This is a genomic window from Nocardia sp. NPDC058658 (assembly GCF_042716665.1).
In the GTDB taxonomy this organism is placed as follows: Bacteria; Actinomycetota; Actinomycetes; order Mycobacteriales; family Mycobacteriaceae; genus Nocardia.
The window spans coordinates 1-57671 of record NZ_JBHXRR010000022.1 but is presented as its reverse complement, the minus strand read 5'-3'; the positions used below and the strand labels follow the sequence as shown (position 1 = coordinate 57671).

Below are 57671 nucleotides of genomic sequence, written 5' to 3'. Positions count from 1 at the left end.
TAGCCTTCGCCGAAGCGGCGCGGCGAACTGCCGTGTACCCCTTCGGCATACGCGGTTTCGGCGTGGAGGGCGAAGTCGATGCCCGCGGTTTCGTCTTCCTTGCTCACACGGAAGCCGATGATCTTGTCGATGCCCTTGCCGAGCACCCACGAGACCGCGAAGGCGTAGGCCGCGACGACCAGTACCGCGACGAGCTGTTTGCCGAGTTGGGCGAAGCCGCCGCCGTAGAGCAGGCCGTTCACGCCGCCGGTCATCACCTGGGTGGCAAGCAGGCCGATCAGGATCGTGCCGACGATGCCGCCGACGAAGTGCACGCCGACCACGTCGAGCGAATCGTCGTAGCCCGCTTTGTGTTTCCAGCCGACCGCGAACGAACACAGCACACCGGCGGCCAGACCGACCACTACCGCACCGAGGGTGTTCACCACGCCGCACGACGGGGTGATCGCGACCAGACCGGCCACCGCACCCGAGGCCGCGCCGAAAGTCGTTGGCCTGCCGTCACGGATCTGCTCGACGATGAGCCAGCCGAGCATGCCGAGACTGCCCGCCACCAGCGTGTTCAGGAAAACCGCCGCCGCGGTTCCGGTGGCGCCGAGCGCCGAACCCGCGTTGAAACCGAACCAGCCGAACCACAGCAGACCGGCGCCGAGCAGCACGAACGGCAGGTTGTGCGGACGCATCGCGTCGATGTTGAAGCCGATCCGCGGCCCGAGCACCAGCGCCAGCGCCAAGGCTGAAGCGCCGGAAGCGATCTCGACCACCAGGCCGCCCGCGTAGTCGAGCGCGCCGAAGTTCAGCAGCCAGCCGTCCGGCCCCCACACCCAGTGCGCGATCGGCGCGTACACGGCCAGCGTCCAGAGCGGCACGAACACCATCCAGCCCGCGAACTTGGCGCGGTCGGCGATGGCGCCCGAGACCAGGGCGGCGGTGAGGATCGCGAACGTCAGCTGGAAGGTGACGAACAGCAGTTCCGGAATCGTGCCGCGGACGGAGTCGGGGTTGATCCCGGCCAGCCCGAAGTGTTCCAGATTGCCGATCAGGCCACCGCCCGCGTCGTCGCCGAACGCGAGGCTGTAGCCGGCCACCAGCCAGACCACGGTGACCAGCGGAATCGCGATGAAGCTCATCATCAGCATGTTCAGCACGCCGGTCGAGCGCACCATCCCGCCGTAGAAAACGGCCAGTGCGGGCGTCATCAACAGCACCATGGCGGTGGCCGCGAGTAGCCAAGCAGTGGCCGCGGGGTCGATCGTTGCGGGCACGGTAACTCCTTTCACGCGTGAGTGCGTCGCGAGAAAGTTACCGAATGCTCACACCCGGTACCTGCGTTAGCCCCGGTTTTCCTTGGCCAGTGCCCGTGCGCCGCGCTTGCCGGGAACGGGCAGGTCATCGCTGTCGGCCAGCCATTCGGCGGTGGTGAGCCAGCGGCGCTGGGCGTGCACGTCGGCCACGTCGAAGAACAGGCGACGGCCGCGATCGTCGCGTGCGTCGCGGGCCAGCACCGCCCAGCTCGGCGGCTTGCCCCGGTCGGCGGTGTGTTCGGCGACGAAGCCCGCGACCAGCTTGCCGACCATGTTGACCGGCTTCTGCGAGACCCGATTGCCGTACTTGGTGGTGTGCCAGCGCCGCGCCGGACACAGCGAACCGGGGCTCGCGTTCGAGGCGATCCAGCCCGCCCGTTGCGCCCGTTCGATGAGCCACAGATGCTTGACCGCCGACGGCGCGATCTCACCGACGCGTTCGGCGATGAGCTCGCACACTTCGGCGTCGGCGAGGATATCGCGCCTGGTGGGGCCGATATTGTGGTCGGTCCAGTGCGCGGCGGCGAGGCGGGCGAGGATGCGCCCGAACTCGTCGATGCTGCGCTGGGCGCGTCGGCCGAGCCGTTCGATCCGCTCGGCCTCGCGGCGCATCTCGTTCTGCGCGGTGAGCGTGCGAATGGCCGCCATCGTCGGCACCTGCCCGCGTTCGAGCAGTTGCAGGATGGCGTCGGCTGTTGCCGGGTCGGCCGCGGCCGCGACGGGTAAGGAGTCGCGTTTGATGTCGAAGTCCTGGGGGCTGATCGCCCGGCTCAGTAGCCCGACCGCGGCGTTGTCGCCTGCGAAGTCGGTGTGGGCCAGCAGAGCGGATGCGATGTCATCACACGACAGCACGGTGAAACGATCCTCCGGTCGGTGCGGTGGGGGAGCGATCGGTGCGCGAAGGTTGTGCCCCGGCCGGGATGAGGGACCGGCCGGGGTCACCAACCTGATGAAGGTTTGGCCACCGAAGTTGCCGAGATCCACGGTAGCCAGGCACTTGCGCCGCTGTCACGACCATTCATGTTTTCGTTACATCCAGTAAGAAGCCGCCAAGCGGGGAATGGGTTTGCATTGCTGGCGCAACCAGGATTGATCGACGGTTCGATGGTGGATTCGCCTCGCGGGTGGCAGTCGATAGCTGGGCCGTTGCATCCGGGGGCATGCTTTGCACCTACGCCGCGTACCGCTGAATTCAATGTGATTTGGATCACAACATGATGACGGCTTCGCTACCGCGCACGGTGCAGTGCCAGCCGCCGACAAACCCTGTCGGACATCCTCGGTAGCCTGTGGGTCGTGGCTCTGTACCGGAAGTATCGACCGGCGACATTCGCGGAAGTAGTGGGTCAGGAGCATGTCACCGACCCGCTGAGTACAGCGCTGGATACCGGACGGGTCAGCCACGCGTACCTGTTCTCCGGGCCGCGTGGCTGCGGTAAGACCTCGTCCGCCCGTATTCTCGCGCGCTCGCTGAACTGCGTGGACGGGCCCACCTCCACGCCGTGTGGCACGTGTTCGTCGTGTGTGGCGCTCGGGCCCGGTGGGTCGGGCAATCTCGACGTGATCGAGCTCGACGCGGCCAGTCACGGTGGTGTCGACGACACCCGTGAGCTGCGCGATCGTGCCTTCTACGCGCCCGCTGAGTCGCGCTATCGGGTGTTCATCGTCGATGAGGCGCACATGGTCACTACGGCCGGTTTCAACGCGTTGCTCAAGATCGTCGAGGAACCGCCTGCGCACCTGATCTTCATCTTCGCCACCACCGAGCCGGACAAAGTTCTGCCGACGATTCGCTCACGCACACACCACTATCCGTTCCGGCTGCTGCCACCCGCCACTATGCGTGGCCTGCTCGGCAAGATCTGCGAGCAGGAGAACGTGCCGGTCGAAGAGGCGGTGTATCCGCTGGTCATCCGGGCCGGTGGTGGTTCACCGCGCGACAGCCTGAGCGTGCTCGACCAGCTGCTCGCCGGCGCCGGACCCGACGGTGTCACCTACCCGCGCGCGGTCTCGCTGCTCGGCGTCACCGACGTCGCCCTGATCGACGACGCGATCGACGCGCTGGCCGCCAACGACGGTGCCGCCCTGTTCAATACGGTCGACTCGGTGATGGAAGCAGGCCACGACCCGCGTCGTTTCGCCGTCGACCTCCTGGAACGCCTGCGTGACCTGATCCTGCTGCGCGCGGTCCCCGACGCCGCCGACCGCGGCCTGGTCTCGGGCCCCGGCGACGTCATGGAACGCATGCGCGACCAGGCCGAACGCCTCGGCCCCGCCACCCTCACCCGCTACGCCGAACTCCTCCACGAGGGCCTCGGCGAAATGCGCGGCGCCACCGCGCCGCGCCTGCTCCTCGAGGTCATCTGCGCCCGCATGCTCCTGCCCTCGGTCTCCGACACCGAGTCCGCGACGCTGCAACGCCTCGAACGCCTGGAACGCGGATTCGCCTCCGGTGCTGTTCCGGCTCCCGCGCGGCCGGGCCCCGCCGCAGGTGAACCGCCTACTGAACGCCCGTCAGCGCCGTCATCGAGCGGCGAAAGCCGCCGCCGAGGCGCGGAACTGCTCGCCGCCGCCCGCGCCGAAAAGGAAGCGGCCGCAGCAAGTTCGACGCCACCGGCCGCTCGCCCTGCGCCCACGCATGAAAACCCGCCTGCGCAAACTGCGCCGGTGGCGGCCGAAGCTCCCGCGCCGCCCGCGCAGGCTGCGCCGCCCGCGCAAACCGCGCCACCGGTGGATGCCGCACCGCCCGGGCGATCCGTGTCGCCGATGGAGGCGGCGGCGCCGCCGCAAGCCGACCGTCCCGCGCAGGCGGCGCGACCCGCGTCGGCGGTGGAAGCTGCATCGCCCACGCAGGCCGAGCGACCAGTGCTGCCGGTGGAGGCCGCACCGCCCGTGCAGGCTGACCGTCCCGCGCAGGCGGCGCGACCCGCGTCGGCGGTGGAAGCTGCATCGCCCACGCAGGCCGAGCGACCAGTACCGCCGGTGGAGGCCGCACCGCCCGTGCCAGCGGCACCGCCCGCGCAGGCGGGGCGACCGGTGCTGCCGGTGGAGGCTGCGCCGCCCGTGCAGGCCGACCGTCCCGCGCAGGCGGCGCGACCCGCGTCGCTGGTAGATGCTGCATCGCCCGCGCAAGCTGCATCGCCCGCGCAGGCTTCGCCGCCGGTGCGCGCAGCAGCAGACACGTCATCGAATACGGAAACGGTTGTGCCCCAAGCACCTTCGGCTCCCGATTCGGTCGCACCTTCTGCCGGAAACCTTCGGCCAGCTGCTGTGTCGGCAGGGTCGGTTGGCGCGAATTCGGTGGAAGTTGAAGCACCACAGGCTGATTCGGCGGCGCCGAACGACCAGCCCGGAGCTGGGCCGGAAAGGCCGGCGGAACCGCAGGTCGGTGCGGCGCAGGGTTCCTCGGCGACCGAGGATCTGGTCGGGATCGTGGATGCGGCCTGGCCAGAGATCAAGGGGCGGGTGCGGGAGTTCGGGGCTACCTTGCAGGCCTTGTTGTCGGGGGCGGCGGTGTCGCGGGTGGATGGCAACACGATTGTTTTCGCGCATCAGAGTCCGCCGTTGGCGCAGCGGTTGTCCGATCCGCGCAATATCGAGGCGGTGCGGTCGGCGGTGCGGGCTGTGCTCGGGCGGGAGCTGGATGTGCGCTGGGAGACCGGTGCGCCCGCGCCGCGTCCTGCGCCCGCCGCGAAGGCTGGGCCCGCGCGGGCTTCGGGGAGTCCGGAGAGCAAGCCCGCGGGCAGGCCGAAGTTCTCGCGGCCGAGTCAGGCCGGTGGCGGACAGTCGGCTAACCGGACCAACCGGCCTGCCGACGACGACATTCCGCCGCCCGATTTCCCCGACCTACCTGACGACCCCGGTCCGGACGACTCCCCGGAGTCCCGGTCCGCCGCCGATTCCGCGCGCGCTGCGGCCGTGCTCGGACCGCCTACACCAGAGGAGGAACGGGAGATGCTGGCCGCCGCGGCGGTGCCGGTGGCCCCTGGTGACCGTCAGGACCCGGACGAGGTCGCGCTGGCGTTGCTGCGTGAACAGTTCGGGGCAAAGAGTCTGGATGGTTGACAGTGGCCGTCCGCACCGCGTTAAGTTAACCGGAGTTCGCACACCACGGTAGTATGAACGGGTGGCCGGGATCGTCGGAAGAGCATGGTTCTATGCTCCGCTGGTGCTTGCCGGGATTTGTACGGCATCGAGGCGAAAGGCCCTGGTGTTCGTGCGGCCACCGCACCCCAAGGAAGGAAACACTCCGATATGACCACAGAGGCCTACATCTACGAGGCCATCCGCACTCCGCGCGGCCGCGGCAAGAAGAACGGCTCGCTGCATTCGGTCAAGCCGATCGATCTGACTGTTGGTCTGATCCAGGAGCTGCGTAACCGTTTCCCTGACCTCAACGAGGATCAGATCTCCGACGTCATCCTCGGTGTTGTCACCCCTGTCGGTGACCAGGGCATGGACATCGCCCGCACCGCGGTCACTGCGGCCGGCCTTCCCGACACCGTCGGTGGCTTCCAGCTCAACCGCTTCTGTGCTTCCGGCCTCGAGGCCGTGAACCTGGCCGCGCAGAAGGTTCGCTCGGGCTTCGACGATCTGGTGATCGCCGGTGGCGTCGAGTCGATGTCGCGCGTGCCGATGGGCTCCGACGGCGGCGCGTGGGCACTCGACCCGGCCACCAACTACGACGGCTACTTCGTGCCACAGGGCATCTCGGCCGACCTGATCGCCACCATCGAGGGCTTCTCCCGCGATGACGTCGACGCCTACGCCGTGCGCTCGCAGGACCTGGCCGCCGCGGCGACCACCGGCGGCTACTTCGCCAAGTCGATCGTGCCCGTCAAGGACATCAACGGCCTTGTCGTGCTCGACAACGACGAGCACATGCGCCCCGGCACCACCGCCGCCGACCTCGGCAAGCTGAACCCGGCCTTCGCCGGCATCGGTGAGATGGGTGGCTTCGACGCGGTCGCGCTGCAGAAGTTCACCTACATCGAGAAGATCAACCACGTCCACCACGGTGGCAACAGCTCGGGCATCGTCGACGGCGCCGCCCTGCTGCTGATCGGTTCGGAGGAGGCCGGTAAGGCTTCCAACATGACCCCGCGTGCGCGCGTCGTCGCGACCGCCACCTCGGGTGCCGACTCGACCATCATGCTGACCGGCCCCACCCCGGCCGCCAAGAAGGCGCTGGCCCTGGCCGGTCTGACGATCGAGGACATGGACCTCGTCGAGATCAACGAGGCCTTCGCCTCGGTGGTGCTGAAGTTCCAGAAGGACCTGAACGTCCCGGACGAGAAGCTGAACGTCAACGGTGGCGCGATCGCGATGGGTCACCCGCTGGGTGCCACCGGCGCGATGATCACCGGCACGGTGCTCGACGAGCTGGAGCGTCGCAACGGCCGCTACGGCCTGATCACGCTGTGCATCGGTGGCGGCATGGGTGTTGCCACCATCATCGAGCGTGTCTGATCCCCGGCCGAAAACTTCTCACAGGAGAGAACGAAACACTATGACTGACAACATCATCGGCTGGGAGAAGGACGCCGACGGCGTGGTCGTCCTCACCATCGACGACCCCAGCCAGGGCGCCAACACCATGAACGACGCGTACATCACCTCGATGGCCGCGACCGTTGACCGCCTCGAGGCGGAAAAGGACGACATCACCGGTGTCGTCATCACCTCCGGCAAGAAGACCTTCTTCGCCGGCGGCGACCTGAAGAACATGATGACGGTCGGCCCGGACAACGCGGCCGAGGTCGCCGAGATGCTCGACGGCGTCAAGGGCCCGCTGCGTCGTCTCGAGCAGCTCGGCAAGCCTGTCGTCGCCGCGATCAACGGCGCCGCCCTCGGTGGTGGCCTCGAGATCGCGCTGGCCACCCACCACCGCATCGCGGCCGACGTCAAGGGTTCGGCCATCGGCCTGCCCGAGGTGTCGCTCGGCCTGCTGCCCGGTGGCGGCGGCGTGACCCGTGTGACCCGCATGCTCGGTCTGCAGAACGCGCTGATGCAGGTGCTGCTGCAGGGTCAGCGTCACCGCGTGACCAAGGCCAAGGAAATCGGCCTGATCGACGAGGTCGTGTCCTCGGTCGACGAGCTGCTGCCCGCCGCCAAGGCGTGGATCGCGGCCAACCCCGAAGCGGCGCAGCCGTGGGACAAGAAGGGCTACCGGATCCCCGGCGGCACCCCGTCCACCCCGGCCTTCGCGGCGAACCTGCCCGCGTTCCCGGCCAACCTGCGCAAGCAGATCAAGGGCACCAACATGCCCGCCCCGCGCGCCATCATGGCCGCGGCGGTCGAGGGCGCGCAGGTCGACATCGACAACGCGCTGGCCATCGAGGGTCGTTACTTCATCAGCCTGCTCACCGGGCCGGTCGCGAAGAACATGATCCAGGCGTTCTTCTTCGACCTCAACCACATCAACGGTGGCGGCTCGCGTCCGTCGGTCGAGGATGTGCCCAAGCGTGACATCAAGAAGATCGGTGTCATCGGCGCCGGCATGATGGGCGCCGGCATCGCCTACGTCTCGGCCAAGGCCGGCTACGAGGTCGTGCTCAAGGACGTCGAGCTCGCCAATGCCGTCAAGGGCAAGGGCTACGCCGAGGCCATCGAGGCCAAGGCGCTCTCGCGTGGCAAGACCACCCAGGAGAAGTCCGACGCGCTGCTGGCTCGCATCACCCCGACGGCCGACGCCAACGATTTCAAGGGCGTCGACTTCGTGATCGAGGCCGTGTTCGAGAACCCGGACCTGAAGAACAAGGTCTTCCAGGAGATCGAGGACATCGTCGACGCCGACGCGCTGCTCGGCTCCAACACCTCGACCCTGCCGATCACCCTGCTCTCGGAGGGTGTCAAGCGCTCCGAGGACTTCATCGGCATCCACTTCTTCTCCCCCGTGGACAAGATGCCGCTGGTCGAGATCATCAAGGGCGACAACACCTCCGACGAGGCGCTGGCCCGGGTGTACGACTACACCCTCGCCATCAAGAAGACCCCGATCGTCGTCAACGACAGCCGTGGCTTCTTCACCTCGCGCGTGATCGGCACCTTCATCAACGAGGCCATCGCGATGGTCGCCGAGGGCGTGGACCCCTCGACGGTCGAGCAGGCCGGCCTGCAGGCGGGCTACCCGGCCGCGCCGCTGAAGCTGAGCGACGAGCTCAACTTCACCACCATGCAGAAGATCGCCAACGAGACTCAGGCCGCGCTCATCGCCGCGGGCAACGAGGATCAGATCAACGCTGCCGCGAAGGCGTCCAACGGCGTCATCAACAAGATGGTCGACGAGTTCGACCGCAAGGGCAAGGCGGGCGGCGCCGGTTTCTACGACTACGTCGACGGCAAGGCCACCGGCATCTGGGAGGGTCTGCGCGAGACCTTCAATTCCAGCCGTGAGCTCCCGGAGGGTGTCACCTTCCAGGACCTCAAGGACCGGATGATGTTCGCCGAGGCCATCGAGACCCAGAAGTGCTTCGACGAAGGCGTGCTCACCAGCACCGCCGACGCGAACATCGGCTCGATCTTCGGCATCGGCTTCCCGGCCTGGTCGGGCGGCTCGCACCAGTTCATCGTGGGTTACCCCGGCGGCCAGGAGGCCTTCGTGGCCCGTGCCGACGAGCTGGCCGCGAAGTTCGGCCCGCGTTTCGAGGTTCCGGCCTCGCTGCGCAAGTAAATCTGTAGGACCGGTTTCGACCGGTGCGGAAGCCCGTCACCTGTTTGGTGGCGGGCTTCCGCCATTGGAGTCGGGTCGCCAGGAGGCAGGCAGAGTTTCGGCTGCCGGTCGGTTCACGCGCAGTATCTCCGGTAGGGGCGGCCGTCCTGATCTTGTCGTCACGAGGAAGTCAGCGAGCTGGAGTTGATCGGGTCCGGTCCGTGGCCGAGTACAGTGTCCAACCATGGGAACACCCAGTGACTCAGCAACTTTCGATACAACTAAAGGTCTCTTTGCTGACTTCTCTGCCTACCGGAACGTGGTCAACGAGGACTATCAAGAGGTTTTCCGCACCGGTATTGTAACGTTCGATACAAATATATTGTTGGATCTGTATCGTCAGCATCGCTCTGCGTCTGATCAACTCTTCAGCGCCATGGAAGCGCTTGGTGATCGACTCTGGATTTCGCACCAGGCGCTGAAGGAATTTCACCGAAATAGGATTGGTGCCGCCGAATCTCCCGCCGACGAGGCGGAAAAGACGACAATCGAACTCGACAAATATCAGGCTGACGCGCTTGTGCGATTTCGACACTGGGCAAAGCGGGTAGGAATATCTGCAGAGCATGAAGCTGGGTTAGCGGCAAAGCTTGCCGAGGGGTTCGAGGCGCTTTATATCGGCATTCAAGATGTCATTGGCGATCATGATCCCGAATCTGCTGTTGATACCGAAACCGATCCCATCGTCCTTCGCCTGGAAGGTATCGTACGGGGTAGGCGCGGCGAGCCAATGGATAGGCCGACCTATGTCCGAGCGGTGGCCGAGGCTGAAAAGCGGGTTCGGGAGAAGATACCTCCAGGATACAAAGATGCCAACAAATCCAAGCGGGACGACGCAGAGGGAGCTGCTGGAGACTATCTGGTCTGGGAGCAGTTCTTGGTCGAGGCTGCGGCACGTGGTGTCGATGGATTGTTGGTCACCGGCGATGCGAAAGAGGATTGGTACAGGAAGGAACGCGGGCAGAACCTAGGACCCAGGAACGAGTTATCAGAGGAGTACCTCAAAAGGACGGGAAAGCGGCTCTTCATGCTTACGGCTGCAAGTTGGCTGCATCACATGAAGCCTCTGATCCAAGCGCTACCTGGAAGTCAGGACGAGGCGACTGTCGATACGACAGTGGATGCACTCGAGCGAAGCATGTCTGACGAGGTTCGAAGTGAACCTGGCTGGAATCGTGTTGGTGTTGTGCGACTTATCGACGAACTGCGGGATGCATATCCAGTGCAGTATGCGGCCATCAGGGAAGCTGGACTGAATGGTGGTTACATTACGCGTGATCAAGTTTACGATCTGGCGAACTACTCACCGAACCGGTCCCTTCGTGGGTTCACTCGTCCTATTCAACGGATAGCAAAAAATCTCAAGGATGAAGAGGTTATTCCCTACTACTCGCAACCGGCCCTCAGTCCGGAATATGACTATTCCGCGACCGGTAATAATCAGGCGGTGGCATTCAGGCTATCGATCGAATTCATGGATATTTATGATGATCTTCGCGATGGCGAATAATCTGAACCGGTTTGCAAATAGTGGCGGTGCATTAATTCCGCTCGGGCTGGTTCTGCTGAGCTAAAGCCATGGTCCAGAAGTTGCGGACCAGGGCGAGGGCTTGTTGCAGATCTGGTCGAGTTGTTGTCAGATCCTCGGCAAGATTCGGGTATTGGTTCACCCACAGCGGTGGGGGCTGGTCGATCTGTTCCGGAACCGAATGTGTGCTGCGGACGGTGAATACGTGCTCGACAACCCGAACAAGGCAGGGATTCGGTTCAAGTCCGTCTTCGATCAGCAGGACCAAGTCGACGAGATCCTTCACCCTGGTGTTGGGTCGGTGTCCGTAGTCGCGGGTGAGCGCGTGCAGTTTTTCCGCGAAGTGCTGGTGGCGGTCAACAGCTTCGATTGTGCCGCAGGCGATTCCAGCGAAGCTCAAAGTTCCGGGCAATCGGAGGCGCTCGGTTCCGGATAGTTCTTCACTGCGGTTGGCGACGTCGAGGCGTACACAGGCAAACTGTCTGCCGCCCAGGTTTGCCTGTACCGAGAACCGCCATGCTGCGCGTCCTGCGGCATCGAGGGCAAGTTCGGTGGGTTGAGACACCTCGAACGAGAACCAGTCACCCCCGACATCCTCGATGAGGCAGTCGATCAGTAGGTCCCGCACGGATTTGCCATCAATGCCCTGCGCACTGAGTGCGAAATCGAGGTCTTTGGTTGCCCTTGCTCTGGGATACAACCGAAACTCCAGGGCTGCACCGCCTTTGAGTATCCATGCGTGGTCTTGATCGGCTGCGAGGCGGGTGGCCAAGCGGTCGAATACCACTCGGCGCCGCAGACGCCCGAGATCGGTACCGCTGTCATCGGCTTCACGCTTGAGCCTGAACTCCAGTGCGGTTCGCAGATCGGATCCGGTGCCGTAGTGTTTCAATGCTCGCCCTCCCGTACTGCTCGTTCAATGGACAGTTCGGCGCGCGGTCCGGCCAGCTGCGCGCGGTGAAGCAGTGATCGTTGGGTGATGATGCCGCGGTGGAGCAGGTCGCTGACAGCGGATGAGATGACATCCTGGTCGGCTTCGGCGAGTGCGGCATCGAGGACTGAGCGGACGGGCGTCGTTACCCGGAAACCGTCGCTGTGCAGGATATCGGTAGGTGGGAGTTCCCCCTTGTGGATTGCGAGCGCGCTGGCAGTCCGCCTATAACCAGGCGGGACGGTCAGGTGCACCTTGGCGGGATTGGCGATTCCCAGGTCATGGACCGCTAGTGCGGTCGTGTGGGAGACGACGGCCTCGCCGCCGCTCCACAGCGTCCATCTCACTAGGTGGTCCGTGTCCTGGCCTGGCAGAGCTAGGAACTCGCGGAGTCGGTATAGAGCGCGGTCGATCTGGATCCAATTACCGTTCCGCTTGTGGAACTGCTGAGCTTGGTAGGTGTAGCCAGCTTTCAGTGCGTCAGCAGCGGTGAAGTAGCCGCGCTGCTTGGCGGCGACTTGCCATAGATTGTTGCGACGTCCGCTCGCGTCTTTGGGCACTGGCATGACGGTACAAGAGCGTTGAACTAAAGTACAGTTTTAGTTTTTTGCAGCAGCCCGCACAAAACTCAATGTCTACTTGAGCTTGTCGAGGGAGCTGGCCACGCGTGCACGAGAACCTTCGTGGCCCGTGCCGACGAGCTGGCCGCGAAGTTCGGCCCGCGTTTCGAGGTCCCGGCCTCGCTGCGCAAAGTAAGTCTGTAGTCGGCAGCGCCCGTCACCTCGTCGAGGTGGCGGGCGTTCGCCGTTATCGGGGCTTGGCGTAGTCGGCGTAGCCCTGCCAGTCGAGCACTACGCACGGCTCGTCGCCGACGACCCAGGCGTCGTGGCCGGGCGGGGCGATCATGACGTCGCCGGGGCCGTATTCCTGTTTCTCACCGTCGTCCATCTGCACCACGAGGTGCCCGGACAGGCAGTAGCCGATGTGCGGGGCCAGACAGCTGTCGGTGCCCGCGATCGGCTTCACGTGCTCACTCCATCGCCAACCGGGTTCGAAGACGGCGCGCCCGACCGGGCCGCTTTCGACGTTGACCAGGTCGAGTCGACCCTTACCTTGCTCGAACGGCCGGGTTTCCTCGGGCGCGTCGAAACTCATGCGTACCAGCGCGGACATGACATCTCGCTTCTGCTCGGATGGTGAGCAGTCGCGTCGTGGTCCACCGCGGAGAGGTACCAGCACGGCCCACAGCCGAGCCCACCGAGGTACAAGTCTTCGCCGATCAGCGCTGGTGCGCAAGGGCCGCTAGCGGAAGCCGATCGCGCCGACGATGTCGCCGTGGCGGTAGCGCAGATACTTCTCGACGAGCGCCGCGTCGACGGCGGCCGTCGCGGTCACCAGGGTGATCACCACGAACTCCTTGGACGAGCTCGCCTTCCACTTGCCGGTCTCGAAGTCGTCGATCATCCCGACAGCTCGGACGTTGAGATCTTTTTCCTCGATCTTGTCGGCCGAGGACTCCGCAGCCGCCGCATCCTTCATCCCCAGCACGAACTGGGTGATCTTCACGGCCCCGCCCTCGGCCGTGAGCAGCAGTTCGCTGGCGTACTGACACCCGAAGCCAGTGAGCTTGCCGCCCTTCTCGACCGGCGCGCAGTTCTTGTGATCGCGCCCCTCGACCCAGTCGGCATGCATCTGGACATCACCGAGCTTGAAGTTCCACGGCCCCTCGTAGTCCGCGTAACCCAACCGCGCCCCGGCCTTGGGCTTCGACGTGGTCGTCGTCGGTTTTCCGGTGGTGGTCGACGACGGCTTACCCGTCGCCGACGCTGCCACCGCAGAACCCGCAACGCTCTTACCCGCCGATACGAGCAGCCCGGCACCGACGATCAGCCCGGCGATCAGCACCAGCACGATGACGATCCACCCGGCATTCGACTTCTTCGGCGGCGGCCCGAGCGGCGGGATCTCCTGCGCGTATGCCGCAGGCTGCTGCGGCTGCCCCCAGGCCGCCGGATGCTGCTGTCCGTGTGGATACGTCATGACCAACCCCCCTTGTCATCCCGACGGCCCCGAGCCCGCCCGGTTCATGCCATCGACCCTACTTTGTGTACGAACCGACAGTTCGGACGGTGTTAACCCTGGGGTGTGCTCGGGTGGATAGCGTTGCGGCCCATGGGACGTCGGGTAGCCGCGGTGATTTTCGGTGCGATGGTGGTCGGGGTGAGCGCGCCAGGGGCGGTTGCCGATCCCGGGGTCCGGGTGCTGGGGGAGCAGGTTGTCGCGCACGACCTGGACTTTCAGGGGACCGTCGTCGGCGGGTTGTCGGGGATCGACTACCTGGCCGATAGCGGGGAATACGTGTTGATCAGTGATGATCGGTCGGAGAAGGGGCCTGCTCGGACGTACACGGCTCGGATTCCGGTGGGGGAGACGGGGATCGGTCCAGTGAGCTTCACGGGCACGTCCCCGCTGCGACGTGCCGACGGGACCGTGTATCCGCCGAAGTCGGTGGATCCGGAAGACATTCGGGTGGACCCGTGGACGGGCGACTACTTCTGGACGCAGGAAGGTGAACGGGCCGGGGGCGTGCTCGCGGATCCGTCGGTGCGCGTCGCGCGGGCCGACGGCGGCTTTGTCGCCGAACTGCCGATGCCGGAAAACCAACGGATGCGGCCTGGTTCGGGTCCTCGCCAGAATCAGGCCCTCGAAGGGGCGACGTTCGCGGCCGGTGGCGCGTTGTTCGTGACCGCGCTGGAGGGGCCGTTGCTCCAGGACGGCCCAGGCGCGACAACGACGGCGGGGGCGACAACGCGGATCACCGTGCAGGCCCGGTTCGGACCGGTGCTGGCGCAGTACGCGTATCCGCTGGAGTCGGTCTTCGCCGAGTCGTACCCGGAACCGGGCCAGTCGAGCAATGGCGTCACCGCGATCCTCGCCGACAACGCGCTCGATCCGTCGCGATTCCTGGTGGTGGAACGGGCTTTCGCCAAGGGCGTCGGTAATCGCGTGCGGATCTTCGAGATCGACACCGCGGCCGCGAGCAATGTGCTCGACGCGCCGATCGCGGGTGCTCGCCCGGTCGCGAAACGACTGGTCGCCGACTTGGCCGACCTCGGGATCGAGGCCGTCGACAATATCGAAGCGATGACGTGGGGCCCGCGCCTGCCCTCGGGTGAACGCACATTGGTGCTGGTCGCGGACAACAACTTCGCCGCCGAACAGCGCACCCAGGTGATCGCGCTCGCGGTGCGCTGAGTTCCGGTTCGGACAACCGTTGCCGCCACAGCGTCGAATCTCCACCCGATAGATGCCGGATCGCGCTAGCTTGGATATATGCGGTGAAGTCGATTCCGCATACCGACCGAAACGCCGGTGACGCCGATTTCTCGAGAGGTGGTCACATGGATCCGGAACCGACGCGGATGCAGCGCGGGCTCTCCGAGGCGGCGCCGGTGGGTCTCGATACGCAGCGGACGAAGGCACCGGGGGAGCCCGACGCGGGTGTGATCGCGGAGCTGGACGCGATGGGGCTCACCGCGGCCAAGGAGATCGGGCGCGGCGGGTTCGGTGTTGTGTACCGGGCTTTACAGCCGGCGCTGGATCGGGTCGTCGCGGTGAAGGTGCTGTCGTCGGAGATCGATGTGGAGAGCCGGGAGCGGTTCCTGCGCGAGGAACAGGCGATGGGCAGGCTGTCGGGGCACCCGAACATCGTCGATATTCTGCACGTCGACGTGACCGAGACCGGGCTCCCGCTGATCGTGATGCCGTACTGCTCGCGCGGTTCGCTCGAACGTCTCATCCATGATCGCGGCCCGCTGACCTGGTCGGATACCCTTCGCGCCGGGGTGAAGCTGGCGGCGGCGATCGAGTCGGCGCATCGGGCGGGGATTCTGCACCGGGACGTGAAACCGGCCAATGTGCTGATCAGCGGCTACGGCGAACCGCAGCTCACCGACTTCGGGATCGCTCGGATTCCCGGCGGTTTCCAGACGTCGAGCAGCCTGATCACCGGGTCGCCCGCCTTCACGGCGCCGGAGGTGCTCAGAGGCAACGAACCGACCGTGCGGTCTGATATTTACGGCCTCGGCGCGACCCTGTTCGCCCTGCTCACCGGCCATGCCGCCTTCGAACGGCACGCGGGCGAGAAGGTGGTCGCCCAGTTCCTGCGCATCACCACCCAGCACGTCCCCGATCTGCGCGCCCAGGACATCCCTGACGACGTGGCCGCGGTGATCGAACGGGCCATGTCGCCCGAGCCGACCGACCGGCCCGCCAGCGCCTACGAATTCGGCGAGATGCTGCGCGATGTGCAACGCGCCCACGGCCAGATGCCCGACGAGATGGCGTTGCTCGACGCCGAGGAGATCACCGACGACGCACCGGAGGCCCTGCAATCGGTTACCGGCCGCCGCAGTTGGCCGCTGACGCTGCAGCCTGCGGGCGCCTCGGTCCCCATGCCGAACACGACCACCGGAACCCTGCCGCCGACTGCCGCCACCAAATTCCGTCCGCCAACGCCCGCCAGGGAACCTTTCCCCCGCCAGCGCCTGCTCGACGTGCTGCGCGAAGGCGGCGAGCGGCGACTCGCGCTGATCCACGCGCCCGCCGGTTTCGGCAAGAGCACCGTCGCCACCCAGTGGCGCGCTGACCTGGCCACTCGCGATATCCCGGTGGCCTGGCTCGGCGTCGACCAGGACGACGACAGCGAGATCTGGTTCCTCGCCCACCTCATCGAGGCCATCCGCCGGGTGCGCCCCGATGTCGGCGCGGGTCTCGAGCAGGTGCTGGAGGAGCGTCCCGCCGACGCGGCCGCTTACGTGATCGCCACCCTGATCGACGAGATCCACGCCAGCGGACAACCGGTGGTGGTCGTGGTGGACGACTGGCACCGCGTGCGCGACCCCGGCGTGCAGCGCGCGATGGCGACACTGCTCGACAATGGCTGCCACCACGTGCGTTTCGTCATCACCAGTCGCGATCAATCCGGTTTGCCGATCAGCAGGTTGCGAGTGCGCGACGAACTTGTCGAGCTGGATGCCGCCGCGCTGCGGCTCACCGAATCGGAGACTCGTCAGATCCTGGTGGAGCGCAACGGTTTCGCGCTCACCGACGAGCAGGTCGAGCAGATCCACACCGCGACCGACGGGTGGCCCGCCGCGATCCAGCTGGTGAGCCTGACGCTGCGCGGGAAGTCCGATCCGGCGCAGTTGCTGAGTTCGCTCGCCGAGGGCGGGCACGGGATGCGCGAGTACCTGGCCGAGAACGTGCTCGACGCGCTGGCGCCGGAACAGCTGGAGTTCCTGATGGCGATCTCGGTGGTCGAGCGGGTGAACGGCTCACTCGCTGGGGCGCTCGCCGAGGTGCACGATGGAGCGGCGCTGCTGGAGAAGGCGGAGCAGCGTGAGCTGTTCCTGCACCGGATCCAGCACGATCCGGAGTGGTATCGGATGCAACCGCTGTTCGCCGAACACCTGCGTGCTCGGCTCGAACGCGAGCATCCGGGCCGTTCGAAAGCGTTGCACCGCAAGGCGGCCCGCTGGTATGCCGAGCATCAACTGCTGCGCAAGTCGGTGGATCACGCGGTGGCCGCGACGGATCTCAAACTCGCCGCTGACCTGCTCGAAAGCGGCGGCATGGACCTGATCGACGGGTCCCGTCTCGCCACGCTGCTCGGTAGCGTCTCGAAACTGCCTGTGCAGCAGGTGACTTCACGGTCGAAGCTGCTGATGGCGGTGGCCAGGGCGAACATGAACATGCAGCAGACCGGAACCGCCCGCAACGCGCTCGGCAGGTTGTCCAATCTGCTGGCCCGCAGTGCGCCCGGCGAGCCGGAGGTGACCGAACAGCGCTGTGTGGCAACGGTCTTGGATGCCGCCGACCGGGTGGCGCACGACAACACCGCCGAGGTGGCCGACAGTCTGGCCGCCGTGCTGAAAGAACCCGGCGACCTGCCTGCCTGGGCGGTGTCGACCGCCGCCAACCTGATGTCGTTCGTCCGGCTGTGCGAGTTCGATTTCGACGCGGTGACCGAGCTGCAGGACTGGGCCGCCGGATATCACGCGCAGTCGAAGGACCCGCTCGGTCCGGTGTTCGGTCTCTGCGCGCTGGGTGACGCCGCCTACGAGCAACTCGATATCGGCGTCGCCACCACCTGTTTCGAGCAGGCGTACGCGACGGCACGGGCCAGAGCGGGCCCGCGCTCGGACGCCGCCCGGGTCGCGGCGGCGCTGCTGGGTGAATTGGCTTATCGCCGTGGCGATCTGGCGATGGCCGATCGGCTCCTCGACGAGAGTCACGAGCTGGTGACCAGGGTCGGCCCCGTCGACTTCCTGATCGCGACCTTCGTGATCGGGGCCAGGGTGAAGGCCGCGCTCGGTGACCAGTACACGGCCTCGGCACGCCTCGACGAGGGCGCGCGCGTGGCCGCGGAGAACGGGTTGGCGCGCCTGGACGCCCATGTGCGGGCCGAACGGTCCCGGCTCGGGTTCCCCACCGGCGCCGACAATTTCACCCCCGATGCTTCGGGTAACGGGGCGCGGAGCAAGAAGGGTGCCGCCGCGCTGATCGCCGAGGCGCGCGCCATCGCCGACATCCGGGTCCTGCTGGCCGAACAGCGGCTGCGCGCCGACGATCGCGCCGCCCGCCATGCCAGGGTGATCTACGCGAAAACGCTCGAACAGGCGCGTCCGCGTGCGGAATTGGACGCGACCCTGCTGCTCGCGGAGTGCCTGGCCTCGGCCGGGTGGGTCGGGGAAGCGACCGGGCTGGTGCTGCCGGTCCTGCGTACCTGCGCCGATCTGGGCTGGACCAGACCGCTGCTGGACGCTGGACCGGGTGTTGTCGGCCTGCTGCACGTATTGCGCACGCAATCCCATGACGGCCGAGAACACCCGATCCTGCAGGACCTACCCGGTCACTTCCTCGACGAATTACTGCAGTAATTCTGGCGGCTGGCGCCGCGGTTCTCGGCGCCTAACTCCACCTCTTCCCTCCCTCCGGGCACTCCTTCGTCGCAGGAGTGACGAGTCAGCTCTAACCCCAATGCCGCGCAGTTAGCGGATTGTGGGCGACGTCAACCGTCGCCAAGGATTTCGATGGTGACTTGGATTCGGTAGGCGTTGCGGTCGATATTGCCTTTGGCGCGGTGTTTGGAGATAGCGCGTTTGACGATGCGGGGGCAGGCGCGGGCGCGGCGGGACGGTAGTGGTGCGGCCAGGACAGCGCGACCGATCGTGCCGACGAGGTCGACGACGGTGTCTGCGATAACGCCGGCTGCGAGGATGACTTGGTCGCGGGCAGTGTTGAGGGCGATGGTGAAGCTGGCGCGGTCGGGGCTGATCGCGGGGCTGGCCAAAGCGGTGTCAGCGATGGCAGTGCGTAGTACCTGGTAGGTGATCAGCAAGGCGTAGATCTCTTGGTTGACCAACTCGGGGTAGCGGGCGCGTAGCACCCGGCCGCCGAGGATGCTGGATTTCAGTTCCAGGTAGCTGGTTTCGATTTCCCATCGCTGGTGGTAGAGCTCGACCAGGTCATCGGCACGGTAGCGGCGGTGGTCGGTCAGCGTCGTGAGGAACTGGTAGTGCTCGACACGGCGGGTCACCGCGCCGTCACGGGTGCTGGTGATGAGGATGTCGGCGTCGATGATTCGGAGCTCGACCGTGCCGAGGCGGGTCAGCCATGACCCGTCGGGCAGCCGTGCCAAGATCGCCATCTTGCGTGTGAGTTTGCCGCGGATCAGTAGTTGAGCGCCGTTCGCGGCGGCGGATTCGATGATCTTCGCGGCGTCGAAGTTGCGGTCGGCCAGCAGCAGTGTGCGGGGTCCGAGGCAGGTGAACAGTTGTGGCGCGTAGGTGGTTTCGCCGCTGCTGTCGGGCCCGAACACCGCATCGAGCACCGTGCGCGTCCCGCAGGCCACGATCGCCACCAACCGCATCATCGGGTAGCCGGAATCGCCGTTGGGCCCTGCACTGTGGCGGCGATAGGCGGCGAGGTTGGCTGGACTGGCCGCGACATAGACGCTGGTGCCGTCCACCGCGCACACCAGCATTCCTCGCCACCGCAGGGCACCCGCTGCCGGGCCTTTGAGCAGGGCGAACAACTCCCGCAGCGGAGCGGCCCCGATCCGGCGACGTGCTTGGGACAACGCCGAGGAATCCGGTGAGGCCACCGAAAGCCCCTCTAATCCAGCGACCAGTTTCGCCCACACCCCGGTGTAGCCGATCTCGGCGAACAACGCCCCAGCCAGCAGCAGATACACCACCACACGCGAGGGCAGGTCCCGTACCCGTGTTTGCACCGCCCGCCCGGACTCCAACGCGGCATCCACCATTTCGAAGGGCACGATCTGGGTCAACTCGCCCAGATGCCCCGGCGCGAACACTCCCTCGGCTACCGTCGATGCACGTTTGATGACAGACTGAACAGACAGCGGAACTCCCGGTGGATGGTTTGTCTTGGAGGACAAAACCTCTCTACCAGTAGTTCCGCTGTTCTATTCCGTCAGCCTCTCAGTGCCACAACGTGATTCGCTTGACGGACACCACAATCCGTTAACTGCGCGGCATTGGCTCTAACCCGGGACCCTCCGGTCAGTCCATCGGCGGAGGCGCGCCGAGAACAGGTCGACAGACTACGGCGTCCACCACGGCCGCAGCGGGACGTCCCAGGTTCCGTTCTCGTCCAGTTTCACGCCGAGCACGTGGTGCAGCTGGATCACGTTGCGCTGGAAGCCGAGTCGGCAACCCGCCATGTACAGGCCCCACACCTTCGCGGTGCCCTCGCCGACCTCGGCGACGGCCTCGTCCCAGTGGGCGACCAGGTTCTTGCACCATTCGTGCAGCGTGAGGGCGTAGTGCTCGCGCAGGTTCTCCTCGTGCAGCACTTCGAGGCCGACGTTCTGGATGTCGGAGATGATGCGCCCCGAGCCGATCAACTCGCCGTCGGGGAAGACGTAGCGGTCGATGAAGTCGCCGGCCTTGGTGGTGCGGGTGTTGTCGTGGCGGGTGATGCAGTGATTGAGGAACAGGCCGCCCACCCGCAGCTTGTCCTTGATGTAGCCGAAGTAGAACGGGTAGTTGTGCACGCCGATGTGCTCGGTGAGCCCGATCGAGGAGACCGCGTCGAACTCGCCCTCGGGGATGTCGCGGTAGTCGCTGTGCCTGACCTCGGCGAACTCACCGAGGCCTTCCTCGGCGATCTTCTGCTGGGCCCAGGCGGCCTGTTCGGCCGACAGCGTCGCCCCGATCACCTTCACGCCTCGGCGGGCCGCGTAGCGGACCATGCCGCCCCAGCCGCAGCCGATGTCGAGCAGGCGGTCGCCTTCCTTCAGGCGTAGCTTGTCGAAGATCAAGCGGTACTTGTTCTCCTGCGCCTGCTCGAGGGTCCAGTTCTCGTCGCCGTACACCGCGCAGGTGTAGGTCATCGAGGGGCCGAGGACGTACTCGTAGAACTTGTTGGAGACGTCGTAGTGGTGGTGGATCGCCTCGGCATCGCGAGTCTTGGAGTGGCGCAACCCTTCCAGCGCGATCCGGCGCCAGCGTGGCAGCGTCTCCTGCGGCGGGGGCGCGATCGGCTTGAGCCGCTCCCAGCCCAGCGAGCGGGCGATGGTGACCAGTGACAGCGCCGAAGGACGATGGAACTTCATGTCCTGCATGGCTTTCAAGATGTCGTACGGGTCGCCGGGATGTACGCCCTCGGCGATCATGTCGCCTGCGATGTAGGCCCGCGCCATCCCGAGGTCTCCGGGAGCGCCTGCCAGGTAGTTGATGCCCCGCGGGGTCTTGATGTCGAGGGTGTAGGGCGCGCCCTCCGGGCCGGTGGCGCTGCCGTCGTAGGCCGTGACGCGGACGGGGATGTCACCGTCAACCAGGCTTTCGACGACCTCGGCGATATTGAGCCGGGTGCCCAGCTCTGCCAATACCTCGGATCGGTCCTTGAATGTCGTCACTTGCGTTGCACCGCCTTCGAATACAGATTCAGCAGTCGTTGGTTCGGGTCGTAACGGGTCTTCAGTTCGGTATAGGTGTCGCCGCCGTAGAGTTCGGCGAACTCGGCCTCGTCGTAGTAGGAGTCCGAGTACAGCGACTTGTGTCCGTCGAACGCGGACACGATCTTCTCGATGGCGCGGTTGGCCGCCCCTTCCGGTTGACCTCGCTTGGTCGGCACCGCCGACCAGAATCCGACATTGACGTAGGTGCGCTGTGGTTCGAGCGGGTACAGCGGCCACGGACGGGCACCGTCGGTGGCCGCGGCGTCATCGGTCGCACGCAAGCGCAATGGGCACAACCAGATCGGCTCGATCGGTATTTCCCGCAGGAACCATTCGACGAAGTCGGCGGTGTGCTGCACCGGCACCTCGATGTCCTGCACGACGCGTTCCTGCGGGGGGTTGCCCTTGCGGGCCTGCCTTCGGTCATCGATGTGGTACTTGCGATCGAGGGCGACCAGTTTCCAGTAGAAACTGCTGCGCCGGTGCGACTTCGGCCAGAGCTTACGGAGCTTCGGGTTCTGGGCGCCGAAGGCGCGCGAGCACCAGAACCAGTCGGTGTCCCAGCGCCACAGGTAGTCGTGGATGGTGAGCCGGTCGCGTTTCACCCCGTCGGCGTGCTGCAGGGAACGGTAGAAGATGTCCATACCGGTGTAGTCGCTGACCGGGCCGGGCTCGTCGGTCTTGCGGCCCAGGGTCAGGTAGCTCTCGTCCGCGCTGAACACGACGCCGTCGATGTAATCGACATCCTCGCCGTCGTAGCGGCGTTCGAGCACGATGCGTTCGAGTGCGGTTTCCAGTTCACGTAGGTCGTGGAAGCGCAGGTGCCGCAGTTCCACGAACGGCAGCACGGGTTCGAGCTCGATCTTCAACCGGACGGAGTATCCGAGGGTGCCGTAGGAGTTGGGGAACCCGTGGAACAGGTCCGCGTGCTCGCCGTCCGGTGTCGCGGTGATGATCTCGCCGGAGCCGGTCAAGATGTCCATTTCCAGCACGGATTCGTGGGGGAGACCGTTGCGGAACGAGGTCGATTCGATGCCGAGGCCGGTCACCGCGCCGCCCAGGGTGATGGTCTTGAGCTGGGGAACCACCAGCGGCGCCAGCCCGTAGGGGAGGGTGGCGGCCACCAGGTCCTCGTAGGTGGTCATGCCCGCCACGTCGGCCGTGCGGGCCTGCGGATCCACCGCGATCACCTGCCCCAGGCCGGACACGTCGAGGCCGGGCGCGGTGGTTGCCGCCCTGGCCCGGAACAAGTTCGATGTCTTCTTCGCCAGCCGGACGACGGCACCGTCGGGAATGGCGCGATAGCTTTCCAGCAGTCGCTCCACGCCCGCTCGATGCGCGGCGTATCCGGACTCGCGTGCGGCCGGTTCGTGACCAGCCCTACCCAAAAGACTCACTGCCACCCCTTTGACGCTAGTACGACGTCGTCCGCCGAGCCACCGGATACTTGCGCGACGCGACAAAATGTCACGCACATGTTCCCGCGCCGCCCCAACCTGGTCGGGAGAACCGCTCGGGCACAGGGCAGGATGTAATCCGATCGAACCTCTAGCAAGGAGTCAACAGTGGGACAGGTCAGCGCCAGCAGTTCGATCGTCGTCGCCGCGGATCCGCAGCGCACGCTTGCGGCGGTCGGCGACTACGAGACGATCCGGCCGCGCATTCTTTCCGCGCATTACCGCGACTACAAGGTCATCGAGGGTGGTCAGGGTGCGGGCACCGTGGCCGAGTGGACGCTGCAGGCCACCGAGAAGCGCTCACGCAACGTGCGCGCGACCGTGACGGTGTCGGGTTCGACCCTCACCGAAACCGATGCCAACTCCTCGATGGTGACCACCTACACCGTCACCCCCGACGGCACCGGCTCGAAGGTCACCGTCGAGACCAGCTGGAAGGGTGCGGGCGGCATCGGCGGCATCTTCGAGGGCATCTTCGCCCCGCTCGGCCTGAAGAAGATCCAGGCCGAGGTGCTGGGCAACCTCTCGCGCGAACTGGCCTGAGCCGGTCGCAGGTCAGGCCTTGCCGACGTCGAAGAGATTTCCTTCGGGGTCGGCGAGGGTTGTCCACTGCATGCCGTACTCGTCGAAGTCGGCAATGTGCTTGGCGCCCAGGCTGATCGCGCGCTCGATGTAGTCCAGTGACTGCGCGGACGCGAAGTCCAGGTGGACGACGTTCTTGCCGGGGTTCTTGTCGCCGACCTTGATGAACATCAGCAGCGGAGTGGCGCCCGCGGCTTTGCCGACGGTCGCGAAGAACTCCGATGCTCCGGGGTCGACGGTCGTGTCCATCAGTTGGGCGTAGAACTCGGCAAGGCCTGCGGCGTTGTCGCAGTCGAACGTCACATTCGCCAGGGCGATGGTCATCAGATCTCTCCTTCGGTGATCGGCCAGCACACTTCGGTGCGGTAGGTGGCCGGGTTGTCGGTGCTGTCCGGGCCGACGAGGTAGCGCTCGCGGACCGGTTGGTCGGGTAGGGCGGCGCCGTGCTCGGCGACGTGGCTGCCGAGTGCGCCGTAAGTGCGGTCGAAGTCTTCGAACGCCCCTTCGTGCACGGCCACGGCGAAGCGGCGGGCGGGGAAGTCGGAGACAGTGAAGCCGGGGACGGGAGCGAAGTCGGCGCCCGGCGGCAACGGCACATATGCGGTGACCGCGCCGTTGCTCTCGGTGAAGAACTCGTTCGAATAGGTCGCGCCCGCAACACCTCCCGGGTCGACGCCGGCTTCGAGCAAGATCGTGTACAGCTGCTCGAAAGCCGTCCCGCACCATTCGGCGATGGCGGCGCGCTCGACCTCGTCGGTGACCGTGAGAGCCGTGAACGCGGGCTCGGTGCGGTAGTCGACCTCGATCGGCGGAGGCGGCGCCGTGAGCAGGGCGCGCAGTGAGACCACCACCTCGCGGGTGCGATCCAGGGCCGCCTCCATCCTGATCAGATGTGCCCGCAGCGCGGTGTCACGTTCGGCGGGATCGGCCGCCGCGAGCACGGTGCGGATCTCCGGGAGCGGCATCTCGAGGTCGCGTAGGCGACGGATGAGATGGGCCCGTTCCACCTGTTCGGTGGAATACCGGCGGTAACCGGTGCCCGGGTCTACCGCGGCGGGCTCGAGTAGCTCGATCTCGTGGTAATACCGCAGCGTCTTGACGCTCAGATGGGTGAGGCGGGCGAACTCGCCGATCGCCACGGTTGCTGTCATGGGGTCCAGAAAACACCCTCCAGTCAGTGGAGGGTCAAGGAATGGTTACGCGGGCGCCAGAACGAAGGCGGCCAGCAGCGGCCACGCGCCCTCGCGCCACCACGAATAGCCGAACCAGACGCCCGGGGTGACCTCGCGGATCTCGTCGTAGACCTGCGGGGTGGGTGACGGCGCGTAGTTCAGTGCCCAGGCGAGCCTGCCGTCGAGGATCGACGAGGCTCGATAGACGTCGGCCGGGAACGCCTCGATCCCGGCCCCGGTGACCCGGTTGGTCAGCGAACCGCCATCGGGTCCGGTGCGGAACACCTTGCCGATCCACAGCGCGGGCGCGACCGCCTCCAGTTGCGGCGGGCGGGTCACCCAGCCGTTGGTGAGGCCCGATGCGATGGCGCCGGCGGACGAGTCGCGGTAGATCTGGTCCTGTTGGGTGACGTTGCACCGGAAGCGCAACGAATCAATGGTCGCCGCCCGATTGCCGGGATCGAGCACACAGCCGTTCCCGTAGTCGGCGATCCCGGCTCCAGAATCGGCCGATACGGCGGCGGGTGTGAGTACAAGCAGGCCGGCGACAGCGGCGCACAGGGCCGACGTCAGGCGCCTACGGGATGCATTCATCGGATCTCCTAGAGATAGCTGAACCATTGCCCGACCTGCCTCGATCGTAGGCCCGAACGCGCAGCGGATCCATCCCCTCGGCAACCGATCCTCGCGACTAAGCTGGCAATCCCCAGGGCCGAAAACCTCGCGGCCCCGGCCGCCAATCAACACAGGAGTGTTTGTGCAACCCGGTGATGGTCAGTTCGATATGCAGGCTTTGCTTGCTCAGGCTCAGCAGATGCAGCAGGCAGTGATGCAGGCGCAGGCCGAGCTCGCCGAGACCGAGGTGACCGGTCAGGCCGGTGGCGGTCTGGTGCAGGCCACGATCAAGGTGAGCGGCGAGGTGAGCGCGCTGACGATCGACCCGAAGGTGGTCGATCCGGACGATGTCGACGGTCTGCAGGACCTGGTCATCGGGGCGATCAACGACGCGATGAACAACGCCCAGCAGCTCGCCGCCGAGCGTCTCGGCCCGCTGTCGCAGGGCCTTGGTGGCGGTTCGATGCCCGGTCTGCCCGACTTCTGATGTATGAGGGGCCGGTACAGGATCTGATCGACGAGTTGGGCAAACTGCCCGGCGTCGGTCCGAAGAGCGCACAGCGCATCGCTTTTCATCTGCTGGCGGTGGAGCCGCCGGATATCGACCGGCTGCAGGCCGCCCTGCAGAAGGTGCGCGACGGCGTGCAGTTCTGCGTGTCGTGCGGCACCGTCGCCGACGGTGAGCTGTGCCGGATCTGTGCCGACCCGCGCCGCGATCGCACGATGATCTGTGTGGTCGAGGAACCAAAGGATGTGCAGGCGATCGAGCGCACCCGCGAGTTCCGTGGTCGCTACCACGTGCTCGGCGGTGCGCTCGATCCGCTCAGCGGCGTCGGGCCCGATCAGCTGCGGATCAGGCAACTGCTCACCCGAATCGGTAACCAGGAGGACGGCATCGATGTGAGCGAGGTGATCATCGCGACCGACCCGAACACCGAGGGCGAGGCGACGGCCACCTATCTCGTGCGGATGCTGCGTGATTTCCCCGGGCTCAGCGTCACGCGGTTGGCCTCCGGGCTGCCGATGGGTGGCGACCTGGAATTCGCCGACGAACTGACCCTCGGACGGGCACTGTCGGGCAGGCGAGCGCTGTAGCGCCGACGGGCCGGTGGCTGGGTGCCGTCGGCTCGTCAGTCTTCAGAGGTCGACGCGGGTCCAGGTGACGCCGTCGCCGGCGGCGGGCTTGCCGTTGGCCCAGTCCCAGATGATGTCGGCGACCTGCGCCGGGTCTTCGAGGGTCGTGCCGAAGTGCCGGTCGGGGGCGCCGTCGCGGTATTCGAGGGTGTACGGCCCGCTCGGGTCGCGGTAGGTCTGGATGTAGCGCTGATCGCCCTGCTCGACGATGAGGTACGGGTTGGGCGCGGCGAGCCCGGCGACCCACTGGTGCGCCAATTCCTCGGTGAGATACGGGAATTCACCCGCGCCACCGTGCGTGACGTGGACCGGGATGTGGCCTGCCGGGTCGATCAGCCAGGTCAGCTGCGGATCGTAGACGGCGAAACCGCGCGGGGTGGCGAGGTCGAAGAGCAGGTTGCGGACGAACCCGATGGCGTCGTACGGCGACGGAATGTAGAGCGTGTCGCCGCTGGGGCCACCGACCGAGTCGACGCTGAGAAACGAGTCCTCCACCGGCAGTTCGGCATTGCGCGCGTTCAGCTCGGCGGCGATCTCGGCGATCGGTTCGGACTCGGTGAGGCCTTCCTGTGCGGCGAGGTAGGCGTCGATCTCGTCGACAGAGCTGGCGACGCCGGACGGCAGCAAAATGTGGTCGTAGCTCATGAAGGTGAGCTTAGCGGCTGGACGAGATGGGTCCGGTCCCCGTGATCCGCCCCGGCTATTACCGTGGTGTTTCGAAAGGGGTGCCGGACGGGAAACTCCGGTTTCTTCGCCCCGCGCGGTGTCGGTGGTCTGTGGTCAACTTGGTGAATGGGCATCAAGGTGTCGCTCGAGCACCGCACCGCATACTCCTTCGACCGACTCGTCGAGGTGCATCCGCATGAGGTGCGGTTGCGTCCCGCGCCGCATTCGCGCACGCCCATCGAGGCGTATTCGCTGGAGGTGTCGCCGGCCGAGCACTTCGTCAACTGGCAGCAGGACGCGTTCGGCAATTTCGTTGCGCGCCTGGTGTTTCCGAACCCGACGAAGGAGTTGTCGATCACGGTCGGGTTGATCGCCGACCTCGAGGTGGTCAACCCGTTCGACTTCTTCATCGAGGACTACGCCGAGTTCTTCCCGTTCGAGTACGAGTCCGCGCTCGCCGAGGACCTCTCGCCGTATCTGCGGCGCGTCGACGAGGACGGGCCGGGGAGCGGTCCGGGGGAGTTGCTGCGGGACTGGGCGCGGGCGCACCGGCCGAAGGGCCGGACCAGGGTCATCGACTATCTCGTCGAACTCAACTACGCGCTGCGCAATTCGGTCGATTACACGGTGCGCATGGAGGCGGGTGTGCAGACGCCCGATCACACCTTGCGCACCGCGCTCGGGTCGTGCCGTGATTCGGCGTGGTTGCTGGTGGGTGTGCTGCGTGAGCTGGGGTTGGCCGCGCGGTTCGTGTCCGGTTACCTGGTCCAGCTCACCTCCGATGTGCCGTCGCTGGACGGGCCGTCGGGTCCGACCGCCGACTTCACCGATCTGCACGCCTGGACCGAGGTGTATCTGCCCGGCGCGGGCTGGGTCGGGATGGATCCCACGTCCGGGCTGTTCGCGGGTGAAGGCCACATTCCCCTCGCCGCCACCCCGCATCCGGGTGCGGCGGCCCCGATCACCGGTGCGACCGGGATCACCGAGGCCACTCTCGATTTCAGCAATGTGGTTCGCCGGATTCACGAGGACCCGCGAGTCACGCTGCCCTACACAGAGTCTCAGTGGGAACGCATCGTCGCCTCCGGTGCGGCGATCGACGAGCGCATGGCCGCGGCCGATGTGGGCCTCACCATGGGCGGCGAGCCGACGTTCGTCTCCATCGACGACCAGGTCAGCGCCCAGTGGACCACCGACGCCGACGGCGCGCACAAACGGGAACGCGCCGTCGACCTCGCCGACCGCCTTCGCTCGATCTACGCGCCGACCGGCATCGTGCAATATCGCCAGGGCAAGTGGTATCCCGGAGAACCGTTGCCCCGCTGGGAGATCGCGATCGCGTGGCGGGCCGACGGTGTGCCGATCTGGCAGCGGCAGGACCTGCTCACCGATCCGTGGACGCCGGTTTCGCAGCAGCTGCCGGTGAAACCCGTCGCGGAGAGTGGATACGCGCCGGCAGGCCCGGAGGTCGCGACCACTGTTGTCGCGCTGGGACTGGCCGACGAATCCGGCCCGGACATGAGCGAGGACGTGCCGGGACCGATCGACGCACCGTCGGTGCTCGATGCGCATCTGCCCGCCGACGCGGGTGACCCGGTCGCTCCGGCAGACATGGTCGCGGTCTTCGATGCGCGTCGTCGGATCGGTGGCGCGGACGTGGCGGCCGCCGTTGTCGCGTTAGGGCTCGCCGAGGACGACGATGCGCGCGGCAACGTCGATCTGCTCGACAGGGTCGACGACGAACTCGTGGCAGACCTCGACTCGGTGGAGTTCGACGAAGGACCGGCGCTGATCGACGAGCTCGACGAGTTGGTCCCCGCCGAACATCGCCGCACCGCGGAGAGCCAGCAGGCAGGCGCCGACCCCGGTGGCACTGTTCGCCCGACTGAGCAGGCCGAGGTGTCGAAGAAGGACGCGAAGAAGGCAGCCAAGGCGGCCGAGAAGGCCGAGCAGCGGAAGTCATCGGGGAAGAAGAAGGGCCGTAAGGACAAGGGGGCCGGGAGCGCGCCGCAGTCGGTCTTCCCGCCCATCCAGTTGACTCGTTCGCAGCCGATCAACACGGCCGCGGGGTTGATCCCCGATCGCGCTCCCGCCGCCGATATCGGTGCGGCCAAGGCATTGATCGCGGAGATCGCGGGCACCCTCGGCCTGCCGGACGAGCAGGTGCGGCCCGCGTTCGAGGATCCGCTGGCGCGGTTGGCGGCGACGGTGAGCGCGCCGTACGGCGATCCGCCGCCGGCCGATATCGACCCGACCGAGGATTCGCCCGAGGTGCGTCGGGTACTGCTCGAGAGTCTGGAGGAGTCGGTCGATCAGCCGTCGGCGTATGTGCTGCCGATTCACCGGCGGGCCGACGGTGCGGGCTGGGCCAGTGCCGACTGGCAGATGCGGCGTGGGCGTTCGGAGGACAGTCGCGGCCGAATCGTGTTGGCCGACGGTGATTCGCCTGCGGGACTTCGCCTTCCGATCGGATCGGTGTCCTGGCACGCGCCGCCGATCCTGCCCGACAGCGATCCGCTGTACCAGCAGCCATTGCGCGGCGAGCGGGTCGAGCCGCCCGCCGCGGTGGAGTCCGCCGACTTCACACCGACGACCGCGCTGGTCGCCGAGGTCAGGCAGGGGCGTCTGCACGTGTTCCTGCCGCCGGTGACCGAGCTCGACGACTTCCTCGATCTGATCGCCAAGGTCGAGGCCGCGGCGGTGGCGATCGGACAGCCGGTCGTGCTGGAGGGCTACGCCCCGCCGAGTGACGCACGGCTGCACACCTTTTCGGTGACTCCCGACCCGGGCGTGATCGAGGTGAACATCATGCCGACCAGCTCCTTCGCCGAGCAGGCGCAGGTGCTGAACACCCTGTACGAGCAGGCCAGGCTCGCCCGGCTGAGCACCGAATCGTTCGACGTGGACGGCACCCACGGCGGCACCGGCGGCGGCAACCACATCACCCTCGGTGGGGTGACGCCGGCACGTTCGCCGATGCTGCGCCGCCCCGACCTGCTGGTCTCGATGCTCACCTACTGGCAGCGGCATCCCGCGCTGTCGTACCTGTTCGCGGGCCGTTTCGTCGGCCCGACCTCGCAGGCGCCCCGCGCCGATGAGGGTCGTGAGGGCGCGCTCTACGAACTCGAGATCGCCTTCGCCGAGGTCGCCAGGCTGTCCGCGCAGGCCGCGGGACCGACCCCTTACGAAATCCAGTCGGCCCCTTGGCATATCGACCGTGCGCTGCGGCACCTGCTCACCGATCTCACCGGCAACACCCACCGCGCCGAGTTCTGCATCGACAAGCTGTACAGCCCCGACTCCGCGCGTGGCCGGCTCGGACTGCTGGAGCTGCGTGGCTTCGAGATGCCGCCGCATTTCCAGATGGCGATGGTGCAGTCGCTGCTGGTGCGGGGCCTGGTCGCGATGTTCTGGGACAAGCCGTTGCGGGCGCCGCTGATCCGGCACGGGGCGAACCTGCACGGCCGCTACCTGCTGCCGCACTTCCTGATGAACGACATCGCCGAAGTGGCCGCCGACCTGCGTGCGGCGGGCGTCGACTTCGACACCGCCTGGCTGGATCCGTTCACCGAATTCCGCTTCCCCCGCATCGGCACCGCCATGATCGGTGAGGCGGAGCTGGAACTGCGCGGCGCGATCGAACCGTGGCTCACCCTCGGCGAGCAGACCACCGGCCAGGGCACCGCCCGCTACGTCGACTCCTCGGTGGAACGCCTCCAGGTGCGCCTGGTCGGCGCCGACCGCGGCCGCTACGTCCTGACCTGCAACGGGATGCCCGTCCCGCTGCTGGCCACCGACAAATCCGACGTACAAGTGGCAGGCGTGCGCTACCGCGCCTGGCAGCCCCCGAACTCCCTGCACCCCTCGATCACCGTCGACGCACCCCTGGTGTTCGACCTGGTAGACGTGGCGACCGGCATCTCCCGGGGTGGCTGCACCTACCACGTCGTGCACCCCGGCGGCCGCGCCTACGACGACGCCCCCGTCAACGCCGTCGCCGCCCAGTCCCGCCGCAATCGCCGTTTCGAGGCCGCCGGACATACGGTGAACCCGACCGATCCCGCCGAACTCCGTGCGAAGATCGCGGCACAGTCGACCGATGTCGGCGCACCAGGCATCCTGGACCTACGCCGCGCGCGAACAGTGTGGGGTACATAGTCGGTCAATTTGGCGCCAGCCGCGATCAACACAGGAGGCTCGGTGGCTCAGCGCGATGAAGCGCTCAGGGATGGGGATCGGCAGGGTACGGGTGTGCGTGCCCAGGTTGCCGAGCAGTTCGCGCGGTATCGGGCGGACAGCAAGGCGGGCGCGCGGTTCGACGAGTGCGGTCGGCCCACCACGGGGTACTACGACGAACTCGTCGACGGGCGTGGGCGGGTGCGGTCGATGTGGTCGGAGCTGTCGGCCGACTTCATCGATCAGGGGATCGGCGGGATCGATCGGATCGATCACCGGGTGCGCAGGCAGATCGAGGACGACGGTGTCACCTACACCGAGGTCGGTCTCGGCGGCGATACCGACACCGCGATCCCGCAGCCGTGGCGCCTCGACCCGATTCCGCTGCTCGTCTCCGCCGAGGACTGGACCCGCCTGGAGACCGGCCTGGTTCAGCGCTCACTCGTGCTCGACGAGGTGCTCACCGATGTGTACGGCCCACGCAGACTGCTGAACTCGGGCCTGCTGCCGCCGGAAGTGGTGTTCGGCAACACCGGGTACGTGCGGGCCGCGCACGGCATCACCATCCCCGGCACCCACCAGCTGTTCCTGCACGCCTGCGACATCAGCAGGTGGAGCGACGGGCACTTCCGCGTGCTGGCCGACTGGGCGCAGGCACCCTCTGGCGCCGGGTACGCGCTGGCCGACCGTCGCGTGGTGGCCGAGGCCATCCCCGAAGCCTTCGAGCACGCGGGGCCGCGACCACTGAGCCCCTTCGCGCGGGCCATGCGGTTGATGCTCGAGGAAGCGGCACCGGAGCTGGCCGACGGGGAGGAGCCGGTCGTCGTGGTGCTCAGCCCCGGTTCGCACTCCGAAACCGCTTTCGACCAGGCATATCTCGCACAGATGCTCGGTTTCCCGCTGGTGGAGAGTTCCGATCTGGTGGTGCGCGACGGCGCGCTGTGGATGCGCTCGCTCGGCAGCTTGGAACGCGTCGACGTGGTGCTGCGGCGCGTCGACGCCGAGTTCTCCGACCCGCTGGACCTGCGACCCGATTCGCGACTCGGCGTGGTCGGACTGGTCGAGGTGCTGCGGCGCGGGGCCGTGACGGTGGTGAACACCCTCGGCAGCGGGCTGCTGGAATCGCCGGCGCTGAGCCAGTTCCTGCCACGCATCGCCCGCTCGGTCCTCGGCGAGGACCTGCTGCTCGACGCCACACCCACCTACTGGGGCGGCGACGACACCGAGCGCTCGCACCTGGTCTCGCACGTCGGTGACCTGGTGATCCGCTCCGCCGTCGACGGCTCGACGATCTTCGGACCGAGCCTGTCGGCCGCCGAACGCACCGACCTCGCCGCCCGGATCGAGACCGAACGGTGGAAGTGGGTCGGTCAGGAACCGGCCGAGTTCTCGGTCGCGCCCGCGGTGGACGGCCCGGCCGGATTGGCACCCGCCCCGGTGGGCATGCGCCTGTTCTCGCTGGCCAGAAGGGGTAGCTACACGGCGATGGCGGGTGGGCTCGGTCAGCAGCGCATGCGGCTCGAACCGACCCGCAGCGTGATCAAGGTGGCCGCCAAGGACGTGTGGGTCCGCGCGGCCCCGGCCACCGTGCCCGCGGTGAGTGCCGAGGCGCCGCCGGAGGAACGGTTGCGCAGAGGAGTGCCGGTCGTCGAGGCGATCAGTTCACCGCGTGTGCTCAACGACCTGTTCTGGATGGGGCGCTACAGCGAGCGTGCCGAATCGGTGGTGCGGTTGCTCGCCGCCACTCACGATGTCTACCAGGACTTCCGCTACCGCCCTTGGCTCGACGGCGCGGAAGCCTTGCCGATCCTCATGCGGGCACTGTCGATCACCACGGGCACGATCGCGCCACCGTCGGTGCTGCCCAACGGAATCGGTCAGTTGGTGGCTGTGCGATCCGATGAAGAAGCCGCCGCAGGGCAGTCGAATCCGGCTGCTGAGCACGATGATTCGCTGATCGACGCCGAATCGGCCGCCCGTGAAGCGGAATTCGAGGATGCCTCAGCAGACGAGGTATCAACGAGCGCAGCGAACCAGGACTCGCCAGCTGGTCCAGCGGCAACGCAGTCGATGGCGCAGGGTCAGTCGGCAGGGCAGGGTCAGTCGGCGGGGCAGAGCCAGTCGGCAGGGCACGACCAGGCGACGGAGCTCGACGCCGCGGACGAAGAGGCGGAGGCGCCGTGGGAGCGGGCCGGAACCAGTGCGCTGGCTCGGGCGCTGCGCACCACCGGTGTGACACCCGAGCGGGGAGCGGAGCCGATACCAGAGCCGGAAGCGGAGCCGGTCCTCGCGCGCTCTCGGCAGGCGCAGGGGCAATTCACCCATCGTGCAATGGATTCCAGTGGTCAGGACGGTGTAGCCGCCCGGCGCGCGGTGGCGGGTGCGTCGGCGGAGGGCTTCCAGTACTTGGCCTCGTTGACCGGCAATCGCGAGCTGCCGGGGTCGCTGTCGTACGCGGTGGATCATTACGGGTCCGCCGCGCGGGCGGTGCGAGATCAGCTCTCCGGTGACACCTGGATGATCATCGGTGCAGTCGATCGCGCATTGGCCGAATTCCGCAGTGCCAGTACAGAACAGGAGACGGCGCTGTCGGCGGTGCATTCGCAGACGCTGGCGGCGTTGCTGTCGCTGTCGGGGATCGGCGCGGAGTCGCTGGTGCGCGACACCGGCTGGTACGTGATGGATATCGGCAAACGGATCGAGCGAGGGCTCGCCGTGACGTCGCTGATCAATGCCGCGCTGGGGCGCAAGAGCTCCGCGGAGGTGCAGAGTGTTGTCGCCGAGGCTGTGCTCACCGCGACCGAGTCGGCGGTGAGTTACCGTCGCCGCCACCGTGGTTCGGCACGGGTGGCCGCGCTGGCCGGTCTGCTGCTGTTCGACGCGGGCAATCCACGGTCGCTGATCTATCAGCTCGACCGGCTCGAGGCCGACTTCCAGGCGCTGCCGGGTGGTTCCGGCGCCTCGCGTTCGCAACGGCTGCTCGCCGACGCCCAGCGCATGCTGCGCCGCGTCGACCCGGCCGACCTGGAACATACCGACGACGACGGCGTACGGACCGAGCTGGTGGAACTGCTGGAAGGGGTGCACTTGCGCCTACGCAAGCTGTCCGAATCGTTCGAGACCACCAAACTCGCTGTCCCGCTGGGCATCCAGCCGCTCTGGGGCAACACGAGGCTGGTCGGATGACCCGGCGATACATGGTGGTGCACCGCACCACCTACAGCTACTCCGACGAGGTGACCAGCTCCTACGGTCGCGCGTACCTCACTCCCCGCGAGTACCCGGGCCAGCGCCTGCTCGAGCACGAGATCTACATCGACCCGGTGCCTTCGGACCGCTCGGTGGGCACCGACGTCTACGGCAACACCACGACGTACTTCCACGTGACCTCCGAGCACCGCAACCTCGAGGTGACCGGCGAATCCCTGGTCGACGTCGACGGTGAGCACCCGTCGGCGATGCCTGGCGCCGACATGCCATGGGAGGCAGCACGTCCCACCGTCGCCACCGGTCCACTCGCCGTCGAGTTCACCCTCGACCTACTCCCACCCGAGATCACCCCGGACGTGATCGCCTATGCCGCAGAGAGTTTTCCGCCGAACAGACCACTGCTCGAAGCCGTGACCGAGCTGAACACCCGTATCCACAACGACTTCCAGTACCGCTCGGGCTCCACCACGGTGAGCACCAGCGTGGCCGACGTGTTCGCCGCCCGCGAAGGCGTCTGCCAGGACTTCGCCCGGATCGGCGCGGCCTGTCTGCGCTCGCAGGGCATGGCCGCTCGCTATGTGTCCGGCTACCTCGCCACCGACCCGCCCCCCGGCAAGGAACGCATGGTCGGTGTCGACGCCACCCACGCCTGGGCGGCGGTGTGGCTGCCCGGCACCGACGAGACCGACCGCACCGGCCGCTGGATCGCCTTCGACCCCACCAACGACCAGTTCGCCGACGAGCGCTACGTCACCGTGGCCTGGGGCCGCGATTACCAGGACGTACCGCCGCTACGTGGCATCATCTACACCGACGCGAAGCAGTCCACAATCAAGGTCTCGGTCGATGTAGCCCCGGTGGAGGTTTAGTCACATGCGCGATTTCGTCTGCCCGAATTGCGGTCAGCAGTTGGCTTTCGAGAACTCTGTTTGCCTGTCCTGTCGCAGCGCACTGGGTTTCAGCCTGGGCGAACGCACACTGGTGGTGATCGGTGACCCGCCGAGCGAGGAGTCGGTCGATCACGTGGCGGGTGTCGTCGACAGTGATCGTTTCCGGCTGTGCGACAACCTCCATATCGCCAAATGCAATTGGCTCGTCGACGGCGATGCCGACGGCCCCGGACTGTGCCTGTCGTGCCGGCTCACCCGGACCAGGCCCAACGATGCCGATACCGACGGCCTCGCTGAGTTCGCCGACGCGGAGGCCGCCAAACGTCGCTTGATCTTCGAACTCGTGGAACTCGGCCTGCCGATCGTGAGCCGCGACGAAGATCCCGAGCACGGCCTGGCCTTCGACCTGCTGTCCAGCCGCACCGACGACGTGCTCACCGGCCATATGAACGGCGTGGTCACTCTCGATCTGGCCGAGGCCGACGATCCGCACCGCGAGCAACTACGCAAGGAGATGGCCGAGCCCTACCGCACCTTGCTCGGGCATTTCCGGCACGAGACCGGCCACTACTACTTCTCGGTGCTGGTCGCCGATGATGCCGCGCTGCAACGATTCCAGGAACTGTTCGGCGATCCGTTCGCCGACTACCAGGCGGCACTGGACCGCCACTACTCCGAGGGCGCGCCCAGCGGCTGGAAACGCGACTACGTCTCCTCCTACGCGACCATGCACGCCGCCGAGGACTGGGCCGAGACCTTCGCCCACTACCTGCACATCCGCGACACCCTCGACACCGCCGCGGCCTTCGGCCTCGCTCCGGCGGGCGCGACGCTGGATCGCCCACAGATCGGCCGCGCCGGCTTCGACAAGATCATCGAGCTCTGGTTGCCGCTGACCTGGTCGCTGAACATGGTCAACCGCTCGATGGGTCGCGACGATCTGTATCCCTTCGTGCTGCCCGAGCGGGTCCTGGAGAAGATGCGTTTCGTCCACGAGCTGTGCACCGGCAGTCACGCCGCCGCTCCGGAGGCGGCCGCGTCGGTGCCGTAATGCTTTGCCGATTTCGCTGCGACGAACGTCACATCTAGCTACTCTGCATTATTGAGACCCGCGCGTCTCAATGGGCCGAGACCTCGGCTCTTCAGTGCTCGATGAGAAGTGTGTGGCTATGAACTCTCCATTGGTATCTGTCGGTCTGCCGCTGGCGCTGGTGGTGATCATGTTCGGCCTCGGGCTCTCGCTCACCGGCGCCGACTTCGCCCGCATCGCGAAGACTCCGCGCGTCGTCGCTATCGCGCTGGTCTGCCAGTTGCTGGTGCTGCCGGTGGTGGCGTTCGGGTTGGTGTTGCTGTTCGATCTGTCGCCGATTCTCGCGGTCGGCATGATGCTGCTCGCCGCCTCGCCCGGCGGAACCACCGCGAACCTGTTCAGCCACCTGTTCCGTGGTGACGTGGCGCTGAACGTGTCGCTGACAGCGGTCAATTCGATCATCGCGGTCGTCACCGTGCCGCTGGTGACCAACTTCGCCATCGGCTACTTCGAGCCCGCGGGCGAGGAGGCTTCGGTCGGTCTGCAGCTCGGCAAGGTGATCCAGGTATTCGCCATCGTGCTCGTCCCGGTCGGGCTCGGCATGCTGGTGCGCCGCTGGTCGGCGGAATTCGCGGACCGGATGGACAAGCCGGTGCGCATCGGCTCGGCGATCACCCTGCTGCTGGTGATCCTCGGCACCATCGCCAGCGAGTACGACACCCTGACCGACTCCCTCGCCGACGTCGGCGCCATCACCGTCGTCTTCTGCCTGATCAGCCTGACGGCGGGCTACTACCTGCCCCGCCTACTCGGCGTCGCCGACCGCCAGGCCATCGCCTGCTCGTTCGAGGTCGGCATCCACAACAGCACCATCGCCATCACCATCGCGATCAGCGTCCTCGACAGCACCGAAATGGCCATCCCCGCCGCCGTCTACGGCATCCTGATGTTCCCCCTCGCCGCCCTCGTCGGCTGGCTCCTCACCCGCAACCAGTCCCGCACCGAGGTCGCCGCCGGGTAGGTCGGATGGCACAGCGCGATGGACATGCTCCTACCATCGGACTAACCTCTTAGCTAAGGAGGCTTCATGGCAGGCAGCGCGGCGGAACAGTTCAATATTCACGACGCGAAGACCAACCTGTCGCGCATCATCGAGCGGGTGGAGCAGGGGGAGGAAATCGTGATCAGTCGTGCTGGAACTCCGGTCGCCAAAGTGGTGCCGTTGAGCCGCCGGGTCAACCGCACCGGGCGTGGTTCGCTGCGTGGGCGGCTGGAATTGTCGGCCGACTGGGATTCGCCGGAGACCAACGCTGACATCGCGCGCGACTTCGACGCATGAGCGGTCAACGGCCGGAGGCGGCAGCGGAGCGTGACCACGGAGGCCGTCCGAGCATGCGCAGCGTCACAGCATGAGCCTGCTGCTCGATACCCATGTGATCCTGTGGTGGCTGACCGACGACCCGACGCTCGATCCGGAGCTGCGAGAGCGGCTCGACCACGATCCCGACGTCTATGTCAGTGCGGCGTCGGTCTGGGAGATCGCGATGAAGCAGGCGTCGGGCAAGCTCGCAGGTTCCGCCGACCTACCCGAGCGGGTGGTAGGCGGCGGATTCCTGCCGCTCGCTATTGATACGCGCCATACGATCGAGGCGGCACGTCTGCCGATGATCCATCGTGACCCGTTCGACCGAATTCTGGTCGCCCAGGCTCGTTGTGAGGAGCTGACGCTCGTCACCCGCGACCCGTACTGCCTCCAATACGAGGTCGATTCGTTGCGCTGCTGACTCAGGCGCGCAGGCGTTCCTTGCGGAGGCGCTCGACCTCCGGGAGGTCGAGGGGGGCGAGGTCGGTGGTGGGGATGCCGAGGGCCTTGGCGATGAGGAGGTCGGCCAGTTCGGGGTTGCGGGCCAGGGCGGGGCCGTGGAGGTAGGTGCCGAAGACCGAGCCTTGGACTACGCCTTCGGTGCCATCGCCGACGCCGTTGCCGACGCCGCGGGTGACGCGGGCGAGCGGGGTGGCGTCGGGGCCGAGAGTTGTTCCGCCGCGGTGGTTTTCGAAGCCGGTGAGGGGGGCTTTGAGGCCGGGGACCAAGGGGGTGGTGGTCACCTCACCGATAGCGCGAATCTTCTGGGGCGAGGTGGTGACGTCGAAAAGGCTGACACCGTCGACCTTTTCGCCCGCCGAGGTTTCGTACCAGTTGCCGAGCACCTGGATGGCGGCGCAGATGGCAAGCACCGGAGCGCCTTTGGCGGCGGCCTGTTGCAGGCCGGGGTACTTCTGCAGGTGGCGGGTGGCCAGGCGCTGCGCGGAGTCCTCGGCGCCACCGAGGGTGTAGATGTCGAACGAATCCGGGACGGGATCGGCGAGGGTGATGTCGATGATCTCGGCGTCGTAGCCGCGCATGCGCAGGCGTTGACGCAGGACAAGGGCATTGCCTCCGTCGCCGTAGGTGCCCATCACGTCGGGCAGGACGAGGCCGATACGAATCGTTGACTCGCTCACGCTGTGTCCTCTCGGCATGCTCGGGCGCCCTCCGTGGTTACGCGGGCTGCCTCCTCCGGGCGCTGACCGATCATGCCATGGCCTCCAGATCACGGTTGAGATCGCGGAACGCGGTGTAGTTGGCCAGCACCTCGACGTGCCCGGCGGGACAGGATGCGATGGCGCGCACCGGATTTGGGATCAACGTGTGTTCGACGCCCGCGTAGGTGAGGCGCACGGCGAGGTCGGTGGCGCGCTCGCCGGAGGCGACCACCTGCACTCCTTCGAAGTGCTCGAACCGCACGTCCCACAGCCAGGACAGATCCTCGCCGTCGGGCACCTGGCCGTTCACCGCGATCACCAGACCGGCCGAGGACGGCTCGATCATCGACAGCGCCTCCTGCCAGCCTGCCGGGTTCTTGGCCAGCAGCAGCCGCGCGTCGTGGTCGCCGACGGTGACGGTGCGGTAGCGGCCCGCGATCTCGCGCACGGTGCCGGTGGCATCGGTCGCCTTCGCGGGCTCGGCGCCCATCGCGACCGCCGCGGCCACAGCCTGAGCCGCATTGCCGCGATTCGCGCGACCGGGCAGGGCCAGGTGCAGTGCGACGCGGAAACCGTCAGGGCCGCAGAGGTCTTCGCCCTCGAGCCACCAAACAGGTTGCGGGCGATGGAAATCGGCGCCGGTCGAGCGCCAGTTCTCGCCCTCCCAGACGATCGGCTCGCCGCTGCGCGGGCAACTCGTCGCATCGACGGCCCAGCCGCTGCCCGCCGACACCCACACCACATTCGGGTGGTCGTAGGCGATGGAGGCCACCAGCACGTCGTCACAGTTGGCGATGACGACGGTGTCGGGGTGACGCAGCAGTCCGGCGCGCAGCTTGCGTTCGATCATGTTGATCTCGCCGACCCGGTCGAGCTGGTCGCGGCTGAGATTGAGCAGGACAACGGCGGCCGGGTCGAGCGCGTCGCTCACATGCGGCAGGTGCAGCTCGTCGACCTCGATCGCGGCCAGCTCCACACCGGGGTGCAGGCTGAGCGCGGCCACGATGCCCGCGTCCATATTGGCGCCGTCGGCCTGGGTGGCGACGTCGCCGAGCGTGCCGAGCGCCGCCGTCGTCATCCTGGTGGTGGTCGACTTACCGTTCGTGCCGGTGATCAGCACTGTTCGCCGACCGCGTCCGAGCTGCGTCATGATCGACGGATCGATCTTCAACGCGATCAGGCCGCCGATCATCGAACCCTTGCCGCGACCCGCCTTCTGCGAAGCCCACGACGCTGCCGCCGCTGCTCGCAAGGCCAAGCGCCCACGCACCGAGATGTCTGCCACGCCGCGAGTGTAGTTACGCGGTATTACGTCGTGTTACGCGCCGCGTGCGGGAGGCGTTGCGCGCGCATGCGGGATGCCTCTGACGTGCGGTTCAGTAGGCGCGGGTCAGGTCGGGTCGTCGAAAAGATTGGGCAGGCCCTTGGCGTAACGGTCGGCGTCGAGGACCCGCAGCGGCTCGAGTTCGGGGGTGCGGCGCAGGCGGAAACCGCGGCAGCGCGGGGCCGACGAACCCGCCACGTCGAGCAGCGCGTTCACCGCGGCGCGGGCCGACTCGTTTGCGCCCTCCATCGTCGCCAGGTCGATGTCGGTGCGTACGTAATCACCGGCGAGGAACAGGTTTTCGATCGAACCGTGCGCTTCCGGCCTGGCATCCCACGAACCCGCGGTATTGATGAGCAGCGGGTCGGCATTCGCATTCTCACTGCCCTGCCAGGTGATTCCCGGATCGAGAAACCAGGAATGCACGTCGGCGGGGCGGATCAGTTGTTCGCGATCGTTGAGATGGGCGCTCAATTGCGCCCAGACTTCGCGGAAGATTTCCTCGTGGGTACACGCGGTGGCGGGTTTGCCGTAGAGGATGCCGGGCGTATGCCAGTCGGAGATGTCGACCGAAAGACAATCGGCCACCGAACCATCGCCGAAAGACGGCAGTTTATGGGTCCACAATTGATTCTGGCTGATCGAGGTGAGCGACCACGGCGAATCGACATAGGCGGTGTGCCCGCGCGAAATATGCAGTGGCACACGGAAATAGATCTGTATGCCGTTCATCCAATCGACGAACAGGCGCTCCGTGGCGGCCAGTTCCGGCGCCACGGCGAGCACCTGCGACGACCACAGTTTCCTGGCCTGTTCCACCGGCAGCGCGACGACGAAATAGTCGGCCTCGACGGTGCGTGCGCCGGTGGAATCGGTGATCCGCGCGGCCCGGATGCGGCGGTCACGCACCTCGAGTTCGCTCACCCTGGCGCCGAGTTCGAAGCGAACGCCCAGGTCACGCAGGTGCTGGCCCCACGGGTCGATCCAGGCGGTGTTGGTGGTGTTGTTGAGCACGCGGTCGAGGCCGCCGTCGTTGCCGAGACCGAGTGGGTTGCCGAGGAACTGTTCGCCCATGGAGCCGATGGTGCGGGTGCTGGCGAGGTTCTCCTTGGCGGCGACCATGATCGAGGTGAGCGACCTGGACACGATCGCGCGGAATTCGTGCGACCGTTCGTGGCCGCGCACGAAATCGTGCCAGGAGGTGTGCTCCCACTGGCCGAAACGGCGGGCATCGCAGCTGGTGTTGAAGACCATCAGCCGATTCGCGAAGAACGCGCCTTCGGCCGCGGGCATCTTCGCTGTCATGGTGATGGTGGCGGCGAGGGTTTCGCGGATGGAGTCCGGGGTGGCCTGCGCGGCGGTGATGCCGTCGGGCAGCGCGAGCAGGATGTCGTCGCCGTCGCGGCGGGAGAACCTGGCCTCCGGGACCGCGAGGAGGTTGCTCCACACCCCGTCGGGATTGCCGGCGAACGGAATGCGGCGCATCGTGTCGGGCAGGTTCTGATAGAAGCCGGGAAAGAAACGAAACCCGTGCTCACCGGGCAGATCGGGCCTACCGTCGCGGCCGGAACCCGGCACGCCCACGCTGCGCGCCTTGCCGCCGAGCGCCCGCGCTTCGTACACGGTGACCTCGAACCCGCGCTCGGCCAGTTCGTGCGCGGCGGTGAGTCCGGCGACCCCGCCGCCGAGCACGGCGACCCGGCGACCCGGTGGCGCGGCGAAACTCGGCGCTCCCGCTACGGCCCCCGCTGATAACACCCCCGCCGCGACCGTGCCGCGAAGAAGGGTCCTTCGCGAAACGGGCAACCGCTGTTCCGCCATACGCTGTTCAGCTGCCTTGCTCGAGTTTTGCCTGGAATTTGCTACCACTCTAGAGCGCGGCGACGACCTGGCTATATCGACCTACGGGTCGTTCGCGAGCTCGAAACCGACCGGTCGCGCGGAAACGCATCGGGCGACCGGTCAACATGCTAGCCACAGGTTCGGCGATTGTGGGCTGGATTCGAACTCAGGCTCTGGCCAATTCGGCAGTGGGAGTGGGCATTGGTGTCCTTGTGATGCCGCGGGCGGTGGTCGCCGCGAAGGCACCCGCGATCACGATCGCCCCGCCGATCAGCGCGGCCACCGACGGCTCCTCGTCGAGCACCGCCCACGCCGCGGCGATGCCGACCACCGGCACGAGCAGCGACAACGGCGCCACCGTGCCCGCGGGATAGCGGCTCATCAGGTAGGTCCACAGCCCGGATCCGCAGACCGTCGCGAGGACGGCGATGTAGGCGAGCGCGGCCAGCGCGGGCAGGCCCTTGGCGGAGAACGCGGTACCGATCGCCCGGAAACCTGTTCCAGGCCCCTCGACAGCCATCGACAGCGCCAGCATCGGCAGGACGGGCACCACCGACATCCACAGGGTGAGGTGCATCGGGTTGTAGCCGGGGGAGTCGGTGCCTGCCTGGCGGGCGCCGATATTGCCGAATGCCCAGCCGAGGCCACCCGCGAGGGTGAGCAGGACCGGGAGCAGGGTGGCGTGGGCCAGTCGGTCGGCGCCGATGATGACCATGCCGAGCACGGCGACCGCGAGTCCGGCGATCTGCACCGGCCGCAACCGCTCACGCAGCAGCACGGCGCCGAGCACCACCGTGAACGGGGCCGAGGACTGCAGCACCAGCGAGGCGAGGCCGGTCGGCATGCCGGTGCGCATCGCGGTGAACAGGAACGCGAACTGCAGGATGCCGAAGCCGGTGCCGTAGAGCAGCAACCAGCGGGTTTTCACGGCGGGGCGCGGGATGAAGATCAGCACGGGGATCGCGATGACGGCGAAGCGCAGGGCGACGAAGAAGAAGGGCGGGAAGTGGTCGAGGCCGATGCGGATGGCCAGGAAGTTCAGGCCCCAGAGCACAACGACGGTCAGTCCGAGCAGGCGGTCACGGGAGGTCACGCCCTTATCGTGCGGGTTGCTAAAGATCAGCACAATCGAATATATATGGATGGATAACGTAGTTTTACTTCATGTTCTCGATCGAACGCCTGCGGATTCTGCGTGAGCTGGCCGACCGTGGCACGGTCGCCGCCGTCGCTGAGGTGCTGTCGATGACGCCGTCGGCGGTATCGCAGCAGCTGAAGGTGCTGGCCAGGGAGGCCGGGGTCGCGCTGCTCGAACCGGACGGGCGGCGGGTGCGGCTCACCGACGCCGGGCAGGCGCTGGTGTTGCGGGCCGACGACGTGCTCGCCGCGATGGAACGGGCCACCGCCGAGATGGCCCACTATCGGGGGTCGCCGCGCGGACAGGTTCGGGTGGCCTCGTTCCCGTCCGGGGCCGCGTTGCTCCTGCCGCCCGTGCTGGCCGCGTTGGCGGACAGCGGAGTGGAACTGGTCGCGGGGGATGAGGATCTGCCGCCGAGTGAGGTGTCGAAGCTGTTGGCCGACTACGACATCGTGCTCACCCATCGCGACGAACGGGCGCCCGCGCTGTCCGGGCCGCGACTGTCGGCGCGGGTGCTGATGCGGGAGCCGATCGATGTTGTTGTCGCGCCGGATCATCCGTTGGCAGGGCGTGCTTCGGTGCGGCCGGAGGAACTCGCCGAGGAGAGCTGGGTGAGTGTGCGCGGTGGGTTCCCGGTCGACGACGTGCTCGAATCCATTGCCAGGGTTACCGGGGTTCGGCCGCGAATAACACAGCGGCTCAACGAGTTTCGCGTGATCGAGACGCTGGTGGTGTCCGGTTACGGTGTCGCGCTGATGCCGCGCTACGCCGTCGCGCACCCCGACCTGTCGGTTCTGCGGCTGGACGGGGTGCGTGCCGCGCGGGTCTACGAGATCGTCACCCGCCCACAGGCCCACCACAGCCCCGCCATCGCCACGGTGCTCGACGCCTTCGAATCAGCGGCGGGCGCTGTCATCGCGCAGTGACCGATGCTCGACCAGATCGTGGAGCGCGCAGCGGCTGATTCTCGACCAGCTCGCGTGTGGGGACGCGTTGACCGGCGCGGAGGGCGCGCGGCTGCTCGACCGTGTTGGCGCTTCGGTCAGTCGGCTATGGGCCGTGCGAGTGTGCGAACGGCCAACGGGTCGGGGCGCGATGGCCCGGCCCGTCGGCCCGTCGCTGACTAACTCAGAACTGACCCGGGTACTGCTGGCCGGGGTATTGCTGGCCGGGGTAGGGCTGGCCGGGCTGGTACGGCTGTTGGAGTTGCTGCTGCTGGCCCTGATAGCCGAAGTCGTCGGCGACCATCGCGGCCAGTTCGAGCAGGGCCCGCCTGGTGGGCTTGCTCACCAGTTCGAGGTCGATCTCGGCGCCCTCGGCCAGGTGATCGTCGAACGGGACGATCTGCACGGCACGGGTGCGGTCGAGGAACAGCTTGCGCAGCTGGTCCAGGTCGACTGTGGAAGCGCCACGGCGCGAAGCGTTCACGACCACGACGGTGCGTTCGACGAGCTTGCTGTAGCCGTGGTGGTCGAGCCAGTCCAGCGTCGCCGAGGCGCTGCGCGCACCGTCGATCGCGGGGGAGGTGACCAGCACCAGCGAGCTCGCCATGTCGAGCACGCCCGACATCGCCGAGTGCATCAGACCGGTGCCGCAGTCGGTGAGGATGATGTTGTAGAACGACTGCAGGATGCCGATGGCCTTGCGGTAGTCGGCCTCGCTGAAGGCCTCCGACACGGCCGGATCCTGTTCGGAGGCGAGCACTTCCAGCCGGCTCGGGGCCTGCGAGGTGTGCGCGCGCACGTCCGAGTAGCGGGTGATCTGCTGGTCTTCGAGCAGGTTGCGCACCGTCGAACGGGTCTGGCGCGGCACCCGGTGGGCCAGGGTGCCCAGGTCGGGGTTGGCGTCGATGGCGATGACGCGGTCGCCGCGCTGGGAGGCGAAGGTGGAGCCGAGGCCGACCGTGGTGGTGGTCTTGCCGACACCGCCCTTGAGCGAGAGGATCGCGATCCGGTAATCGCCGCGCACGGGCTGGTTGACCCGCTCGCCGAGATCGCGGTAGACGACATCGGCCGCCGACTCACCGGGATTGATCGCCCCGCCGGACACCTTGTGAATGGCCTTGCGCCACCCGCTGCGCGGCGACTTGCGTGCGCGCTTGAGCAGGTTCAGGTCGTTGACCGAGTGGCCGGGCTGGCCGAGCTGCTGCATGTGCTGCGGCTGGAACGGCTGCTGTTGCGGGGCAGGGCCGCCCCACTGCTGACCGGGCGGCGGACCCGGCTGACCGAGCTGGCCGGGGAACTGACCCGGCTGACCCGGGAACTGCCCTTGATCAGGCTGCTGACCGGGGAACTTACCCTGGTCGAGCTGCTGGCCGGGGAACTGACCCTGCTGGTCAGGCCCCTGGCCCGGCATCCCACCCGGCATCGGCTGCTGGTACATCGGCGGAGGCGGCGGCGCCCAGCTGTAGATGGGCTCGGACTGCGGGCCCTGCTCCTGCGCGGGGAACTGCTGCTCGGCACCGGGGAACTGTTGCTGCTGTTCGGGACCGGGGTACGGCTGCCCCTCGGCGCCGGGGTACTGCGGCGGCATGCCCGGTTGCGGCTGCTCACCGGTCGCGTGCGGACCGGGGTAGGGCTGCTCGCCGCCCGGCTGACCCGGCAACCACGGCTGCTCACCCGGCTGACCCGGCCACGGCTGCTGCTCGGGACCGTTCACCACGGGCTGCCCACCGTTGCTCTGATACGGATCGGGCATCGAGTAGGGAGCGCCCTGCGGGAACTGCCCCGGCGGTGCGAAACCGGCGGGCTGGTACACGGTCTGATCGGCGAGACCGGCCTCGGCGATCGGTTGCTCACCGGTCGACGGGTCGACGGCTTCACCGGTCGGCTCGGCGCTGCTGTCGGCGGCGGGATCGATGTCGTCCTCGGTCGCGGTCTGCACACCGGAGGGACCGGACGCAGCTTCGGACGCGTCAGCCGACGGACTCTGCAGCCACGGCGGCGAGGTCGGATTATGGTCGTTGTTGGTCACAGTTCCCCCACTTGCTCGCTGAACGAGCAGGAAAGCTCGGCGCTGAATATGCCCTAAAACGCTAACACGGAGGCAATTTTCGCGCGCCGGGGGCAGTCGCTGCGACGCCCGAGAGCGAATTCGTATGCGCCCAGCTCAACCGGCATATCCGGTGCGTGGCCGACCCGCTGAACCGAAGTTGTCCACAGGCTCGCGAATCTATCCACAGGCGCGAAAGCGGCCGGGACCACAGGTCCCGGCCGCCATAGAGCGAACTACTGTGCCGCGCGGTTCACGGCCGAGACGACCGCGCGCAGCGAGGCGGTGGTGATCGAGGTGGCGATGCCGACACCCCACACAACCTTGTCGCCGATGGCTACCTCGACGTAGGCCGCGGCCTGGGCATCGTCGCCTGCGGACATGGCGTGCTCGCTGTAGTCGAGGACGCGCACGTCGAAGCCCACGGTGGCGATCGCGTCGACGAACGCGGCCAGCGGGCCGTTGCCGGAGCCGCTGATCTCCTGTTCGACGCCTTCGACCTTCACGGTCGCCACGATCGAGTCGACGCCGCCGTCGGTCTCGGCGGCGGTGACCTTCTGCTTGATCCGCTCGAGCGGCAGGATCGGGTTCAGGTACTCGGAGGCGAAGACGTCCCACATCTCCTTGGGCGTCACCTCGCCACCCTCACCGTCGGTGATCGCCTGGATGGCCTGCGAGAACTCGATCTGCAGGCGGCGCGGCAGCACCAGCCCGTGATCGGTCTTCATGATGTAGGCCACACCGCCCTTGCCGGACTGCGAGTTCACCCGGATCACGGCCTCGTAGGTGCGGCCGACATCCTTGGGATCGATCGGCAGGTACGGGACCTCCCAGACGATGTCGGACACGTCGGCGTCCTGCGCGTCGGCGGCGGCCTTCATGGCGTCCAGGCCCTTGTTGATGGCGTCCTGGTGGCTGCCGGAGAACGCGGTGTAGACCAGGTCGCCGCCGTAGGGGTGACGTTCGGCGACGGCCAGCTGGTTGCAGTACTCCACCGTGCGACGGACCTCGTCGATATCGGAGAAGTTGATCTGCGGGTCGATGCCGCGCGAGAACATGTTCATGCCGAGGGTGACCAGGCAGACGTTGCCGGTGCGCTCACCGTTGCCGAACAGGCAGCCCTCGATGCGGTCGGCGCCGGCCTGGTAGCCCAGCTCGGCGGCCGCGACGGCGGTACCACGGTCGTTGTGCGGGTGCAGCGACAGCACGATCGAATCGCGACGGGCCAGGTTGCGGTGCATCCACTCGATCGAGTCGGCGTACACGTTCGGCGTGGCCATCTCGACGGTCGCGGGCAGGTTGATGATCAGCGGCTTGTCGGGCGTCGGCGCGATGATCTCGGAGACCGCGTCGCACACCTCACGGGCGTAATCCAGCTCGGTGCCGGTGTAGGACTCGGGGCTGTACTCGTAGCGCCACTCGGTGTCGGGATAGCGCTTCTCGATCTCCAGGCACAGCTTGGCGGCGTCGGTGGCGATCCTCTTCACCGCGTCGCGCTCGGCGCGGAAGACCACGCGGCGCTGCAGGATCGAGGTGGAGTTGTAGAAGTGCACGATCACGTTCGGTGCGCCCGCGCAGGCCTCGAAGGTGCGCTCGATCAGCTCGGGGCGGCACTGGGTGAGCACCTGGATGGTGACGTCGGCGGGCACGGCGCCGTCTTCGATGATCTCGCGGACGAAATCGAAATCGGTCTGGCTCGCGGCCGGGAAACCGACCTCGATCTCCTTGTAACCCATCCGCACCAGCAGGTCGAACATGCGGCGCTTGCGGGCCGGGCTCATCGGGTCGATGAGGGCCTGGTTGCCGTCACGCAGGTCGACGGCGCACCACGCGGGCGCGCGATCGATGATCTTGTCCGGCCAGGTGCGGTCGGGCACCGTGATGGGCTCGACCTCTTCGGCGAAGGGGCGATACCGGAACGACGGCATCGAGGAGTTCTTCTGGGTGTTCCAGGCGGGCTGGTCGGCCGGTGCGGGTTTGCCGGGGGCCGAGATGGTGCGCGAAGCGGATACGAATGCGTCAGCCGAGGACATGCAAGTTTCTCCGTGGGTGTGAGGATTCCCTGATTGGGAGCGGGTCGACCGGCGCGTTGGAACCCCGCGACGGGAGCCGGTCCGTATCAGGACCCGTCGCGGCGGCCGAGAAGAAGAGCCCGCTGCAGCATGATCCTTCGAGCTTACCGCGTGTCCGGCCCCGCTCGTAAGCGGCCTGGAACAATTCAGCGAATCAAGTCCGCCGGCCCTTGCTCACTGGTTGACCAGTACGGTTTCCCCCATAACGCACGCTTGTACGGACCTGCGCGTCCGACGAGACGTACCAAAGGAATTCGAATGACTTGGTTACAACAGGTGGCCGTCTTCGCCGCGGGTATCGCGGCGGGTGGCATCAATACGATCGTCGGATCGGGCACGCTGATCACCTTTCCCGCGCTGCTGGCGTTCGGGTTGCCGCCGGTGACGGCGAATGTGTCGAACACGATCGGGCTCGTCCCCGGCTCGGTGAGCGGGGTGATCGGTTATCGGCGCGAACTGCAGGGGCAGCGGTCGCGACTGCTGCAACTGGGCACCGCGTCGCTGCTGGGCGGCATCGCGGGCGCGATCCTGCTGCTGACGATGCCCGCGGCGGCGTTCAAGGCGATCGTCCCGGTGCTCATCATCGCGGCGCTGATCCTCGTCGTGGTGCAGCCTCGACTGGCCGCGTGGGTGAAGAAGCGCCGCGACGGCGGCGAATCGTCGGCACCGCAACACGGTGGCCCGATTCTGCTGATCGCGGTGTTCGCCACGGGCATCTACGGCGGGTATTTCGGGGCGGCGCAGGGCGTGCTGCTGCTCGGTTTGCTCGGGGTGTTCGTGCACGAGGACATCCAGCGGCTCAACGGTGTGAAGAACGTGCTCGCCCTGATCGTGAACGCGGTGTCAGCGGTGATCTTCATCGTGGTCGCCGAGGTGGACTGGCAGGCGGTGGCGCTGATCGCGGTCGGCTCGATCATCGGTGGTCAGCTGGGTGCGAAGGTCGGCCGGAAGCTGCCGCCGAATGTGCTCAGAGGGGTGATCGTGGTCGTCGGCACGATCGCGGTGATCCGCCTGCTCACCACCTGAGTTCTCCCGACGGTCGTGACTTGCGACAAATGTCGGTACTACCGGGCGATATCCGGTAGTTGCGGGGTATTCTTCGCGTCGGCCATGCGTGATGAGGGAGGTGGCCTGGTGCACAGACGTGCCTTCTTCAAGGCGGCGGGATTCGCGGCTGTTGCCGGTGCCGTGGGAACGACGTACGCGCCCGCTTCGGCGGATCCGCGCGAGGCGATGTTCCAGTCCTGGGTGCCGGAGATCTTCGCCCCGATCCCGGACGCACCCGCGCACACGCAGGCCATCGTCATCGGATCCGGCTTCGGCGCCGCCGTGACCGCCCTGCGGCTGGCCGAGGCCGGGATCACCAACACCGTGCTCGAGCGCGGTTCGCTGTGGCCGAACGACCCGTGGCGCGAGATCTTCACCGGCGACGACCTGCCCGACGGTCGCGGCTTCTGGCATCGCACCAGCTTCACCGGCGTCACCAAGGTGCCGATGAGTTTCAGCGCGTTCGGCGGGGTGCTGGATGTGACCGAGTATTCCGGGCTGGATGTGTGGCGGGCGGCCGCGGTCGGTGGTGGATCGGTGATCTTCACCGGCGCGATGGTGGCGCCGGAACGCAAGCTGTTCGACCAGGTCTTCGGCGGGGTCGTCGACTACGCCGAGCTGGAACGCGTCTACTACCCGCGGGTGCGCCAGATGCTGCGCCTGGACGCGATGCCCGCCGACATCTACAACTCCTCCCCGTTCGCGCACTCGCGCGCCTGGGACGACCAGGTGCGCGCGGCCGGCTACCAGCCGGTGCCCAACGACTCGATCTTCACCTGGGACGTGCTGCGCAGCGAGCTCGCAGGCACCTCGCGCACCTCGGCCACCGCGGCCCGCTCCAACCTCGGCAACTCCAACGGCGCCAAGTTCGACCTCAACCAGAACTACCTGCGCTACGCCCGCGAAACCGGCAAGTCCCAGGTCTTCCCCGGCCACCGCGTCGACGCCATCGCCCAGGACGCGAGCGGCAAGTTCGTGGTCGCCGTGTCGAAGCTGGCCCCGACCGGCCAGGTGCTGAGCACCCGCAACCTCACCTGCGACAAGCTGTTCCTCGGCGCCGGTTCCGTGGGCACCTCGGAGCTGCTGGTCCGAGCCCAGGCCACCGGCACCCTGCCCAACCTCAACGAGCACATCGGCGACGGCTTCGGCACCAACGGTGACGTGGTGCTGGCCCGCGGCGCGAGCAATATCGCGGGTCACGGCCAGGGCGTGCCGAGTGCCAGCCGGATCTACGACGAATCCGCCGTGCCGCTCACGCTGGAGAACTGGTACATCCCCGGCATCCCGTTCGAAACCGGCGCACTGGCCTCGCTGGGCATGGTCCTCGACCCCACCCGCGCCCGCTTCGGCTACCACGCGGCGACGGGCGGCGTCGGCCTGAACTGGTCGGCGGGCACCCAGAACGCGGTCGTCGACGCGGCCCGCGCGGTCGACCGCCGGATCGCCGAACGCGCGGGCGCGGTCGCCGAATACGGCGCGCTCGGCTACGACGCCAACGCCAAGTTCACCGCTCACCCGCTCGGCGGCGCGGTCCTGGGCAAGGCCACCGACGCCTACGGCCGCGTCCACGGACACCCCGGCCTCTACGTGATGGACGGTGCCGCGATCCCCGGCAGCACCGCCACGGTGAACCCGTCGCTGACCATCACCGCACTGGCCGAACGCAATATCGAAGCCGTCCTGCGCGGCTGAACACGCCACCGACCGGCGTCGCAACTCCCCTCGCGACGCCGGTCGACCAATTAGCGTGGGGCAAAGTAAGCCGACCTCGAGGAGGCCGTTCGGGGCCGCCCCTCGATTCAGCGCTCGGAGCGCATGCGCCGCAGGCGCGAGTCTCGAGCGCTGAATCGAGGGGTTACGAGGCCCCGAACACGCGGCGCCAGCCGCCAAAAATATAGGAGCAACAGTGGCTTCACCGGGGATCGAACGGGTCGAGGCACTGCCGGACGTGCGCTCCAAGACACCGTCGTTGCGCACCGACATCTTCATGCTGGTGCTGGCGATCATCTCGGTGGTGCTGGTCGTGTGGATCACGTTCTTCCACGTCAGCGGGCCGACCTATCACGCGATCGTCATCGTCGACACCTCGATCTGCGCGATCTTCGCCGTCGAGTTCCTGTGGCGCTGGCGGCGGGCGGGCTGGCCGTGGTCGTTCCCGTTCATCTACTGGTACGAAATCCTCGGCATGATCCCGGTGACCAGCCCGTTGTTCCGCGGTTTCCGGCTGCTGCGGATCGTGGTGATCCTGATCCGGCTGGGCCGGGTCGCCGATCGGGCGCTGGGGGAGCGGGTCACCGCGACGATCGTCAACCGGTTCGTCGGCACCATCGTCGACGTCATCAAGCGCCCGATGACGGTCGCGATCCTCGACGAGGTCTCCAACGTCCTGCGCGCGGGCCACTACACCCAGAACATCGCCGCCGCGCTGGAGGAGAACCACGCCGAGATCGATCAGCTGATCATGGACCTGATCAAGAACGACCCGCAGACCGGCAAACTGCGCTACGTCCCGTTCCACGACGACATCATCCGGCTCGTCGCCGATACGGTCTACCGCATGTTGCGCCAGCTCCTCGACGACCCGCGCACCGACGAACTCGTCGCCGACATGCTGCGCGAGAACCTCGACCAGATCAACGAGGCCGTGCGCAAGGGCGTGAAGGTGCCGCCGTCACACCGCGGCGCGACCCCGTCCGAACACGGTGTGCGGCATCATCTCTCGCAGGTCAAGCGTGCCTGATCGCGTCACGCGGCTGGGCGAATCGCACGGTCTCGACGACCACCAGCGCGGCCAGTAGCGCGCACAACACCGTGAGCGAGGCCAGCGCGGGCAGGTGCGCGGCGACCGGGATCAGCGCGAACAGCAGCACGCCCGTCACCAAGCGTTCGATCGAAAGCGACCCGGTCGCATAGTATTTCGCGAACACGATCCCGAACAGGAACAGTGCGGGGCCGCCGTAGAGCGCGCCGAGCGGGATGCCGTAGAGCGGATCGGTGAGCGTGTGATGCGAGGAATCGCCGACGTAGTACAGCACCTTCTTCAAACCGAGCGAGAGCCCGATGATGCCGACGATCATCGGGAAATGCCCGTACATATAGGTGTTCTGGGCGATCTTGATCTGCCGCGCGTCCTTGGCGTGGGCGAAGGCGTGCTCGATCGCGATCGCGGCGACGTCGAAGTACAGCCACCACAGCAGCCCCGACACGGCCAGCCCCAGCATCGAGCCGAGCGCGATCGGCCACGAGATCGGCAGCCCGGCCACGCCGATGCCGATCGAGACGATGGATTCGCCCAGCGCCACGATGACGATGAGCCCGTAGCGTTCGGCGTAGTGCTTGGCCGAGTTGAGCCGCCAGTCGGTGCCCGCCGCCCAGGTCCACACCATGTCCCCGACGATCGCGGCGAGCCACAGCAGCATCTGGGTGAGCCCGGTCGTCATGGCGGCCACGACCAGCAGCGTCGTGCCGACGGTGATCGAACCCAGCGCCCAGCGCAGTAGTTGCCTGCGCAGCTGGGCGTCGCCTGCGCTGATCGTCCAGAACACCGTGACGTGCACCAATCGCACGATCAGATAGGCGATGGCGAAGACCAGCGGCCCGAACCAGCCGCCGGGCAGATCGGTGAAGGCCTCGGGAATGGTCAGCGCGGCCAGGAAGGCGCCGCCCATCGCGACGAACATCGCCACGCGCGTGATGCCCTCGTCGGCGCGCACCACGTTGCCCAGCCACGAATAGGCGATCCACAGCCACCACATCAGCGCCAGCACCAGGCCCGCGCGCACCATGTTCACCGCGGTCGTCTCGTCGGCGGCCAGCGCGGTCACCATGGTGAACGCGAAAACGATTACCAGGTCGAAGAACAGTTCGAGCTGGGTCACCGTGTCGCCGTCGCTGACCGGCCGGAACCGGAGCCGTCGATTTCCGATCATGGAGTCAATGGTCGCACCCGCGGCCTCGTTTCGCGCGAGACGACGGCGGTTTCGCGAACGGCGCAACTAGCCGACCGCGTAGCCCCTGATCTCGGGGAATCGCTCGGCGAAGTCGATGAAGTTCGAGACCGCCTCGTCGTGCAGTTTGCGCAGCGACCGGTTGAACAGGATGCCCGGAATGGGCAGTGGCAGCGACAACTCCACGTGGTAGTCGACCTCGGTGCCCGCGCCGGTGTCGAGCAGTTCGATCCAGCCGCCGCCCTTCGACCCGCGACTGCTGTCGACGACCCGCCACTGCGACCGGTACGGCTCCCAGGAGTATTCGAGCACCTGGGCGTCGGAATTGCCCATGAAGTGGGCGGTGGCGAATACCCGGCGCGGCCTGCCCTCGGCATCGCGTGGGCCGACCCGGACATCACTGAGCGAGGTCGACCACTCCGACATCAGGTCGACGGCCAGTAGTGCGTCCATCACTTGGTCGATCTCGGCGTCAACGGTGAATCGGATGTCGATCTTCGAGCGCATCTGTGTCTATCCTCCGAACCCCCGCAACTATCGCGCCCGATTGTGCACAGTCGTACTAGTGATCGTCAACACGTCTATGGTCTGGTCGAACGTCCAGGTCAGCTGCGTATCACACGCTCGACGGCGGTTTCGATCAGTGCCATGCTCTGTTGCTCGGTGAAGATCCCGGGCAGGGTGAGGTGTTCGACGATGAGCCAATTGAGCGCCAGATAGAGCAGCAGTACCGACTCCGCGTCGCCGGGCAGGCCGGATGCCAGATGGTTGCGCACGTTGAAATCGATGTCGGCGCGGACGCGTTCGGTGAGCACCTCGCGCAGTTCTGGGCGGCGGGTGGCCTCGAGGCGAAGTTCGAGCAGCGCGAGGTAGGCCTTGCGATGCGATTCGAGGCGGCCGACCACTTCCTTCATCAGCGCGGTGATGTTCTCGACGTTCTTCGGACCATCGCTGACCAGGGCCATCGTCTCCTCGCTCGGCTGCACCACCTCGTAGAAGCGGACGCCGGCCTGGGTGAGCAGCTCGTCGCGGTTGGCGAAGTAGTTCGACGCCGTGCCCGCGGGGACGCTCGCCTGTTTGTCCACCGCGCGGAAGGTGAGGCCGCGGGCGCCTTCGTCGGCGAGGACCTCGATGGCCGCGTCGAGTAGGGCCTGTCGTCGTTCGGGGTTGGTTCGCATCTTGACACCACTCCATCCGTAGTACTACGTTGAAACCACTTCAAACAGAGTACAACAACTGAGGCGGTACCCATGCGAAAGCTTGTCTACTACATCGGCGTCTCCCTCGACGGTTACATCGCAGGTCCCGGCGGCGAGGTCGACTTCTATCCGATCCCGCCGGACTACGTGGCGTGGTTGGCGACGGAATTCCCCGACACCATCCCCACGCACATCCGGCCGCACCTCGGCCTCGACCCCGAGCTCCGTGCCCAGCGCTTCGACACCGTGCTGATGGGCCGCGGCACCTACATCCTCCCGGACGAGCACGTGGAGAACCCGTTCCAGCACCTGCGCCAGTACGTCGTGTCCGGCTCGCTCGCGGCGAGCGACCACCCCGCCGTCGAGATCGTCGACGACCCGGTGGAACTGGTCCGCGAACTCAAGCGCCAAGACGGCCTCGACATCTGGCTGTGCGGTGGCGGAAACCTCGCGGGTCAGCTCATCGACGAGATCGACCAGTTGGTCGTCAAGAGCTACCCGGTCATCGCGGGCGCGGGGGTCCCGGCCTTCACCGGTGTCTTCAATCCGACACTTTTCACCCCGACCCGACGCCACGAATTGGCCAGTGGCACGCAGGTCACCTGGTTCGATCGGAGCTGAAACCGGAGGGTAGCCACAGGTGACAAGGCTGTGTCGTTTCCGCGAGCAGGGTAGGTAGCAGCAAAACCCGTGGCCCGAGGCCGGTACTCTTGGTCGCTGATACCAACCTGACACTCGATCGTGAAGGACCTGCTGTGGCTCTCGTAGTTCAGAAGTACGGAGGATCCTCGGTGGCCACCGCCGAGCGGATCCGGCGCGTCGCTGAACGGATCGTGGAGACCAAGAAGCAGGGGCACGACGTAGTAGTCGTGTGCTCGGCCATGGGTGACACGACCGACGAACTGCTCGATCTCGCCGAGCAGGTGGCCCCCGCGCCGCCCGCTCGCGAGATGGACATGCTGCTCACCTCGGGCGAGCGCATCTCGAATGCCTTGGTGGCCATGGCCATTCACACCCTCGGCGCCGAGGCCCGCTCGTTCACCGGTTCGCAGGCAGGCGTGATCACCACCGGCGCGCACGGCAACGCCAAGATCATCGACGTGACCCCTGGCCGCCTGCAGGAGGCACTGGCCGAAGGTCAGATCGTGCTGGTCGCCGGCTTCCAGGGCGTGAGCCAGGACAGCAAGGACGTCACCACGCTCGGCCGCGGCGGCTCCGACACCACCGCCGTCGCACTGGCCGCGGCGCTGAAGGCCGACGTCTGCGAGATCTACACCGACGTCGACGGCATCTTCTCCGCCGACCCGCGCATCGTCCCCGACGCCCAGAAACTCGACAACATCTCCTACGAGGAAATGCTCGAGATGGCGGCGTGCGGGTCGAAGGTGCTCATGCTGCGCTGCGTCGAATACGCGCGCCGCTACAACGTTCCCGTTCATGTTCGGTCGTCCTACACCGACAAGATCGGCACCACTGTTTTCGGATCGATGGAGGACATTCCCGTGGAGCAGGCAATCCTGACCGGCGTCGCACACGACCGCAGCGAAGCCAAGGTGACCGTCGTGGCGCTGCCCGACGAGCCGGGCTACGCCGCCAAGGTGTTCCGTGCGGTCGCCGACGCCGAGATCAACATCGACATGGTGCTGCAGAACATCTCCAAGGTCGACACGGGCAAGACCGACATCACCTTCACCTGCCCCAAGACCGACCTGGTCCGCGCGGTGCAGAAGCTCACCGAGCGCCAGGAAGAGATCGGCTTCGCCGAGATCCTCTCCGACGACCACATCGGCAAGGTCTCCCTGGTCGGTGCCGGGATGAAGTCGCACCCGGGCGTCACCGCCACCTTCTGTGAGGCGCTGGCCAACGCGGGCGTCAACATCGACCTGATCTCGACTTCGGAGATCCGGATCTCGGTGCTGGTGCGCGATACGGAACTGGATGAGGCCGTGCAGGTGTTGCACAAGGCATTCGATCTCGGCGGCGACGAGGCTGCTGTCGTTCACGGCGGAACGGGGCGTTAAGCGATGGGTGTACGTGTAGGTGTTGTCGGTGCGACCGGTCAGGTCGGCACCGTCATGCGCAAGCTGCTCGAAGAGCGCAACTTCCCGGCCGACGAGGTGCGGTTCTTCGCTTCCGCGCGCTCGGCCGGTAAGACGCTGCCCTGGCGCGGCGGCGAGATCGTCGTCGAAGACACCGAGACCGCCGACCCCACGGGTCTGGATATCGCGCTGTTCTCGGCCGGTGCCACCATGTCGCGCGTGCAGGCCCCGCGTTTCGCCGCGGCCGGTGTGACCGTGATCGACAACTCCTCGGCCTGGCGCAAGGATCCCGATGTGCCGCTGGTCGTCTCGGAGGTCAACCCCGAGGCCACCCGCAACCTGCCCAAGGGCATCATCGCGAACCCGAACTGCACCACGATGGCCGCGATGCCGGTGCTCAAGCCGCTCCACGACGTGGCCGGGCTGCAGCGACTGATCGTGTCGTCGTACCAGGCTGTTTCGGGTTCCGGGCTGGCCGGTGTCGAGGAGCTGGCCTCGCAGATTCGCGCGGTGGCCGACGATGCGGAGAAGCTGGTGCACGACGGTTCGGCCGTGGAGTACCCCGCGCCGAACAAGTATGTCGCGCCGATCGGTTTCAACGTGATCCCGCTGGCCGGTGCGCTGGTCGACGATGGTTCGTTCGAGACCGACGAAGATCAGAAGCTGCGCAACGAGAGTCGCAAGATTCTCGGGCTGCCCGATCTGCTGGTGAGCGGCACCTGCGTGCGCGTTCCGGTGTTCACCGGGCACTCGCTGTCGATCAATGCCGAATTCGCCGAGCCTATTTCGGTGCTGCAGGCGCAGGAACTGCTGGCCAAGGCGCCGGGTGTGCGGTTGGTCGACGTGCCGACTCCGCTGGCTGCCGCCGGTCAGGATGATTCGCTTGTCGGGCGTATCCGTCAGGATCCGGGTGTGCCGAGTGGTCGCGGTCTTGCGCTGTTCATCTCGGGTGACAACCTGCGAAAGGGTGCCGCGCTCAACACGATTCAGATCGCGGAAGTTCTGCTCGAAAACCGCTGATTGGCTGGTAGTGCTCGTTTAGCTCCGGGGTTTGAGTAGTCCCAGAGGTTTGACGCTGTGTTTATTGGAGCGCTGGCGCGCTCGAGCGCGGCCCCCTGGGGGCCGCGAGTTAGCCGCCGTTGCTGGAGGCTGCGC

At 66.9% G+C, this 57671-nt stretch carries 45 protein-coding genes (1 of these 45 running past the window's edge); 23 read left to right on the top strand and 22 right to left on the bottom strand.

Features of this window, described 5'->3' with window-relative positions:
• On the bottom strand, positions 1-1265 hold the 5' portion of the coding sequence (locus tag ACFWUP_RS24940) for an ammonium transporter (RefSeq protein ID WP_379238200.1). 1 nt of this gene lie to the left of the window's left edge; only the first 1265 of its 1266 coding nucleotides appear in the window; the start codon lies at positions 1263-1265; its stop codon straddles the left edge of the window (only 2 of its three bases are visible, at positions 1-2).
• Between the two features lie 66 nt (positions 1266-1331).
• The gene (locus ACFWUP_RS24935; protein WP_379238198.1) at positions 1332-2156 is read right to left on the bottom strand and encodes a hypothetical protein; all 825 of its coding nucleotides are present in this window, start codon (positions 2154-2156) and stop codon (positions 1332-1334) included.
• Positions 2157-2600: 444 nt separating this feature from the next.
• On the opposite strand from ACFWUP_RS24935, the gene ACFWUP_RS24930 reads away from it, so the two are divergent.
• The 4 genes from ACFWUP_RS24930 to ACFWUP_RS24915 all read left to right on the top strand — a co-directional run bounded on the left by ACFWUP_RS24930 (position 2601) and on the right by ACFWUP_RS24915 (position 10525).
• Positions 2601-5369: a DNA polymerase III subunit gamma and tau gene (locus tag ACFWUP_RS24930; RefSeq protein WP_379238196.1), complete on the top strand. Its 2769-nt coding sequence runs from the start codon at positions 2601-2603 to the stop codon at positions 5367-5369.
• A gap of 189 nt (positions 5370-5558) precedes the next feature.
• Positions 5559-6773 carry an acetyl-CoA C-acetyltransferase gene (locus tag ACFWUP_RS24925; RefSeq protein ID WP_379238194.1) on the top strand — a complete coding sequence of 405 codons (1215 nt, stop codon included), beginning with the start codon at positions 5559-5561 and terminating at the stop codon, positions 6771-6773.
• 40 nt (positions 6774-6813) lie between these two features.
• Positions 6814-8976 carry a 3-hydroxyacyl-CoA dehydrogenase NAD-binding domain-containing protein gene (locus tag ACFWUP_RS24920; protein WP_379238192.1) on the top strand — a complete coding sequence of 721 codons (2163 nt, stop codon included), beginning with the start codon at positions 6814-6816 and terminating at the stop codon, positions 8974-8976.
• 223 nt (positions 8977-9199) lie between these two features.
• A complete protein-coding gene (locus tag ACFWUP_RS24915; RefSeq protein WP_379238190.1) occupies positions 9200-10525 on the top strand; it encodes a PIN-like domain-containing protein in 1326 nt (441 codons plus the stop codon).
• Between the two features lie 31 nt (positions 10526-10556).
• On the opposite strand, the gene ACFWUP_RS24910 is transcribed toward ACFWUP_RS24915, so the two are convergent.
• The 4 genes from ACFWUP_RS24910 to ACFWUP_RS24895 all read right to left on the bottom strand — a co-directional run bounded on the left by ACFWUP_RS24910 (position 10557) and on the right by ACFWUP_RS24895 (position 13514).
• Complete coding sequence (locus tag ACFWUP_RS24910) at positions 10557-11435, bottom strand: nucleotidyl transferase AbiEii/AbiGii toxin family protein (protein ID WP_379238188.1); 879 nt, start codon at positions 11433-11435, stop codon at positions 10557-10559.
• Positions 11432-12034 carry a hypothetical protein gene (locus ACFWUP_RS24905; protein ID WP_379238186.1) on the bottom strand — a complete coding sequence of 201 codons (603 nt, stop codon included), beginning with the start codon at positions 12032-12034 and terminating at the stop codon, positions 11432-11434. Before ACFWUP_RS24905 ends, ACFWUP_RS24910 begins: the two co-directional genes overlap by 4 nt.
• Before the next feature lie 247 nt (positions 12035-12281).
• A complete protein-coding gene (locus tag ACFWUP_RS24900) occupies positions 12282-12647 on the bottom strand; it encodes a cupin domain-containing protein (RefSeq protein ID WP_379238185.1) in 366 nt (121 codons plus the stop codon).
• 129 nt (positions 12648-12776) lie between these two features.
• On the bottom strand, positions 12777-13514 hold the full coding sequence (locus ACFWUP_RS24895; RefSeq protein WP_379238183.1) for a hypothetical protein: 738 nt from the start codon (positions 13512-13514) through the stop codon (positions 12777-12779).
• A gap of 132 nt (positions 13515-13646) precedes the next feature.
• Between ACFWUP_RS24895 and ACFWUP_RS24890 the strand changes: the two genes are divergently transcribed.
• Together ACFWUP_RS24890 and ACFWUP_RS24885 are read left to right on the top strand one after the other, a co-directional pair.
• On the top strand, positions 13647-14729 hold the full coding sequence (locus tag ACFWUP_RS24890) for an esterase-like activity of phytase family protein (protein WP_379238182.1): 1083 nt from the start codon (positions 13647-13649) through the stop codon (positions 14727-14729).
• Between the two features lie 146 nt (positions 14730-14875).
• Positions 14876-18415, top strand: a complete 3540-nt coding sequence (locus ACFWUP_RS24885; protein WP_379238181.1) for a protein kinase — start codon at positions 14876-14878, stop codon at positions 18413-18415.
• 131 nt (positions 18416-18546) lie between these two features.
• On the opposite strand, the gene ACFWUP_RS24880 is transcribed toward ACFWUP_RS24885, so the two are convergent.
• The 3 genes from ACFWUP_RS24880 to ACFWUP_RS24870 form a co-directional block, all read right to left on the bottom strand.
• The gene (locus tag ACFWUP_RS24880) at positions 18547-19854 is read right to left on the bottom strand and encodes an IS4 family transposase (RefSeq protein ID WP_379238179.1); all 1308 of its coding nucleotides are present in this window, start codon (positions 19852-19854) and stop codon (positions 18547-18549) included.
• 249 nt (positions 19855-20103) lie between these two features.
• On the bottom strand, positions 20104-21420 hold the full coding sequence (locus ACFWUP_RS24875; RefSeq protein ID WP_379238177.1) for a class I SAM-dependent methyltransferase: 1317 nt from the start codon (positions 21418-21420) through the stop codon (positions 20104-20106).
• On the bottom strand, positions 21417-22859 hold the full coding sequence (locus ACFWUP_RS24870) for an FAD-binding oxidoreductase (RefSeq protein WP_379238175.1): 1443 nt from the start codon (positions 22857-22859) through the stop codon (positions 21417-21419). The genes ACFWUP_RS24875 and ACFWUP_RS24870 overlap by 4 nt, the downstream gene beginning before the upstream one ends.
• 168 nt (positions 22860-23027) lie before the next feature.
• Here ACFWUP_RS24870 and ACFWUP_RS24865 point away from each other — a divergent pair, with 168 nt between their 5' ends.
• Positions 23028-23462 (top strand): SRPBCC family protein, encoded by a 435-nt coding sequence (locus tag ACFWUP_RS24865; protein ID WP_379238173.1) that lies wholly within the window; start codon positions 23028-23030, stop codon positions 23460-23462.
• A gap of 12 nt (positions 23463-23474) precedes the next feature.
• Here ACFWUP_RS24865 and ACFWUP_RS24860 read toward each other — a convergent pair whose 3' ends face one another.
• From ACFWUP_RS24860 to ACFWUP_RS24850, 3 genes are read right to left on the bottom strand one after another with little or no spacing between them, the layout of a single operon-like run.
• Complete coding sequence (locus ACFWUP_RS24860; RefSeq protein WP_379238171.1) at positions 23475-23825, bottom strand: VOC family protein; 351 nt, start codon at positions 23823-23825, stop codon at positions 23475-23477.
• Positions 23825-24652 (bottom strand): MerR family transcriptional regulator, encoded by an 828-nt coding sequence (locus ACFWUP_RS24855; protein WP_379238169.1) that lies wholly within the window; start codon positions 24650-24652, stop codon positions 23825-23827. The genes ACFWUP_RS24860 and ACFWUP_RS24855 overlap by 1 nt, the downstream gene beginning before the upstream one ends.
• A gap of 45 nt (positions 24653-24697) precedes the next feature.
• The gene (locus ACFWUP_RS24850) at positions 24698-25267 is read right to left on the bottom strand and encodes a hypothetical protein (RefSeq protein WP_379238167.1); all 570 of its coding nucleotides are present in this window, start codon (positions 25265-25267) and stop codon (positions 24698-24700) included.
• Between the two features lie 163 nt (positions 25268-25430).
• On the opposite strand from ACFWUP_RS24850, the gene ACFWUP_RS24845 reads away from it, so the two are divergent.
• Positions 25431-25775: a YbaB/EbfC family nucleoid-associated protein gene (locus ACFWUP_RS24845; RefSeq protein ID WP_379238165.1), complete on the top strand. Its 345-nt coding sequence runs from the start codon at positions 25431-25433 to the stop codon at positions 25773-25775.
• Complete coding sequence (gene recR / locus ACFWUP_RS24840) at positions 25775-26383, top strand: recombination mediator RecR (RefSeq protein ID WP_379238163.1); 609 nt, start codon at positions 25775-25777, stop codon at positions 26381-26383. Before ACFWUP_RS24845 ends, recR begins: the two co-directional genes overlap by 1 nt.
• A gap of 42 nt (positions 26384-26425) precedes the next feature.
• On the opposite strand, the gene ACFWUP_RS24835 is transcribed toward recR, so the two are convergent.
• Positions 26426-27067: a hypothetical protein gene (locus ACFWUP_RS24835; protein ID WP_379238161.1), complete on the bottom strand. Its 642-nt coding sequence runs from the start codon at positions 27065-27067 to the stop codon at positions 26426-26428.
• Between the two features lie 147 nt (positions 27068-27214).
• Between ACFWUP_RS24835 and ACFWUP_RS24830 the strand changes: the two genes are divergently transcribed.
• The 7 genes from ACFWUP_RS24830 to ACFWUP_RS24800 all read left to right on the top strand — a co-directional run bounded on the left by ACFWUP_RS24830 (position 27215) and on the right by ACFWUP_RS24800 (position 38178).
• Entirely contained in the window at positions 27215-31246 is a 4032-nt protein-coding gene (locus ACFWUP_RS24830; RefSeq protein ID WP_379238159.1) for a DUF2126 domain-containing protein, read from the top strand.
• 93 nt (positions 31247-31339) lie between these two features.
• Positions 31340-34450 carry a circularly permuted type 2 ATP-grasp protein gene (locus tag ACFWUP_RS24825; RefSeq protein WP_379238157.1) on the top strand — a complete coding sequence of 1037 codons (3111 nt, stop codon included), beginning with the start codon at positions 31340-31342 and terminating at the stop codon, positions 34448-34450.
• Positions 34447-35343: a transglutaminase N-terminal domain-containing protein gene (locus tag ACFWUP_RS24820; RefSeq protein WP_379238155.1), complete on the top strand. Its 897-nt coding sequence runs from the start codon at positions 34447-34449 to the stop codon at positions 35341-35343. Before ACFWUP_RS24825 ends, ACFWUP_RS24820 begins: the two co-directional genes overlap by 4 nt.
• A 4-nt stretch (positions 35344-35347) precedes the next feature.
• Positions 35348-36415, top strand: coding sequence for a putative zinc-binding metallopeptidase (locus tag ACFWUP_RS24815; RefSeq protein ID WP_379238153.1), 1068 nt, complete (start codon positions 35348-35350; stop codon positions 36413-36415).
• Positions 36416-36533: 118 nt separating this feature from the next.
• On the top strand, positions 36534-37415 hold the full coding sequence (locus tag ACFWUP_RS24810; RefSeq protein WP_379238151.1) for a bile acid:sodium symporter family protein: 882 nt from the start codon (positions 36534-36536) through the stop codon (positions 37413-37415).
• Positions 37416-37481: 66 nt separating this feature from the next.
• A complete protein-coding gene (locus tag ACFWUP_RS24805) occupies positions 37482-37733 on the top strand; it encodes a type II toxin-antitoxin system Phd/YefM family antitoxin (RefSeq protein ID WP_379238149.1) in 252 nt (83 codons plus the stop codon).
• 70 nt (positions 37734-37803) lie between these two features.
• Entirely contained in the window at positions 37804-38178 is a 375-nt protein-coding gene (locus ACFWUP_RS24800) for a type II toxin-antitoxin system VapC family toxin (RefSeq protein WP_379238148.1), read from the top strand.
• A gap of 1 nt (position 38179) precedes the next feature.
• Here the strand turns inward: ACFWUP_RS24800 and ACFWUP_RS24795 are convergent, their stop codons facing one another.
• The 4 genes from ACFWUP_RS24795 to ACFWUP_RS24780 form a co-directional block, all read right to left on the bottom strand.
• Positions 38180-38896, bottom strand: a complete 717-nt coding sequence (locus ACFWUP_RS24795) for a type 1 glutamine amidotransferase (protein ID WP_379238146.1) — start codon at positions 38894-38896, stop codon at positions 38180-38182.
• Positions 38897-38966: 70 nt separating this feature from the next.
• A complete protein-coding gene (locus ACFWUP_RS24790) occupies positions 38967-40202 on the bottom strand; it encodes a MurT ligase domain-containing protein (protein ID WP_379238144.1) in 1236 nt (411 codons plus the stop codon).
• Positions 40203-40307: 105 nt separating this feature from the next.
• Positions 40308-42062 carry an FAD-dependent oxidoreductase gene (locus ACFWUP_RS24785; protein WP_379238142.1) on the bottom strand — a complete coding sequence of 585 codons (1755 nt, stop codon included), beginning with the start codon at positions 42060-42062 and terminating at the stop codon, positions 40308-40310.
• Positions 42063-42249: 187 nt separating this feature from the next.
• Positions 42250-43176 carry an EamA family transporter gene (locus ACFWUP_RS24780; protein ID WP_379238140.1) on the bottom strand — a complete coding sequence of 309 codons (927 nt, stop codon included), beginning with the start codon at positions 43174-43176 and terminating at the stop codon, positions 42250-42252.
• Positions 43177-43247: 71 nt separating this feature from the next.
• On the opposite strand from ACFWUP_RS24780, the gene ACFWUP_RS24775 reads away from it, so the two are divergent.
• Positions 43248-44147, top strand: a complete 900-nt coding sequence (locus ACFWUP_RS24775) for a LysR family transcriptional regulator (RefSeq protein ID WP_379238138.1) — start codon at positions 43248-43250, stop codon at positions 44145-44147.
• Between the two features lie 202 nt (positions 44148-44349).
• Here ACFWUP_RS24775 and ACFWUP_RS24770 read toward each other — a convergent pair whose 3' ends face one another.
• Positions 44350-45918, bottom strand: coding sequence for an AAA family ATPase (locus ACFWUP_RS24770; RefSeq protein ID WP_379238302.1), 1569 nt, complete (start codon positions 45916-45918; stop codon positions 44350-44352).
• A gap of 530 nt (positions 45919-46448) precedes the next feature.
• Complete coding sequence (gene leuA, locus ACFWUP_RS24765; RefSeq protein WP_379238136.1) at positions 46449-48245, bottom strand: 2-isopropylmalate synthase; 1797 nt, start codon at positions 48243-48245, stop codon at positions 46449-46451.
• Between the two features lie 297 nt (positions 48246-48542).
• Here leuA and ACFWUP_RS24760 point away from each other — a divergent pair, with 297 nt between their 5' ends.
• The 3 genes from ACFWUP_RS24760 to ACFWUP_RS24750 all read left to right on the top strand — a co-directional run bounded on the left by ACFWUP_RS24760 (position 48543) and on the right by ACFWUP_RS24750 (position 52071).
• The gene (locus ACFWUP_RS24760; protein WP_379238134.1) at positions 48543-49310 is read left to right on the top strand and encodes a sulfite exporter TauE/SafE family protein; all 768 of its coding nucleotides are present in this window, start codon (positions 48543-48545) and stop codon (positions 49308-49310) included.
• Positions 49311-49418: 108 nt separating this feature from the next.
• A complete protein-coding gene (locus tag ACFWUP_RS24755; protein ID WP_379238132.1) occupies positions 49419-51023 on the top strand; it encodes a GMC oxidoreductase in 1605 nt (534 codons plus the stop codon).
• A gap of 214 nt (positions 51024-51237) precedes the next feature.
• Positions 51238-52071 carry an ion transporter gene (locus ACFWUP_RS24750; protein WP_379238130.1) on the top strand — a complete coding sequence of 278 codons (834 nt, stop codon included), beginning with the start codon at positions 51238-51240 and terminating at the stop codon, positions 52069-52071.
• On the opposite strand, the gene ACFWUP_RS24745 is transcribed toward ACFWUP_RS24750, so the two are convergent.
• The 3 genes from ACFWUP_RS24745 to ACFWUP_RS24735 form a co-directional block, all read right to left on the bottom strand.
• Complete coding sequence (locus ACFWUP_RS24745; RefSeq protein ID WP_379238128.1) at positions 52058-53260, bottom strand: low temperature requirement protein A; 1203 nt, start codon at positions 53258-53260, stop codon at positions 52058-52060. The genes ACFWUP_RS24750 and ACFWUP_RS24745 overlap by 14 nt on opposite strands.
• Before the next feature lie 66 nt (positions 53261-53326).
• Positions 53327-53785 (bottom strand): SRPBCC family protein, encoded by a 459-nt coding sequence (locus tag ACFWUP_RS24740; protein ID WP_379238127.1) that lies wholly within the window; start codon positions 53783-53785, stop codon positions 53327-53329.
• Positions 53786-53883: 98 nt separating this feature from the next.
• Entirely contained in the window at positions 53884-54456 is a 573-nt protein-coding gene (locus ACFWUP_RS24735) for a TetR/AcrR family transcriptional regulator (protein ID WP_379238125.1), read from the bottom strand.
• A 72-nt stretch (positions 54457-54528) separates the two neighbouring features.
• On the opposite strand from ACFWUP_RS24735, the gene ACFWUP_RS24730 reads away from it, so the two are divergent.
• From ACFWUP_RS24730 to ACFWUP_RS24720, 3 genes are all read left to right on the top strand, one after another.
• Positions 54529-55098, top strand: coding sequence for a dihydrofolate reductase family protein (locus ACFWUP_RS24730; protein WP_379238123.1), 570 nt, complete (start codon positions 54529-54531; stop codon positions 55096-55098).
• A 134-nt stretch (positions 55099-55232) separates the two neighbouring features.
• Complete coding sequence (locus ACFWUP_RS24725) at positions 55233-56498, top strand: aspartate kinase (RefSeq protein WP_266297670.1); 1266 nt, start codon at positions 55233-55235, stop codon at positions 56496-56498.
• 3 nt (positions 56499-56501) lie between these two features.
• Positions 56502-57536 (top strand): aspartate-semialdehyde dehydrogenase, encoded by a 1035-nt coding sequence (locus ACFWUP_RS24720; RefSeq protein ID WP_379238121.1) that lies wholly within the window; start codon positions 56502-56504, stop codon positions 57534-57536.
• The last annotated feature ends 135 nt before the right edge of the window (positions 57537-57671 follow it).

Bases quoted from the DNA above. Each gene is read 5' to 3' on its own strand.
- ACFWUP_RS24925 (WP_379238194.1), top strand. From the start codon at position 5,559: ATGACCACAGAGGCCTACATCTACGAGGCCATCCGCACTCCGCGCGGC.
- ACFWUP_RS24920 (WP_379238192.1), top strand. From the start codon at position 6,814: ATGACTGACAACATCATCGGCTGGGAGAAGGACGCCGACGGCGTGGTC.
- ACFWUP_RS24915 (WP_379238190.1), top strand. From the start codon at position 9,200: ATGGGAACACCCAGTGACTCAGCAACTTTCGATACAACTAAAGGTCTC.
- ACFWUP_RS24900 (WP_379238185.1), bottom strand. From the start codon at position 12,647: ATGTCCGCGCTGGTACGCATGAGTTTCGACGCGCCCGAGGAAACCCGG.
- ACFWUP_RS24895 (WP_379238183.1), bottom strand. From the start codon at position 13,514: ATGACGTATCCACACGGACAGCAGCATCCGGCGGCCTGGGGGCAGCCG.
- ACFWUP_RS24890 (WP_379238182.1), top strand. From the start codon at position 13,647: ATGGGACGTCGGGTAGCCGCGGTGATTTTCGGTGCGATGGTGGTCGGG.
- ACFWUP_RS24885 (WP_379238181.1), top strand. From the start codon at position 14,876: ATGGATCCGGAACCGACGCGGATGCAGCGCGGGCTCTCCGAGGCGGCG.
- ACFWUP_RS24860 (WP_379238171.1), bottom strand. From the start codon at position 23,825: ATGACCATCGCCCTGGCGAATGTGACGTTCGACTGCGACAACGCCGCA.
- ACFWUP_RS24855 (WP_379238169.1), bottom strand. From the start codon at position 24,652: ATGACAGCAACCGTGGCGATCGGCGAGTTCGCCCGCCTCACCCATCTG.
- ACFWUP_RS24850 (WP_379238167.1), bottom strand. From the start codon at position 25,267: ATGAATGCATCCCGTAGGCGCCTGACGTCGGCCCTGTGCGCCGCTGTC.
- recR (WP_379238163.1), top strand. From the start codon at position 25,775: ATGTATGAGGGGCCGGTACAGGATCTGATCGACGAGTTGGGCAAACTG.
- ACFWUP_RS24835 (WP_379238161.1), bottom strand. From the start codon at position 27,067: ATGAGCTACGACCACATTTTGCTGCCGTCCGGCGTCGCCAGCTCTGTC.
- ACFWUP_RS24830 (WP_379238159.1), top strand. From the start codon at position 27,215: ATGGGCATCAAGGTGTCGCTCGAGCACCGCACCGCATACTCCTTCGAC.
- ACFWUP_RS24820 (WP_379238155.1), top strand. From the start codon at position 34,447: ATGACCCGGCGATACATGGTGGTGCACCGCACCACCTACAGCTACTCC.
- ACFWUP_RS24815 (WP_379238153.1), top strand. From the start codon at position 35,348: ATGCGCGATTTCGTCTGCCCGAATTGCGGTCAGCAGTTGGCTTTCGAG.
- ACFWUP_RS24810 (WP_379238151.1), top strand. From the start codon at position 36,534: ATGAACTCTCCATTGGTATCTGTCGGTCTGCCGCTGGCGCTGGTGGTG.
- ACFWUP_RS24805 (WP_379238149.1), top strand. From the start codon at position 37,482: ATGGCAGGCAGCGCGGCGGAACAGTTCAATATTCACGACGCGAAGACC.
- ACFWUP_RS24800 (WP_379238148.1), top strand. From the start codon at position 37,804: ATGAGCCTGCTGCTCGATACCCATGTGATCCTGTGGTGGCTGACCGAC.
- ACFWUP_RS24785 (WP_379238142.1), bottom strand. From the start codon at position 42,062: ATGGCGGAACAGCGGTTGCCCGTTTCGCGAAGGACCCTTCTTCGCGGC.
- ACFWUP_RS24775 (WP_379238138.1), top strand. From the start codon at position 43,248: ATGTTCTCGATCGAACGCCTGCGGATTCTGCGTGAGCTGGCCGACCGT.
- ACFWUP_RS24770 (WP_379238302.1), bottom strand. From the start codon at position 45,918: ATGCCCGATCCGTATCAGAGCAACGGTGGGCAGCCCGTGGTGAACGGT.
- leuA (WP_379238136.1), bottom strand. From the start codon at position 48,245: ATGTCCTCGGCTGACGCATTCGTATCCGCTTCGCGCACCATCTCGGCC.
- ACFWUP_RS24760 (WP_379238134.1), top strand. From the start codon at position 48,543: ATGACTTGGTTACAACAGGTGGCCGTCTTCGCCGCGGGTATCGCGGCG.
- ACFWUP_RS24745 (WP_379238128.1), bottom strand. From the start codon at position 53,260: ATGATCGGAAATCGACGGCTCCGGTTCCGGCCGGTCAGCGACGGCGAC.
- ACFWUP_RS24740 (WP_379238127.1), bottom strand. From the start codon at position 53,785: ATGCGCTCGAAGATCGACATCCGATTCACCGTTGACGCCGAGATCGAC.
- ACFWUP_RS24735 (WP_379238125.1), bottom strand. From the start codon at position 54,456: ATGCGAACCAACCCCGAACGACGACAGGCCCTACTCGACGCGGCCATC.
- ACFWUP_RS24730 (WP_379238123.1), top strand. From the start codon at position 54,529: ATGCGAAAGCTTGTCTACTACATCGGCGTCTCCCTCGACGGTTACATC.
- ACFWUP_RS24720 (WP_379238121.1), top strand. From the start codon at position 56,502: ATGGGTGTACGTGTAGGTGTTGTCGGTGCGACCGGTCAGGTCGGCACC.